Genomic DNA, 52,897 nt, shown 5'->3' on the forward strand with positions numbered 1-52,897 from the left:
GAGACCGAAGATGCGGACGAGGACGTCTTCTTCCACATGGAAGACGTCGGCGGCCCTGACCTCGAAGAGGGGCAGGAAGTCGAGTTCGACATCGAGCAGGCGGACAAGGGTCCGCGCGCGACCAACCTCACGCGGCTGTAAGACGGCCTTCTGTCTACAGTCCAGCATCATTACACTCCGACGAGCAACGGCCGTGCCGACGGTCGCCGACGTTACGCACCGTCCAGCGGCGACGCCGCGCGATAGACGATCTCCATCGGCAGCCCCACGGCGTCGGTCGGGGGGTCCGGCGGGAGCGTCCGCAGGTCGCCGTCGCCCGGACAGGCGGTGTACGCGAGCGCGACGGCGTCGAGCACGTCGGCGACGGACACGTCCGCGTCGCCGGTCGACTCGGCGGCCTTCTGGACCGTCGGCGCGGCGTCGCGGTCGTAGCGCGCCAGCGTCCGCATCCGCTCGGCGTAGCCAGCGGCCGTCTCCCGCGAGAATTCGAGCGGGTCGCCGGCGAGGGCCCGGAAGCAGACTTCCGGGTGTGACTCGCGGACGACCGCGGCGGCCTCGGGTAGTTCCTGGAGGAGGTCGTCGAGACGCGCGATCCCCTCGCTGCGGTCGAAGGCCCGTTCGGTGAGCGTCTGCCCGCTCTTGCGCCGGTGGACGCGGTCAGCCGTCGAGTAGCGCTGCTTCCGGGTCGCCTCCCTGACCGGGGGCGAGACCAGCGTCCCGGCCCGATCGCCCAGCACCGAGCGCGCGACGGCGTCACAGCGCCGCGTCGGGTCGCCCGACTCCACGAGGCCGATCGGCACGTCGACGAGGAGTCGGCGCGCCCGCTCCTCGTAGCGCGACCAGCAGGCCCCGACGCCGTCGAACGTCTCGGCGTGGTCGAAGCCGTCGCCGGTGAACGCGACGGCGAGCCAGACGTCCCCGCACCACTCGACGCCGACGTACAGCGATTCCACCATTAGTTCCACTGGGCGCGACGGACGCAAAAGTGTACCCCGAGGTGTCGTTTCGGCGAACGGATTCGAGGGGGCGTGACAGGGAGTCCCCCTCCCGGCGCAGTACCCGGTAAACGGCGACTACGGACCCGTCATCGACCGCCTACTCGTCCGGGACTACGTATCGCCGAACTTCGTGAGTTCCTGCAGCGCCACGAGGCGGTGTTCGATGGTCGGTTTGGTGTAGCCGGCGGACTCCTCGGACACGCCGCTCGTGTACACGAGCACCTTCTGCTGGAGCACGTGCGGGACGCCGTCGTTGTTGCGGATGATGTCGACCGACTGCCAGGCCTCGTCTTCCATGCGAGTACCTCACATCCTACGGCCACCTGGCTCTTTCCCCGTCACCCGTCCGAGCCGACGAACACCGTTCGGAGGCGGTCCCCGCAGTCGGGACAACACAGCGTCTGCCACTGGGTTCGGTCGAGGTCGCCCAGCGTCTCCCGGCGAATCGCGTCGTCGGCCGTCACCGAGCGGCCGCAGGTCTCGCAGTCGAACTGCTCGGGCATGTCGGGCCCTACGCATGCCGCGCCCAAAACTCGAACGCCCACAGGCATTTCCCCGGGCCGGCCGTCTCGGCGTGCATGGACGGAGTCGTCCTCGCCGCCGGCGAGGGAACGCGGATGCGCCCGCTCACCGACGACACGCCGAAGGGCCTCGTCGAAGTCGCCGGCGAACCGCTGCTGACGCACTGCTTCGAGGCGCTTCTGTCGGTCGGCGTCGACCGACTTGTCGTGGTCGTGGGTTATCGCGGCGACGACATCGTCGCCCGCTACGGGGAGCGCTACCGCGACGCACCGATCGAGTACGTCCGCCAGGAAGAGCGACTGGGGCTGGCCCACGCGCTCGAACGGGCCGCTCCGGCCGTCGAGGGCGCGTTCGTCGCCATGAACGGCGACAACGTCTGTCGGGCGAACCTCCGCGAGGTAGTCGCGCGCCACCGCGAGACCGACGCCAGCGCGACGCTACTGGTCGAAGAAGTCAGTCGCGAGGAGGCCAGTCAGACTGGCGTGGTGACGACCGACGACGCGGGCCGCGTGACAGGGCTGGTCGAGAAGCCCGACGACCCGCCGTCGACGCTGGTCTCGCGGGGCTTCTACGCGTTCGATCCGGCTATCGGCCACGCCTGTGCGCTGACACAGCCGTCCGAGCGCGGCGAGTACGAACTCCCGACCGCGATCGACCTGCTCCTGACGGCTGGCCACCACGTCGAGGCCGTCGAACTGGACGGCTGGTGTCACAACGTCAACGAACCCGACGACGTGGCGGCCGTCGAGGAGCGGCTGATCTGACCCGCCCGACCGAACACGGAAGCCCCTGTGGGCCGTTGTGACCGTATGTCACCACGCGCGGCTCCGCTCGTCGCCCTCGCCGCGCTCGTCCTGCTGGCCGGGTGCGGAGCGCTGTTCGGCGGGGGACAGACCGCGGCCGAACCGACGGTGACGCCCGCGTCCGTTCCGACCGACGAGACGCCAGACGGAGCCGCGAAGGGGGCGGCCCTCCAGGGAGGCGAACGGGAGTACTGGGGCAACGTCACGGCCGCGAACGCGTCGACCGTGACACAACCGCGAGTGCTCGACCTGCGTCCGAACTGCCGGCGGCCGCCGGGACTGGTCGTCAGTATTCAGGTGCTCGCGCTGCGGAACAACGAACCGACGACGAACGAGGGGATCAACACGACCTGGCACTTTGCCGCGCCGTCGAACCGGGCGGTCGCGGGGTCGTACGACAACTTCGTCGAGACGATACGGCGGGGCTTCCGGCCGCTGTTGAACGCGACGGCGGTCCGGTACGGGCCGCTCGACCGGGAGGGGGACACGGCCACCCAGCCGGTCACCGTCTTCGACGCGACCGGGACGGCGACGGCCTACACGTGGTACCTCGAACGCCAGACCGGCACGCGCTACGAGGGCTGCTGGATGACGACCGGCGTGGCCGCTACCCCTCCATCCCGCTGAAGGAGAGGCCGCCCTCGATGTAGCGCTGGGCGAACAGGTACGCCAGCATCACCGGCGAGGCGAAGGTGAGCGCGAACGCCGAGAAGCGCGCCCACGGGATGGAGTACTCGTCGACCAGCGCGTACAGGCCGACCGGGAGCGTGTAGTTCTCCGTGCCGAGCAGTGTCTGGGCGACGACGAACTCGGTCCAGCCGGTGAGGAAGACGAAGATGAACACCGTCGCCAGCCCGGCGGTCGACATCGGGATGATGACCTCCGTCACCACGCGCCACGGCGGCGCGCCGTCGACGACGGCGGCCTCCTCGTAGGAGACCGGGATACCGTCCATGTACGTCTTCAGCAGCCACGTGTTGAACGGGACGGCGGTCGCCGCGTAGTACACCGCGAGCGCGAGTTTGTTGTCGTTGATGCCGAACTGGACGTACAGCGCGTACATCCCGATGAGCAGGGCGACACCCAGGCCGCCGCCGACCTGCGTCATCAGCACGTAGACGAACAGGATCTTCCGGCGGAAGAGGAACTCGCGCCGGGAGAGCGCGTACGCCGCCGGGACGATGAGCGACATCGCGATGAGCACCGTCGGGATGGCGACGGTGAGGCTGTTCCAGAGGAACCGCTTGAACTCCGAGGGACGGTCGACGCCGTAGTCGGAGGCGTCGAGCAGTTCGAACCCCGGGGTCTGGAACACGACGGCGAGGTCGGTGAACGGAATCCCGGCCGAGACGGTGTACGCCGGGAGGATGAGGTCGCCGACCACCCAGACGAAGGGCTTGAGCGTCGGTTCGGCGGGGAACAGCGTGAAGCTCTCCGAGGTGTACAGGGAGCTCCCGGACCCGGAGAGGGCGGCGGTCAGGATCCAGTAGATGGGAAAGAGCAGCGCCAGCACCACCAGCGTCGCCCCGATGGTCGAGAGGACGACCTTGAGGACCGCAGAGGCGGGCAGTTCGCCCCGCCGGACCGCCCGAACCGTGTACGACCAGTTGCGGAGCGTCCGGGCGGGCGTCGCGGCGATAGTTCGCACGTCGCCGGCGAGCTTCCGCGCGATGGCGTCGAACAGCATCAGTCGCTCACCCCGTCGGCGAGGCGGCCCTTCTTCACGTTCAGCCACATGAACGCGCCGATGAAGGCCAGCGCGACGATGCTGATGGCCGCGCCGCGGCCGTACTCCTGGAAGGCGAGGGCCTCGCGGTAGCCGTAGACGACGATGAGTTCGTTGGCCCGCGCGGGACCGCCCTGGTTGAACACGTACGGGATGAGGAACTGCTGGAACGACGCCGCAGAGGTCAGAATCGACGCGAACAGGACGGGCCGTTTGATCGACGGCAGCGTGATGTGGGCGAACCGAGCGAGAAAGCCCGCGCCGTCGACGACGGCGGCCTCGTGGAGTTCCTCGGGCACGTCCTGGAGCGCGCTGACGGTGATGATGACCATGAACGGGTACGCGAGCCACGCCTCCGTGACGTTGTAGGCGACGAAGGCGGTCCAGCGGCCCGACAGCCACGCCACCGTTCCGAGACCGACGGCCGACAGCAGCTGGTTCATCAGGCCGAACTGCGCGGAGCTGAAGATGCCGCGCCAGACCGTGATGGTGAAGATCGGCGGCAGGCCCATCGGGAAGATGATGAGCGCGCGCAGGAGGCGCTTGCCGCGGACCAGGTCGCTGGTGACGACGAGCGCGATGGCGAGGCTCACGCCGATCTTGAGCGTGACGCTCGTGGCCACGAACAGCCACGTCACGCCGAAGGAGTTCCAGAACTGCGGGTCGGTCAGCACGTCGGCGTAGTTGCGCAGGCCGACGAACGCCGCGTCGCCGAACGTCAGGACGCCGACGACGCCCTCGCCGGCGAAGAGGTTCGCCGGGTCGGCGTTGGTGACGGAGATGCCGACCAGGTAGAGGACGGGAAACAGCATGAACGCAGAGAAGACGAACAGCCCGGGCAGGACGAGCAACAGCGAGGCATCTCCCCGCTCCAGGAACGGGACGGACTCAATGCGGTCGGCGGCGCGTGTGACCGTGCTCATGGACCCCTCACTCCCACTTGCTGCGGATCTCCTCGGCGGCGGTCGAGAGCGCCTGCTCCGGCTCGGCGTCGCCGTTGAAGGCCTTCGTGAGGGCCGTCTTGACCGGGGCCCAGACCTTGTTCATCCGGGGGTCGGTCGGCATCGGGACGCCCTGACTGACCGTCTGTGAGTAGGTCTGGACGGTCGCGGGGAGTTCGTCGCTGCCGACGAGGCTGTCGAGGACCGGGATCGAGCCCTGCTCCTCGGCGAGGCGGAGCTGGTGGTCCTCGTTGGTGGCGAACCACTCGACGAACGACCGGGCGGCCTCGGCGGAACTGCCGCCATCGCTCATCGCGGACGCGAAGTACCACATCGAGATACCGGTGTAGGGGCGCACCTGCCCGCCGTCGATCTCGGGGAACGTCGCCACCTCGTAGTTGATGTCGTTCTGATTGAGCATCGCGAGGTACCACGGCCCGTTGACGGCGAAGGCGGCGTTGCCCTCCGAGAACGCCGCGGCCTGTGGCTCGTAGGTCGGGTCGTTGGGCATGTACGGCCGGAGGGTATCGAGCGCGAACTGCAGGCCCTCGACGGAGGCGTCGGCGTCGATGCCGAGCGCGGGGTCTTTCTCGGGGTCGAAGTAGTAGCCGCCGAAGGCCTGGATCCACCCGCTGGTGAAGTAGGGGTCGAACGGCGCGGCCAGCCCGTACTGGCTCTTATCGGGGTCGTGGTAGTCCTCCATCGCCGCGACCATGTCGTCCATCGTCTCGGGGGCCTCGTCGACGATGTCCGCGTTGTAGATGAGCGTCACCGTCTCCGCGGAGTGAGGCAGGCCGACGACCGCCCCGTCGTACTGGACGGCGCTCGCGGCGGCGTCCGAGAACTGGTCCAGACTGACCGAGAGCTGATCGGACTGGTCGACGACGAACTCGCGCTGGGAGTAGTCGCCGACCCAGTCGTGAGCCCACTCGAATATCTCCGGACCCTGTCCGGCCGGGATGGCGCTGGTCGTCTTGTTCTCCATCTTCGAGATGTCCGATCCCTCGATCGCGTACTCGGTCTGCTCGCCGAACGACGCGATGGCGTCCTGTCGGGCCGGGAGCTCGGAGTCCTGGAGCTGGTACCACGCCGTCGCGGTCCCGCCGGACGAACCGCTCGCCGTGCCGTCCGCACCCTGACTGGAACCGTCGCCGGACCCGCCGCCCGTCGCCGTCCCGCCCGAGCTTCCCTGTTCCTGCACGCTACAGCCCGCGAGGGCCGCAGCCGCGGCGACGCCACCAATTCGCTCGAGTACCGTTCGTCGTTCCATCGTCATGAGTGGATATTGGATGAAATAATGCTTCACAACTTAAATCATTCGGATTGGACAAATACAATGATGATAGATTTCGTCGTCGATTCGGTCGTCGGGGTTCGTGTAGCTAGCAGGGAGGCTGGCCAGCATCTATATTTGATGAGATATTCATTCGCAGTTCGATTCGAAGCGTAACACTCAGGTGACCCACTGTGCACCGTTGGCGTATGCACCACCCAGGACCGCCACGGTTCTGCGCCGTCGGCGAATCGGTCGAACTAGCTCCCCGCCGGCCCGATCCCGACGCGACCGCAGAGTGGACGCTGCGCGACCGGCCGGCCGGGAGCGCGGCGACCGTCGGCGACGGGCCGGTCTGTCACCTCGAACCCGACGCACCCGGGACCTACCGGGCCGAATTGCGCACGGACGGCGCGACGCACGTCCAGACGGTCCGTGCGTTCCCCGCAGTCAGGGAACCGGCCCGCTTCAGCGTCGACGCGGCGGACTTCGAGGGTGAGCCGCCGACCGACGCGGATCGGGCCGTCGTCATCGGGCAGTTCAACGACTTCACCATGGGGACTCACTGGGCCGAGCGAGACGGTGACGAGTGGGCGATCGAGACCGACCTGCCGCCGGGGACCCACCGGGCCACGTTCTCGTTCGACGGGTCGTTCGCGGACACGGCGACCGACGAAGTGACCGTCGAGGGCCCCGGCAGACCGCGCGTCGAACTCGCCGGCGAGGTGGTCGGCGATGACCTCGTCGTCACCGCTGACGCCCGCGCGGCCCCGTCGGGCGGCGACCCCACGGTGGAGTTCCACCTCGACGACCGCGACGCGCTGGAGGAGGGCGCGGTGACCGTCGACGGCGACGAACTCCGGGTCCCGGTCGACGCCCTCCCCGAGTCGGCGCAGATACACGCGGTCGCCGTCGCCGAGCGCCACGGCGTCGCCGACACGCTCGTGGTAGAGCGTGGCGGCGCGATGAGCGACCCAGAGCGGAGCGTCACGGTTTCGCGGCCCGCCGACCCACCGGCGTGGGCCGCGGACGCGACGATCTACGAGATATTCGTCCGCTCGTTCGCCGGCGAGACCGTCGACACCACCTTCGAGGCCATCGAGCGGCGGGTCCCCTACATCGAGTCGCTGGGCGTCGACGCGGTGTGGCTCACGCCGGTGCTGTCGAGTCCGACCCGCCACGGCTACCACATCACGGACTTCTTCGACACCGCCGACGACCTCGGCTCGCGCGAGGCGTTCGCGTCGCTCGTCGAGCGCCTCCACGCGGCCGGCATCCGCGTCGTCTTCGACCTCGTGATCAATCACACCTCGCGGGACCACCCGGCCTTCCAGTTGCACCGGGCCGGCGTCCCCGAGTACGCCGACTACTACGAGCGCGTTCCCGCCGAGCGCGACATCTCGGACGTGGACTGGGCGGGCGAAGACGCTCCGGGCTATTACTTCAACTGGACGGGCATTCCGAACCTGAACTACGACTCGCTGGCCGTCCGACGCTGGATGCTCGACGTGGTCGACGAGTGGCGCGACGTGGTCGACGGCTTCCGCTGCGACGTGGCCTGGGGCGTCCCCCACGGCTTCTGGAAGGAGGTCCGCGACCGGGTCAAAGCGGCGGACTCCGACTTTCTCCTCCTCGACGAGACCGTCCCGCGGGACGCCGCCTTCGCCGAGAACGAGTTCGGCGTCCACTACGACACGGACCTGTTCGACGCGCTCCGCGACGTGGGCCGCGGCGACGAACCGGCGAGTACGGTCTTCGACGCCCTCGACGCCTCGATCGAACGAGGCTATCCCGACCGGACCGGGCACATGCGCTACGTCGACAACCACGACGAGGACCGCTACATCGCAACGTGCGGGGCCGGGGCGTTGCGTGCGGCCGTCGGCGCGACGTTCACCCTCCCGGGCGTGCCGATGATCTACGCGGGACAGGAGCGCGGCGTCGCGGCCCAGCGCGGGACGATGCGCTGGCACGACGGCGACGCCGCCCTCACCGACTTCCACCGACGGCTGGTGGCGCTGCGTGACGACCACCCGGCGTTGCGCGCGCCCGGACTCACACCGGTCTCGCACGCCGTCGAGAGGGGCGAGGCCGACCGAGTCGTCGCCTACGAGCGCGCCGACGAGACCGAGTCGCTGGTCGTCGTCCTGAACTTCGGCGCGGAACCGGCCACGGTGGCCGTCGAATGGCCCGTCGGCGAAACAGACCTCCTCAGCGGCGAGCGGGTCGTCGACGACGGCTGCCTCCGGGTCGAGGACGTCGTCGTCGTTCCGGTCCGCGACGGCGACTGACGGGCGCGGGCCGCGAGCACCGCGTTGACGACGGTCGCCGAAAAACTTCTATGAAAAATCCCATCAAACTTATTAGCCGAGAGTGAGACACCCACTGTAATGGCGAGTCTCGAACTAGAAGCGCTTCGAAAGGAGTTCGACGGCGGTTCCATCGTGGCGGTCGACGACATCGACCTGTCTATCGACGACGGGGAGTTCGTCACGGTGGTCGGCCCGTCGGGCTGTGGCAAGTCGACGACGCTGCGGATGGTCGCGGGGCTGGAACGGCCGACGAGCGGACGTATCCGCATCGGCGGCGAGGACGTGACCGACGTGCACGCGCGCCACCGCGACGTGGCGATGGTGTTCCAGAACTACGCGCTGTACCCGCACAAGACCATCGAGCAGAACATGGCGTTCGGCCTGCGGATGAGCACCGACCTCTCGGCCGCCGAGCGCGAACAGCGCGTCACCGAGACGGCGGAGATGATGGGCATCGGGGACCTGCTCTCGGACACCCCCGACCAGCTCTCCGGCGGACAGAAACAGCGCGTCGCGCTCGGCCGGGCAATCGTCCGCGAGCCCGACGTGTTCCTGTTCGACGAGCCGCTGTCGAACCTCGACGCGAAACTGCGGACGACGATGCGGACCGAGATCCAGCGCCTGCAGGAGGAACTGGGCATCACGGCCGTCTACGTCACCCACGATCAGGAGGAGGCGATGACGATGGGCGATCGGATCGTCATCCTCAACGACGGGAACCTCCAGCAGACCGGGCGGCCGAAGGAGGTGTACGAGAACCCCGCCAACCGCTTCGTCGGGGGCTTCGTGGGCTCGCCGTCGATGAACTTCCTCGACGTGACCGCCGAGCCGACGGGCGACGGCGTCCGCCTCACCGACGAGGACGGCGCGTTCGCCTACGACCTCACCGGCGGTCGCGCCCAGGCGTTCGGCGACATCGAGGGCGGCTCGTACGTCCTCGGCGTCCGCCCGGAGGACGTCTCGGTGGCCGACGGCGACGCGCGCGACGGCGTGCCGGCGACGGTCGACGTGCTGGAGCCGGTCGGCAGCGACAACTACCTGTACCTGGACCTGGGCGACGGATCGGGCGGCTTCGACGGCGACGACTCGCCCGCGTTCGTCGCGCGGGTCAGCGCCGACGTGGAGCCGGCCGTCGGCGAACAGGTCCGAGTGGTCTTCGACGAGTCCGCCGTCCACCTGTTCGACCCGCGGGACGGCGAAGCGGTCACCGCGGCAGCGGAGCACGCGGCCGCGACTCCGCGGTAGCTGTCGAGAGCGCTGTTTCTCGCCGTCTCCGATCAAATAAAATCCAGACCCGCCAGCGACCACTCACTCGGCCGCGCGCGCCGGTTCGGCCCGGTACTCCTCGGCCGCCGAGAGCTCGGCGACCGTCGCCAGTCGGAGGGCGTGGGGCCAGCCCAGCGGCGTCCCGCAGTCCGGCGTACCGTCGTCGAACAGCTGTTCGGGCAGGTAGCCGGTGGACTGGACGAGCGACCCGCCGGGCAGAATCTCGGCGAGCAGGTCCCGGGACCGCGCGTAGGCCGGGGCCGCGCGGGCGTCGCCGCGGTCGCGCAAGAGCGCGCCCAGTTGTGCTGCCGCGTTCGCCCCCCACGCGGTCGAGACCGTCCAGACTTTCTCCGCGTCCTGCGTGTCGCGTCGCCAGTCGTCGTCCTCGAAGCGGATCAGTCCTCGGATATCGCCGGTGTCCCGCTCGAGGCCGTCGAGCGTCGTCTCGACGTGGGTGACGAGCCGGTCGAGCGCGTCCGGGGAGAGGCCGACGACCTCGTCGGCGGCCCGGAAGGCCTCGACCAGCGCGAGCGTGGCGGAGTCGAGGCGGTCGTCGACCCGCCCCTCGTGTTCGCGGAGCGCGTAGCGGTCGCCGGTCCAGAGTGCGTCGAGGCCCGACAACACCGCCTCCGCCTGCACGCGGGCGTGGTCCCGGAGCGCGGTACAGACCGGCGCGCGAGCGACGGCCGCGTAGGCGGACAGGAAGGTGGCGGCGGTGTGAGCGAACCGGCCCTGCATGTTCTCCCAGGCGTTCTGGCACGCGACGGGGAGGCCGTCGTCGGCCAGCGTGTCGTCGATGCTCTCGACGGCGCACCCCAGCGCAGACTGGATGCGGTCCGTGTCGAGGGGGTCGCCGGTCCGGCAGAAGTCGGCGAGGAACGTCGTGACGCTCGCGGTCTGGTCGGCCTGGTAGTCGGCGTCGGTTCCGCGTTCGAGGCGGGCGTTCGCCCACCCCGGCGCGAGCGTCTCGTCGCCCGGCCAGACGCGGTGGGGCCAGCTCCCGTCGTCGCGCTGTGTCCGGCAGTAGAAGTCGGCGGACCGCTGGAGCCAGCGGCACAGGTCGAGGTCGAACGTCTCGCTGGCTTCGAGCAGGAACCCCGAGATCTCGGCGTCGTCGCGGAACCACGTGTAGCCGTAGCCGCCCGAAGTGACGTAGAACGGGTCGAAGTCGGGCGCGGCGATGCGCGCGCCGTTGGCCGCGGACAGCAGCGACAGCACCCGGAGGTCGGCGACGACGCACTCCCGTGCGGGCGTGTCGTCGGGGACCCGCCAGCGGCGTTGCGTCCGGCCCGCCTCGGCCAGCGTGTCCGGCGTGTAGTGGTCGCCCGCCAGTCGGTCGACGGTCGCCAGGGCGGCGTCGCGGTCGGTCCGCGTCGCGTCCGTCAGCAGCGTCGCGAGCGTGACGCCGCCGTCGCGAAACGGCGCGGTCAGCGAGACGCCGCCCGTCAGCGTCGTGTCCTCGTAGCGGCGCTCGCCGGTCGCGCGCGGGAACGGAACGGGGTCGTCGTCGAGCAGTTCGGGGAGCCGCTCGGGGATCTGGCCATCGACGGCGTCGAAGTCGGTCGAGACGGCGACGTAGTCGTGTTCCGTGCGGTGGTAGGCCTCGACGGCCCCGTCGTGGACCAGCAGGCTCTGCTGGCCCTCCCGCCCGTCGGGGGCGAAGCCGACGAACGCCCGGAGGGAGACATCGTCGGGCGCGTCGCCCCGGAGTTCGAACCGGGTGATGTGAGCGCGTTCGATGGTGCAGTCGGTCTGGACGACGGCCCAGTCACCGCGGTCGTGGACGGTCTCGACGGCCCCCGACTCGCGTCGGTAGCGCTGGTCGGCGCCCGCGTCGAACCACGCCGTCGCGTCCGTCTCGACGCCGAACCGCGAGCGGTCGATGCCCGTGAGCCCGCAGAGCGGATAGGAGTAATCGCGCAGCGATCCGTCGCCGTCGACGTGAACGAGCCTGTCGTCGAGGCCGCTGAATCGGCCGGTCGTCGAGCGTCGTTCCCCCGGGAACTGCCGACCGCGGTCCCGCGTCCGCTTGAAATCGTTGAGCGCCGTCCGAAGCGTCATTAGGAGAACGCACCACGCCGAGAGATATAAAATATGGTGTAATAGTTTTTCATAGTTATAGCATCGACTGTCCCGCCGGACCCAGCGTGGGGTTCGGATCGGCGGTCTCGACCCCACACGGCACCGAAACACAGTTATCCGACACCCATAACAGGAACACAAGGAATGGACGATTCGACACTCAGCGACAGACTCGCGCAACTGGGCCTGTCGGACAAGGAGGTCGACACGTACCTGTCGATCCTCCAGAGCGGGGAGGCCACGGCAAGCGAGATCGCCGACGACACCGGGGTCTCCAAGCGGTACGTCTACAGCATCAGCAATTCGCTGGAAGACCGCGGGTTCGTCGCGGTCAACGACCACGTCGTCCCGACGACGATTCGCGCCCGCCCGCCCGAGGAGGTCGTCGACTCGCTGACCGACAGCCTCGAAGAGATGGGCGGCGCGCTGGACGAGCGCTACTCGGAGAGCGTCAAGGAGCCCCAGCAGTTCGACGTGATCAAGTCCCGAACGACGGTCGTCAAGCGCCTCACCGAGTACATCGCCGACGCCGACCACGAGATCATGCTGTCGGTCCCCCAGCAGTACCTGCCGGAGGTCGGCGAGGAGCTGGCGGCGGCCGTCGACCGCGGCGTGCTGGTCATGCTGGTCGTCAGCAGCGCGGACGGCTTCCGGGCCGAGGACGCGGCCGGCCGGGGAACGGTCGTCCGGGCCTGGGACCACGAGATGCCGATCATGCTCACCGTCGACGCCCAGTTCGGGCTGGTGTCGCCCGCGGAGATGGTGACCCGGACGAACTCCGACCAGCGGGCCATCGCCTTCGTCCAGCGACAGCTCGTTCCGGTCCTGTCGGGGTCGTTCCTCGGGAACTACTGGCCGATGGCCGAGGAGGTGTTCGTCGCCGACCCCGCGCCGCTCCCGGCGACCTACCGCGACTTCCGCCACGCCGTCCTGCAGGCGACGCTCCGCCAACGTGCGGGCGAGACAGTCCGGGCCGCCGCACAGGTCAGCCCGGTCCAGGCGGACGACGACCCCGGGCGCGTCGAGGGGAGCGTCGTCGAGACGCGACAGGGACTCGTCGAACCACACACCAACGCCTACCCGATCGAACACTCGCTCGTCGTCGACGTGGGGGACCGGACCGTCACGCTGGGCGGCTCCGGGTCCTTCCTCGAAGACTACGAGACCGACGCGGTGACGCTGTCGCTCGAAGAGTGAAAACGGTCGCAGTTCCCGCGAGCAGTCAGGTCCGCCGGCTCGGTTCCGGCCAGCGATAGAGGACGTAGGTCTCCGCGTCGGGGTCGTTCTCGGGCGTCCACACCAGTCGCAGCGTCGCGTCGGTCAGATCCAGGTGCTCGCCGGAAGCGACGCCCGAGAACTGCCCGGCGTGGATCGAGAGTTCCGTCCCCGCGGAGACGGCCGCCGGTGCTTGCGACTGGATTGGGTCCCCGGTCAGCGTCGCGTCGCTACCGTCCGAACTCGCCGCGCCCGTGACGGCGATCGACAGGGTCTCGCGGTCGAGCACGTCGCCGCTCTCGAACGTGAGGTTGAGGTACTCGCCGTTGCCGGTCGTCCGCTCGTCGTAGTCGGCGACGACGGCGACCTGCGGGGCGGCGGTCGGCTGTCGGTCGGTGAGGTCCAGGGCGAACGCCCCGGCGACTGCCGCGAGAACCACCGCGATACCGACGAGCATGACGACACCGACGACCGGACTCGCACCCCTGCTACCTCCGGGAACCCGACTCATTGGGCTACCTGAGGACTACCCACTGATAAACGTCGCTCCCGGCTCGGCGTTCGATATTCGACGCGGTGGCCGCCGGTTCAGGCCGTCACCAGGAGGTCATCGGGCAGATCACCGTCGAGCGCGTCCCGGTCGTGGGCCGCCTCGAAGTCCGGGTCGGGGCCCTTCGGGATGATCCGCTTCGGGCTCACGTCGGGGTGGGTCGTGTAGTAGTGCTCCGTGATGTGGTCCATGTTCACCGTGTCGGCCACGCCGGGGAGCTGGTAGAGGTCGCGCAGGTACGGCCAGAGGTTGTCGTACTCGCGGATGAGCCGGTGGTTGCACATGAAGTGGGTGTGGTACACCTCGTCGAATCGCACCAGCGTCGTGAACATGCAAATGTCCGCTTCGGTCAGGCGGTCGCCGGCGAGGAAGCGCTGGTCTTCGAGCACGTCGTCCCAGTGGTCGAGCGCGTCGAACAGTTCCTCGACGGCCTCGTCGTAGGCCGACTGGCTCTCGGCGAAGCCACAGCGGTAGACGCCGTTGTTGATCGGCTCGTAGATCTCGTCGATGATGCGGTCGACCTCGTCCTGGTACCCGCCGGGATAGAGGTCGACGTCGTTCTCGGCAACGTCGTCGAACGCCACGTCGAGCATCCGAAGGATCTCCTCGGACTCGTTGTTGACGATGGTCTCCTCCTGTGTGTCCCACAGCACGGGGACGGTCACGCGACAGGTGGCGTCCGGGTCGGCCGCGACGTAAACCTCGCGGAGGTAGTCCGCACCGTTTTCGGTATCTTCTGTACAGCCCGCCTTCTCCGGCGTGAACTGCCAGCCGTCGTCATCGCGGTACGGGTCGACCACGTCGACGCTGATGGCGTCTTCGAGTCCCTTCAGCGTCCGCGCCAGGAGCGTCCGGTGGGCCCACGGGCAGGCCAGCGAGACGTAGAGGTGATACCGGCCGGCCTCCGGCTGGAAGCGCGCGTCGGGGTCGTCGCGGACCCAGTCCCGGAAAGTGGTGTCCTGCCGGTCGAACGCCCCGTCGTCGTCCGTGGTCTCGTACGCGTCGGTCCGCCACTCGCCGTCGACGAGCATGTTCATCGTGCCGGTCGGTTGGCGCTGGACGGGGATAAACACCCGAGCGAGGTAACGGCGGTGTCACCGGACGGGGATCCGAACCGGTCGCGCCGTCGCCATGACGCCGTTGCGCAGACCTGCCGGCGACCGCCGTGGGCCCGCTCTCCCGGCGCGTCGGGGCCGCGTGCCACACTCCGACACGCCGCCGGCCCGCTTCGAAGGCCTTATTGGGCCGCTCGGCGACGTATTCGCCAAGAGTACCTATGTCGGACAAACCTGCCTCGATGTACCGGGACATCGACAAGCCCTCGTACACCCGACGCGAGTACATCACGGGCATCCCCGGTTCGAAGATCGCACAGCACAAGATGGGTCAAAAGCAGAAGGACGCAGACGAGTACCCCGTCCAGATCAGCCTCATCGTCGAGGAGTCCGTCCAGCTGCGTCACGGTTCGCTGGAGGCGTCCCGCCTGTCGGCCAACCGCCACCTCATCAAAGAACTCGGCGAGGAGGGCGACTACAAGATGACGCTGCGGAAGTTCCCCCACCAGGTCCTGCGCGAGAACAAGCAGGCGACCGGTGCCGGGGCCGACCGTGTCTCCGACGGGATGCGCCAGGCGTTCGGAAAGATCGTCGGCACCGCCGCCCGCATCCAGGCCGGCGAGCAGCTCTTCACGGCGTACTGCAACGTCGAGGACGCCGAGCACGTCAAGGAAGCGTTCCGCCGCGCGTACAACAAGATCACTCCCTCGTGTCGGATCAAGGTCGAGCGCGGCGAAGAGCTGCTGATCGCGTAACTCGAGCAGCGTCGTTTTCTCGCCGTGCAGTGCGTGGAGAGCGGAACGGCTGACGAGTCCACAGTCTTCGTTTGTCCAACGGTCTGTGACGTCGAGTCGCGCCGGACCGACCCAGTTGCCGCGTGCTAACACTACCCACAATATTCTTGCTCCCGTCCCGCGTACCACGAGGTATGGCACTCCGACTCGTACTTCTGGTCCTCGGTGTCCTCGAACTGCTCCGCCCGCGGAAAGTCGTCGACTTCTGGATGGGGATGGCCGCGACGAACGGCGACGAGGTCGACCTGCGGCCGTGGGTGTACAGCGCCGCCCGCGTCGAGGGCGCACTCCTCGTGCTATGGGCGCTCAAACGTGGCCGCGGTGGCAAGTGACTCGGCGGTACTGCAGGGGAGAAGCGCCCACCGATCTGCGTGAAACGGCGGCGTTGACAGCGACCGCTACGCCTCGTCTGACAGTCGGACCGTCAGGACCGGGGCATCCGCCGTCCGGACGACGTTCTCCGTGACACTTCCCAGCAGATAGCGGTCCAGTCCGCTCCGCCCGTGGGTACCCATCACGATCATGTCGACGCCCTCGGCGTCGGCGTAGCCGACGATCTCGTCGTGGGGGTCGCCCTCCCGGCGCGCGCTGACGACCGGGCAGTCGCGGTCCCGGATCCGCGCGACCGTCTCGTCGACGACGCGGTCGCCCTGTTCGGTCAGCGCTTCGACGGTCGTCGCGTCCGCGGCCGCGTTCCCGAAGTACGTCGTGTCGACGACGTAGAGCACGTGCAGCGTCGCGCCGTGCGTCTCGGCCAGTTCGAGCGCGTGCGCCAGCGCCTCGTCCGCGCCGTCGCTCCCGTCGGTCGGGAAGAGGATATCATCGTACATACATGGGAGATTTCGCGTAAAGAGCGTAATAAACACCCGACGATTCCCCGAGTTTCAGAATGGATGACAAAATTTGCCAGAGTTAGTGGCCGTTCACCCATCTCAGAGCCGGCGGAGAACGTCCACCGGGTGCAGAGAGCAGCGGACACCGAACCGGTAACTGGAGAAGGGCGGAGACTGCGAGCGGGTTTTACCGCTCCGGGCTAACTGGGACCTATGCTCAGGCTCGCCGTCGCCACAGCGGCCGAGACGTTCGAGCGGATGCAAGCGCCGCTCGCGGCTAGAGACATCGAGGTCGGCCACGTCGAGACCGAGGAGCGGACGATCCCCCTCGACGCGTCGCCGTTTGCCGATTACGACGTGGGGTTCGTCTATCCCTCGCGAATCATGGAGGGCGGCGTGGCCGACGCGATGCTCGACGTGCCGTGGGTCAACGACCGCGAGGCCATCCTGCGGTCGCGAAACAAAGCCGACGTGCTGGCGCGACTCGGCCGGGCGGACGTGCCCGTCCCCGAAACCGTCGCCGTCTCGAACCCGGCGAGCGAGGCGGACCTGACGGCGGCCTTCGAGCGGTTCGACCCGCCCGTCGTCGTGAAGCCGAACTCGACGACCCGCGGGGTGGGCGTGACGACGGCCCACGACCTGGACTCGTTTCTCGGCGTCGTCGACTACCTCGACCTGGTCCACGACTACCGCGCGGTCGGGGACCGCTCCTTCCTCGTGCAGGAGTACCTCCCCGACGCCGCGGACTACCGCGTGATGGTCGTCGACAGCGAGTACGTCGGCGCGGTCCGTCGGAGCCTGCCGGACGACGCCCGCGAGCGCGGCCGGTGGAAGCACAACGTCCACCGCGGAGCGGACGCCGACGGCCTCGACCTGCCGGCGGACCTGCGGGACCTCGCCGAGCGCGCGGCCGACGTGCTTGACATCCCGTACCTCGGCGTCGACCTGCTGGTGACCGACGACCGCGCGGTGGTCAACGAGACGAACGCCCGGCCGACTATCGACGCGGCGACGAAGTACGAGGACGGGTTCTGGGACGACCTGGCGGCGCTGATTCGAGAGACGGCGGGCGAATAGCGGCGTCGCTCGGCGTGGTCGATACCGAACCAGCTCGGGAGTGTCGTCGAGTGCCGCGCGGCGGAAAACGGGCGAGACGGGACGGCGGCGATTACAGTTCGATGTCGGCGGAGTCCTCTTCGCGGTCGAACGTGACCTCGAGGATGCCGTTGTTGTACGTCGCGGCGGCGGAGTGCTCGTCGACGCGGGACGGGAGCGTGAGGCGCTCGTGATAGTCGCGCTGGGCGCTCTCGGCGTTGATCGTCAGCACGGTGCCGTCGCATTTGAGGTCGATGGCGTCCTTGTCGACGCCCGGCACGTCGGCCACGACCCGGATCTCCTCGTCGGTCTCGTGGACGTCGACGTGGAGGTCGACGTCGTTCCCGCCGGTGTCGCGGTCGATGTGTACGTCCCCCTCCGACCCCATCATCTCGTCCATCATCCGTTCAATCTCGCGGAAGAACTCGTCGAACGGGTCGTCGCGGTCATCGCGTCTCATCCTTGAACGGTATAGGTTCGTCCGTTTCAAAAGCCTTCTGACGCGCTCAACACCTGCACCGATCAGCGCCGAACCGAGAGCCCGCGACGCCTCAAACGGACCGATACAAACATTTCCTGCCCGATCGCTCATAAACAAAAACGATTTACAACAAATCCGAAAACATTTTACACTGACCGACAGCCTATCTAGACAGCAATGAGTGAGCCAGTCCGCGTCGGCCTGAACGGCTTCGGCCGTATCGGCCGCAACGTATTCCGCGCATCGCTGGAGAACGACGCCGTCGACATCGTCGGCATCAACGACGTGATGGACGACGACGAGATCGACTACTTCGCCCAGTACGACACCGTGATGGGCGAACTCCCCGGTGCCAGCGTCGACGACGGCGTCCTCACGGTCGAGGGGACGGACTTCGAGGCTGGCGTCTTCCACGAGACTGACCCGACAGAGTTGCCCTGGGACGACCTCGACGTCGACGTGGCGTTCGAGGCGACGGGCATCTTCCGCACGAAGGAGGACGCGAGCCAGCATCTCGACGCCGGCGCTGACAAGGTCGTCATCTCCGCGCCGCCGAAGGGCGAGGAGCCGGTCAAGCAGATCGTCTACGGCGTCAACCACGACGAGTACGACGGCGAGAAGGTGGTCTCGAACGCTTCGTGTACGACCAACTCCATCACCCCGGTCGCGAAGGTGCTCGACGAGGAGTTCGGCATCGAGGCCGGCCAGCTGACCACGGTCCACGCCTACACCGGCTCCCAGAACCTGATGGACGGCCCGAACGGCAAGCCCCGTCGCCGCCGCGCCGCCGCCGAGAACATCATCCCGACCTCGACCGGGGCCGCGCAGGCGACCACCGAGGTCCTGCCCCAGCTTGAGGGCAAGCTCGACGGGATGGCCATCCGCGTCCCGGTCCCGAACGGCTCCGTCACCGAGTTCGTCGTCGACCTCGACGAAGACGTGACCGAGGGCGACGTGAACGCCGCCTTCGAGGAAGCCGCCGAAGGCGAACTGGAAGGCGTCCTCGGCGTCACCGACGACGACGTGGTCTCCTCGGACATCACGGGCGACCCGTACTCCTCGCAGGTCGACCTCAAGTCGACGAACGTCGTCGGCGGGATGACGAAGATCCTCACCTGGTACGACAACGAGTACGGCTTCTCGAACCGCATGCTCGACGTGGCCGAGTTCATCACCGAGTAGCCAGCCACCGGCTCTCGGCGCGGCGATTCTCGCGGCTCACTGACGGACAGTCGGGAAAACGTTTATAGCAATTCTTATCGAACGATGGGAACACACGGAGTCTCGCACGAATGCAGCGACTCTGTGTGCCTGTGCTGTCGACCTGGCGACGCCACTCGTGACCCGGTGGTGAGCCAGTGAGGCGGTCGACAGACTCCCCCCATTTCCCCCCCACTTTCCCGACTGATCCGGTGTCCGAACAGCTCCGCCGCTGGGGCCAGCGGGGCCGCGGATCCCGACTCGGAAACCGTTAAGCGGCCGGCAGGTAACCTCTCGAGTGATGACTTTCCAGACGCTCGACGACCTCGACGACGGCCAGCGCGTCCTCGTCCGCCTCGACCTCAACTCACCGGTCGAGGACGGCGAAGTACAGGACAATCGACGGTTCGAACGCCACGCCGAGACGATCAGCGAACTCGTCGACCGTGGGTTCGAGGTCGCCGTCATGGCCCACCAGGGCCGGCCGGGTCGCGACGATTTCGTCTCACTCGCCCAGCACGCCGACATCCTCGCCGAGCACATCGACCATCCCGTCGCGTTCGTCGACGAGACCTACGGCCCGCAGGCGATCCACGACATCGCCGACCTGGAGTCCGGCGACGTCCTCGTCCTGGAGAACACGCGGATGTGCGACGACGAACTCCCGGAAGAAGACCCCGAAGTGAAGTCCCAGACGGAGTTCGTCCAGACGCTCAAAGACGAGTTCGACGCGTACATCAACGACGCCTACTCGGCGGCCCACCGCTCGCACGCCTCGCTGGTGGGCTTCCCGCTGGTGATGGACGCCTACGCCGGCCGCGTGATGGAGACCGAGTACGAGGCCAACACCGCCATCGCCGAGAAGGAGTTCGACGGGCAGGTCACGATGGTCGTCGGCGGGACGAAAGCCACCGACGTGATCGACGTGATGACCCACCTGGACGAGAAGGTCGACGACTTCCTGCTGGGCGGCATCGCGGGCGAACTGTTCCTGCGCGCGGCCGGTCACCCAGTCGGCTACGACATCGACGACGCGAACCTCTACGACGAGCAGTGGGAGAAAAACAGCGAGAAGATCGAGTCCATGCTCGCGGACCACCGCGATCAGATCACGCTCGCGGTCGACCTCGCTTACGAGGACGATGACGGGAGCCGCGCCGAGCAGGCCGTCTCCGACATCGAGGAGAAGACCGTCTCCTACCTCGACGTGGGCAGCGAGACGGTCATGGAGTACTCGCCCGTCATCCGAAACTCCGAGGCCGTCTTCGTGAAGGGCGCGCTCGGGATGTTCGAGGACGAACGGTTCTCGGTCGGGACCGCGGGGGTCCTCGAAGCCATCGCCGAGACGGACTGCTTCTCCGTCGTCGGCGGCGGCGACACCTCGCGGGCCATCGAGATGTACGGCATGGAAGAAGACGAGTTCGGCCACGTCTCCATCGCCGGCGGCGCGTACATCCGGGCGCTCACCGGCGCGGAGCTCATCGGCGTCGAAGTCCTCTCGCGTTAGAAGCGGCGTTTCGTCTCGGCGTGTCGGTCGTCCCACTCTTCGACCACGTCGTCGGGAACGCGGACGACCGGCCGCGTCTCGCTCGGTTTCGTTCGCGCGTGTCGTGCGGTCCACTCCCGGTCGTCGTCTTCGGCTGGGGGACCCGTCTCGGGCATGCCTGCTGATACCCGTGCTGGCGATAAATTCCTTTCGACAGTTGTCGTAAAAATGTACTCGACTCCGAGTAGTAACTGGAGGCAGCGGAAGCGAAGCGCTTTCCGCCCGCCACGCCGAATCCGGCGTATGTTCACCGGCATCGTCGAGGCGACCGGCGAGGTCCAGGCAGTCGTAGACGTCGAGGGTGGCCGCCGCGTTCGCATCGGCGCGCCGTTCGAGGGCCTCAGTCACGGCCAGTCGATCAGCGTCAGCGGGGTCTGTCTCACCGTCGAGAAGGCCTCCGACGGTGAGTGGTTCGAGGTGTTCCTCGCCCGCGAGACGCTCGACCGGACGTTCTTCGACGACCTCTCGGGTGGAGACAGCGTCAATCTGGAGCGGGCGATGCCAGCCGACGGCCGCTTCGACGGCCACGTCGTCCAGGGCCACGTCGACACCACCGCCGAGGTCGTCGCTATCGAGGAAGAAGGCGAGGACTGGACGTTCACGTTCTCGCTGCCCGAGGCCCACCGGGACTATCTCGTCGAGAAGGGGTCGATCACCGTCGACGGCATCAGCCTGACCGTCGCCGACCGGCGCGAGGACGCCTTCGACGTGGCGATCATCCCGACAACGTACGCGGAGACGACGCTCTCCGAGAAGTCGGTCGGGGACCCGGTTCACCTCGAAGTCGACGTGATCGCGAAGTACGTCGAACAGCTCTGTTGAGCGGCTACGGGTCGAACTCGGTCCGTTCGGGCCGCTGGTCGCTCGACTCCGCCGGGGCGTGTGCGCGCTTGTACGCCTTCCGGTAGGCGTCGAGCTTTCGCAGCAACAGGAGCCCGAAGATGGAGTCGTAGACGATGACGAAGCCGAAGAAGGCCACGAGGAAGTTCACGTCGTACAGCGTCGCGAGCACCGTCGTCACCGGACCGGCCAGCGTGTTGTACACCGCGTGGATGAGCGCGGCGATCAGCAGGCCCTTCAGGACGATGGGGCCGGCGTCGTCCGGGTTGAACTTCGCCAGTCCGAGGTAGTAGCCCGCGAAGGCCGAGTAGATGACGTGGCCCGGGCCGGCAAGCGCCCGCACCGCGGTGATGTCGCCGCCCTCTGCCAGCACGTTGAGCGTCCCGGTGACCATCTCGGTGTTCTGCGTGATGTACAGCGCGTTCTCGATGGTCGCGAAGCCGAGTCCCGCGGCGGCCCCGTACACCGCGCCGTCGACCACGGCGTCGAAGCGGTCGTCCCGGAAGGCGTACAGTCGGACGGCGAGCAGTTTCACGCTCTCCTCAACGGGGCCGACGATGAGGAAGAAGAAGAACACCTGCCCGAGAAAGGGGACGAGGCCGAACCCGGACCCGATCGCCTGGACCGGATACCCGAGGAAGGCGTTGAGCAGGCCCGCAAAGCCCGCGAACAGGACGCCGAGCAGGAACGTGCCGACGAGCAGCGTCAGCGGCTCCGACGTGGTCACGTCGGCGTACCAGATGTACGCGGCGAGACCGAGCGCCGGAACCGCCGAGAGGAGCGCCATGCCGGCGAACAGCGGCTGATTCCCGAGCGCGCCGAGGCTACCGAACAGGAGTTGCAAGAGCAAGATAGCGAGGGCGGCGATAATGACGAGCCACCGGAGCGCCCAGAGCCCCACGTGATAGAGCCAGTGGACGAACCGATCGAGCGTCGATCGCGGCTCCCAGTTCGCGATTTCGTAGAGGTCCGCCGACCCATCTGCGTTGGCTTCCACCGGGTCGCGCCGTCGCTGTCCCATATTCCCGGTGAAGTCCCGGCCACACCTAACCGTTTGGCTCGCGACGGCACGACGTGCCGGTCACCGCCGAGCGGAGCGCTGCAGTCCGCACACGTGCCAGAGACGAGAGACTTTTCGCGCAGGCCCGCCAAGAGCTTGGTATGACGCTACGCGCGGGTGTTCTCGCAGTCCAGGGCGACGTGTCCGAGCACGCGAGCGCCATCGAGCGGGCCGCGGCGGCCCACGACCAGACAGCCGAAGTCGTCGAGATCCGAGAGTCGGGGCTGGTCCCCGACTGCGACGCGCTGTTGCTCCCGGGCGGGGAGTCGACGACCATCTCGCGGCTCGTTCACCGCGAGGGCATCGACGAGGAGATCGTGGCCCACGTCGACGCCGGCAAGCCGGTACTGGCGACCTGTGCCGGCCTCATCGTCAGCGCCACGGACGCACAGGACGACCGCGTCGACACGCTGAACGTCATCGACGCGTCGGTCGAGCGCAACGCCTTCGGCCGGCAGAAGGACAGCTTCGAGGCCCCGCTCGACGTGCGCGGACTCGACGAGCCGTTTCCCGCGGTGTTCATCCGCGCGCCCGTCATCGACTACGTGGGCGAGGGCGTCGACGTGCTCGCGACGTGGGACGAGCGCCCCGTGGCGATCCGCGACGGGCCCGTCGTCGGCACGTCCTTCCACCCGGAACTGACCGACGACCCCCGCATCCACGACCTCGCGTTCTTCGACTCGGTCGAGTCGTAGCGACGGCCTGAAGGCCCCGCTCGCCGAACTCCGGCCATGAGCGACGCCACCGGCGACGTGATCGACGAACTGTTCGCCGTCATCGAGGACCGCAAGGCGAACCTCCCGGAGGACTCCTACACGACATCGCTGTTCACCCACGAGAAGGGCGAGAACGCCGTCCTGGAGAAGCTCGGCGAGGAGACGACGGAGCTGATTCTGGCGGCGAAAGACGACGACCGCGAGGAACTGGCCCACGAGTCCGCCGACATCGTCTATCACCTGCTCGTCCTGCTCGCGATGAAGGACATGGACGTCGACGACCTGCGCGCGGAACTGGCCGAGCGGCGGTAACGAAGGGACGCGCCCGGCGGAGGCTCGACCGCGGCGCGGTCAGTCGTCCCCGTCTCGCGTCTCGCTCAGGTGCTCCCAGATTTCGGCACAGCCACAGCCGTCCTCGACGGCGGCCAGGTGCTCGCGGTCGGGGTCGTCGGCCTTCGGCGTCGTGATCGTCTCGGTCATTGGAGTTACTATCCGTTACCGGTGTAGATAAGGGTTGTCTGCGTCGCGCTGACAGCCGTCCTGCTCGAGCGCCGCGTTACGATTCGACCGGTTCGAACCGGTGGCGGACGACCTCGCTGTCGTCGTCCCACTCGAAGCTCCCGTGGACGCGTTCCAGCCGCTCCCGGTAGGCGTCGAGGTCCGCGGACCCCTCGCGCCGGGCGTCCTCGTCTGTCAGGTCCCCGAGCGTCCGGTGGGTCACGTCGGTGACTTCGAACGCCGTGCCGTCGATTTCGAAGGTGTCGCCCTCCTCGGCGTACTGGTGGCCGCGGTGCAGTTGGGTGACGCGCCCCTCGGCGGCCAGCTGCTGGACGCGATCGTTGGGCAGGAGTTCGCCGGCGTCGATCTGAGCCATACGGGGACTGCGGGCGCGACGCCCAAAAGCGTGGCTCGCACCGGGTTCGGTGTCGCGGGTGCGAGTGAACGCGTTTTTACCCGCTGGCCGTCAACGGCGTCTATGAGCCATCCCTTCGAGGGTCTGCCGACGACGCCGACGTCCGAGGAGCTCCTGGACAAGGCGTTCTCGCGGGCGTCGCGCGCCGGCGGAGCCAAGGACGGGAACGAGGCCCAGCAGTCGATGCTGATGACGGCCTCGAACATCGTCTCGGACAATCTCGCGAACGTGGTGACTGCGTGGCCGACGATCGACGACCTCGACCCCTTCTACGTTGAACTCGCCGACGCGGTCATCGGCGAGGCCTACCCGGCGGACGACGATCCCGGCATCGACGCGCTGAAGCAACGCCTCGCCGAGATTTCCTGGGCGTCCCGAAAGACCAAGGAGATCCGACAGGAGTACGAGAGCCGCGTGGCGCGGGGCGACATCGACACCGCCCGCAAGCTCCGCAAGCAGGCCTTCGCCCGCATCGCCGACGTGGTCGAGGAGGTCGAAGACGACCTCGCGGCCGTCTCGACAGCCCGCGACGCGCTGAAAGACGTGCCCGACATTCGGCCGGACGAGCCGGCCATCGTCGTCGCGGGCTACCCGAACGTCGGCAAGTCGTCGTTCGTCAACCGCGTCACCCGGGCCGACAACGAGATCGCCTCGTACCCGTTCACGACGACCCAGCTCCGGGTCGGTCACTTCGAAGACCAGCGGATCCGCTACCAGCTCGTCGACACCCCCGGTCTGCTTGATCGGCCGCCAGAGGACCGAAACGAGATCGAGTCCCAGGCCGTCAGCGCGCTCGAACACCTCGCCGACGCGGTGCTCGTCTTCGTCGACCCGAGCGGCGAGTGTGGCTACCCGCTGGAGGACCAGCTCGAACTCCGGGACGCCATCGCCGACCGCTTCGACGTGCCGGTCCTGACGATTGCGAACAAGAGCGACATCTCGACGGCGGTCGAGGCGGACCACTACATGAGCGTCACGGAAGAAGACAACGTCGACGGCGTGCTTGAGGCGGCCATCGACGCCGTCGGCTACGAGATCGAACTCCCGTTCGACGACGAGTAGGTCCGCTGTTCAGTTTCTCAGTCCAGTTCGTAGGTCACGCTGACCGCCGCGTCGACGGTGACGGTCCCGGGCTCGATGCTCGTCCGCCCGCCGGCGTCACCGGCGGCGGCCGTCTCGGCGTACACGACGTAGCGCCCGCTGTCGCTGGTCTGGATCGAGACGGCGCTCCCGACAGTCCGTCCCTCCGCGCCGGCGACGACTTCGGCGTCGCTCCGGGCGCGGTCCATCGCGGTCGTCAGCGCCTCTTCGCGCGCGCTCTGGCGCGTCTCCTCGCTCAGCGAGTAGCGGATGCCGTCCACTCGGTCGGCCCCCGCGTCGACGGCCGTGTCGACGAGCGTCCCGACCGACGAGACGTTGCCGGTCTCGGCCTCGACGGTGTGGATGGCGACGTAGCCGACCTGTTCGCTGCCCGTCTCGGTCCGTTCGTACTCGGGGCGGATCTGGAAGCGCGAGGACGTGACGTTCGCGCCCGCGTCGTCGAGCGCCGACGTGATGGCCTCGGCGTCGCCGGTCAGGTTGTTCCGGGCCGCCTCGGCAGTCTCGCCGCGGCCGACGGCGGCCACGGTGACGGTCGCGCGGTCCGGCGCGCGCTCGACGGTGGCGTCCGCGCTGACGCTGACGGTGGAGTTCGTCGACGCCGCCTGCGCGCCAGTGTCCGCGAGTGCGAACCCGACGCCGCCTGCGACGGCGAGTGCCAGTATCCCAACCAGTGCGAGTGATCGTGACTGCATAGGAGTGGAGACACCTGCAACGGTATTTAGCTCATCGGACGGTCAAAGCCGGATTTGAGCGTCAAGCGGCCCGCTCGACGGTGACGTAGTGGATCTCTGTGATCACGTCGCGGCCGGCGGCGTCGTCGGCGACGGCGTCGAGTCTGTCGAGCAGGGATGGTTGGGGCGTCCCGGGCGGCAAACCGACCGTAACGACGACGCGACGGGGTTGCTGGAAGATAGCGGTGTTCGTGTACTCGACCTCGACCGAGAGGACCCTCGCCGGCGACTCGACGGTTCCCTCGACGCCCTCGCGGATGTCGGACTCCGTCGTCGCCCGCTGGAAGGAGTCGAGCGTGACGCCGCCGAGGAACGCCGAGAGGACGAGAATCGACAGCACGAGGACACCGATACGCGTGATCGTCGCGGACCGGGCGTTGCCCTCGCGGAACCAGTGTTCGGGCCGATAGCCCTGGTACCAGAGCCCGACGAGGACGGCGAGGTTGATCGAGAGGACGTTCACCAGCACGAGGACGGTGGAACCGAGGCTCACGAGCGGCTGGCCCCACGCGATGCCGATGCCGACCGTCGCCGCCGGCGGGATGAGCGCCACGGCGATCATGACGCCGACCAGCGCCGTCGAGACGCCGCTGGTGAGGCTCAGGACGCCGGCCGCGCCGGCCCCGAGCGCGACGACCAGCGAGAGGAAGTCGGGTGCGACGCGCTCGCGGACCTGACCGACCGCCGTCACGTCGGCGAGCGGTGGGATGACGTTGGCGTAGCGGACGAACAGCGCGAACACGGTTGCGCTGGCGATGGCGAGCCCCAGCCCGAACACCTGGAGCTTGACGCCGCGGACGAACAGGTCGTGGTCGTCGACGACGGTCCCGACGTTTGCGGTCATCGCCGGGCCGATGAGCGGAGCGATGACCATCGACCCGACGACGACGGCCGGCGAGTCGAGCAGCAGGCCGGCGGTGGCGATGACGGCGCTGATGATCGTCATCAGCGCGTAGATCGGGAGCGACGGCGCGAGGTCGCGCGCCTTCGTCGTCAGTTCCTCGCGCGCGATGCGGTCCTCGTCTTCCTCCTCGGCGTACTTCTCCTGGAGCTGTTCGAACCGCCGGGAGATGACGGTGTTCGCGTCGACGACGACCGTGTAGGCGTCGTCGTCGATGCCCACGTCCCGCAGGTCGTCGAGAACGGGTTCCAGCGCGTTGGTCGGCAGCGGGAACGAGACGACGGCGGTGTACTCCCGGCCGCTGGTCTCGTCGGAGACCACGTAGTCGATGCCCTCGTCGTCTAACGTCCCCAGCACCGCCTCGCGCTTGCCCGCCGGGATCGTGATCTGTACCAGCCGCACGGCTCTCGGTGGGGTCTCCGGCGACAAAAAGGCGGCTGGTCACGGCGCGGCCATCCAGCGTTCAGCGGAAGTGGCGGTTCGCCAGCAGGTACGCGACGAGCCCCAGCGTGGTCGTAAGTGTCGCGAGCGGGATCTCGTCGCGGTAGAACCGGTGGCCGCCGTAGAGGGTGGCTGCACCGGCCGGAACCGCGGTCAGCCAGGCGACTGCCGTCGGCTCGACGGCGGCCCAGCCGCTGTCACCGGCGAGCACCACGCCGACGAACACGGCCACCGGTAGGCCGACGGCGACGCCGTCGAGCAGCGCCATGAGGGCCACGGTGAACCGACTCCCGCGATACGCCATACGTCGCCGGTCGTGACGGCTCGTGAAATCGCTTTCCCCACCGTGGAACACACAGTCACGGACCGCCGCCCCGGTGTCCGGGGAAGGCCAGACCGTCCGCCGCGAACGGACGCGCTTTTCCCCGCTGGCGGCCTACCACGGATATGTTCGAGACGCGACCGGACCGGGACGCCGAAGTGGTGCTCGTCGGCCGGTCCAACGTCGGCAAGTCGACGCTGATGCGGGAGGTGACCGGCCACACGTTCGACACCGGGCAGCGCCCCGGCGTCACCCGCTCGCCGAACCACTACGACTGGGCAAGCGCGGACTTCGTCATCACGGACCTCCCCGGCTTTGGCTTCATGGACGGCGTCCCCGACGACGTTCGCGAGCAGATCAAGACCGACGTGGTCCAGTACGTCGAGGCCAACGCCGAGAAGATCCTCGTCGGCATCCTCGTCGTCGACGGGAAGTCCGTCGTCGACATCATCGACCGCCACTCCGGGCCGGACGAGATTCCCCACGACGTGGAACTGTTTCACTTCCTCCGTGAGGTCGGCGTCGAACCGGTCGTCGCCGTCAACAAGATGGACAAGATCGACGACCGCGACGAGCGCCTGAACGACCTCTGTGACCGCCTCGGCCTCCACCCGCCCTGGCAACAGTGGCAGGAGACGATTGCCCCCATCAGCGCCAAACGCGGGTCGATCGGCCCGCTGAACGAGGCGGTTCGAGAGCACCTCCACGAGGCGGGCCGCGACGACTTATTCCAGTTCTTCTGACGACAAGATCGACTTACCGCTCGCTCAGATCGCCGGAATAGTACGGTCTCGGGCATGAGTATTCTGGTAATCCGAGAGTACTCGTCGCGCGATCACGACGGTAACGTGCCGCGATTGCCTGTGATAACTTTTGACATATATAAGAATATATGAATCTCTCATACGGTCAATGACGATGAGTTGCACGAGCAATCGAATCGATCTTCGACCGGGCCGACGGTGGCGGGAGGCCCCATGAGCCGGCAGCACTTCGACTTCTTCGGGGAACTCCTGGTACGGATCGAGGGTGACGGTGGCCGCCTCGACAGGCAGTATCGGCGGATGTACGACCAGTTCAGAACGAATTCACCGGACAGATCGCCGGACATCGTCATCGAGGAGACGACCGACGACGTCGAACCGACGGTCGTCCTCGGCGATCCCGACGACTACTACGGCTGGACGGGCGAGGAGTTCGTCGTCCGCAACGGATCGGACTTCATGGCCGTCGAACCGGGCTGGTCACAGATCAGAGTGACGCGAGGGTTCGAGCCGTTCTACGCCATCTACCCGATGGAGTTCGAGATCCGCAAGCGGCGGCTCACTCACGATCAGGCACTGATCCACGCGTCCGGCGTCAGCCTCGACGGGCAGACCACCCTGTTTCCGGCCTGGCGGGGGGCCGGGAAGACGAACACGCTCCTGTCGCTGCTGCGCGAGGGCGCGGACTTCCTGTCCGACGACCGCCTCTGGGTGGGCGCGGACGGGACGGCGGTCGGCTACCCGCTGGGCGTCAATCTCCAGCCGTTCAACGTCGAGTCGTTCCCGGAGATCGAGATCCGATACGACGATCCGAGAGAACAGCTGCGCTCGACGGTCCACGAGTACGTCGACGCGCGCGTCGACCGAACCGGTGGCCTCCCGGAGACGGCCGTCGCGTACCTCAACGACACGTATCTCGGCGATAACAGCCGGGATTTCACCGATATCGGCGACCTGTATCCCGACGCCGACCACGTCGAGCGGGCGAGCGTCGACAACGTGGTGTTCCTCCAGGCCGCGCCCGACACCGACACGGTCACCGTCGAACAGATCTCGACGGAGACGGCGATGTCGGCGGCGACCGCGATCAGCAATTTCGAGTGGGACGGGCGGCTGAGGGAGTACTTCCACGCCTACGACTCGCTCGTCGGCGACGGGAACATGATCGAGTCCCTGGACGAAGTCACCAGACGCGAGCGAGAGGTGTTCCGCTCACTCTTCGAGGACGTCGCGACCTACCGCGCCTACATCCCCCGAACGCGCGACTGGCGGGACCTCAGCCTCGACACGGCCGTGGTGGAGGCGGTCGCATCGCTCGACTCGCCGCGCGTAATCGAGGCGATGGACTGACCGGTCGGGGGTGGTCACTGTCTCGGCACCGTTCCGGTGCAGTGGCCCGACACCGACGTTACCGACCGTCTAAATCGAAACGGACCGCGAAAGCGCACGATAGCTACACACCGCAGATGGACAAAACCGCACCGGACGAACTGTCAGTTTGCGTATCGAATCGGTACCCCGAGACCAGGTGGGAAGAGTGGACACGGGGGCAGTACAACAGACGGAGCAGCGGGCGCGACGGCCCTTACTCGCTGCGATTCGTTCCGTCGAGTGACTCCGGGGGGCACTGAGTGATGGACGGGAGTGCCCAGCGAGCGACGGGACGCACCGCGACGCGACGCGACCTCCTCAAGGCGGTTGGTGCAGGGGTCGGCGTCGCGACGCTGGGAGCCGCGCCGGGAGCGAGCCAGCAGTCGACGTCCTGGACCGTCGTCGCGCTGCCGGACACGCAGGTGTACGCCGACGACCAGACGGCGTACGCGAGCGAGCAGACCCAGTGGATCGTCGACAACCGCGACAGCGAGAACATCGCCTTCGTCAGCCACGAGGGCGACGTGGTCGACCACGGCGACGTCGACGCCGAGTGGCGACACATGGACGCCGCCATGTCGAAGCTCGACGGCGTCGTGCCGTACTCGACCGTTCTCGGCAATCACGACTGGGCGACGCTGTGGGACAAGCAGTCGTCGAGCGAGAAGTACAAGCAGTACTTCGGCCCGGGCCGGTACGACGGCCGGTCGTGGTACGGCGGCGCGGGCCCCACCGGCGTCGAGGAGAACCGAGCGAACCTCAATAGCTACCAGCTGTTTTCGGCCGGCGGCTACGACTTCCTCCACCTCGCGCTGGAGTGGGAGCCCGCGGGCTCGACCGACGATCCCTCGACGCCGCTCGGCTGGGGCCAGCAGGTGCTCGACGATCACCCCGACCGGGCGACGATTCTCACCACCCACTCGTACCTCCGTGACAATCCCGACCAGCGGACGACGGAGCTTCAGGAGCCCAACGACATCGGAAACACGGGCCAGGCCGTCTGGGAGGAACTCGTCGCGCCGAACGAGCAGGTGTTCATGGTCCTGTGTGGCCACTGGCACGAGGACGACGGCGAGGTCCACCAGGTGTCGACGAACGACGCGGGCCGACCGGTCTACGAACTGCTCGCAAACTACCAGTTCCGCGACGACGGCGGTCACGGCCTGATGCGCCGCATCAGGTTCGAGCCGGACGGCGGGAGCGACGGTCCCGATCGGATCGCCGTCGAGACCTTCTCGCCGAGCACCGGCGAGGAACAGACGGACGGGGACAGCGAGTTCCACTTCGATCTGGACTTCGACGCCCGTTTCGGCACCGAGTCGTCGACCGGCGAACGGGTCGCGTTCGAGCAGGGGACCGACGGCTACGGCGGCACGGTCGACACCATGCTCCGCGAGGCCGACCCCGAGACGGGCTTCGGAACGGCGACCACGCTGTCCATCGACCAGAACGACCCACAGGGGAGCGGCAACGGCAGCCAGGCCCTCCTGCGGTTCGACGGCGTCGTCGGCGACGGCGACGGTCAGGTTCCGCGAGGAGCGAGCGTCGAGAGCGCGACGCTACTTCTCGAAACGGCCGACGACGGTTCCGGTGCGTCCGTCCACCGCATGCTGACCGACTGGGGGCAGGACGACACGTGGGCGTCGCTGGACGGCGGCGTCCAGGCCGACGGCTCCGAAGCGGTCGACAGCGCCGACGCGCAGACCGGGACCGTCGCCACCGGGACGACGCGGATCGATCTCTCGGCCAGCGTCCAGGCGTGGGCCGACGGGGCCCCGAACCACGGCTGGGTGTTCCTCCCCAGCGGCGGCGACGGCTGGGACATCCAGACGGCCGAGAGCGACGTGCCGCCGACGTTGCAGGTCCGGTATCTCCCACCGGAGGAGAGCGACGGCCCCATCGCGGGCGACGCGGACGGCGACGGAGACGTCGATAGCGACGACGTGACCCGGATCCAGCAGTCCGTGGCCGGCAAGGACGTCGAGATCGACCGTGACGGGGCGGACGTCGACGGCGACGGAGACGTCGATATCGGCGACGCTGCTCGCGTGCGGAACATGAGCGGAGGCGACTCGTGAGCGACACCAAACGACTGCTCGCTGTCGGTGCCCTCGTCGCAGTGCTCGCGGCCCTGCCGCTCGCCGTCGCGACGGCCGGTGCGCTGCCGGCCCCGGCGATCGGGGTCGCCGGGAACGCGACCGGTGCGCCCGCCGACACCGTCACCGTCTCGCCCGGAGAGACGACCACGCTGACGGTGTGGGCGAACGCGACCGCCGTGAGCGGCTACCAGACGAACCTCACCTTCGACCCCGCCGTCGTCCAGGTCGAGTCGGTGTCCGGTAGCGGCGACTTCGACGCCCCGGTCACCAATACGAACAACGACGCCGGCTGGGTGGCGTTCAATCAGCTCCGCGACTCGGAGACGGCGAACCCCGTCCTCGCGACGGTCACGCTGTCAGTCACCGACGAAGCGGGATCGAGCACCGACCTCTCGGTCGTCGAGGCTGACACCAAATTCTCGGACGGCGACGGCGCGACCACTAGCCCGGAAACCGTCCACGACGTGACCGTGACCGTCGAAGGCGAGACGACGCCGACGCCAACGCCGACCGAGACACCCACGCCGACGCAGACACCCACACCGACACAGACGCCAACGCCGACACAGACGCCGACCGAAACCCCGTCGGACGACGGGAGCAGCGATGGCGGCGGAGGTGGCGGAGGCAACGACGACAGTGACGATGACGACAACGACAGCGGCGGTGGTGGCGGTGGCGGTGGTGGCGGTGGTGGGGCCGCTCCACCGGACGAACCGTCGTTCACCGTGACGAACGCGTCGCTCAACGCCTCGACGACGACCGTCGGGGCACCGGTGACCGTCTCGGCGCTCGTCGAGAACACCGGCGACGACGACGGGACCTTCGACGCGTACGTGTCCGTCAACGGCAGCGCGGTCGGCGTGAACGAGTCGGTCGACATCGACGCCGGCGAACAGCGTTCGATCAACCTCTCGGTCAGATTCAACGCCACGGGGACACACGCCGTCTCGCTCAACAGGACGGCCGTCGGTAACGTGACCGTCCGCACGTCGGCTGCGCCAAGCGGAACCGATTCGACGAACGGAACAAACGTGACGAATGGGACCAACGGGACTGTGACCCCAGCGGTCACGGCGACACCGACTCAAACGAGCACGGCCGCGAGCATGCCGGGAACTGCGACAGCGGCGACGCCGGCCCCATCGACCGACGGCGGAACGGCCACGCAGGCCGCGACCGACGCCGTCACCAGTCCGACCGGAACGACTGGCGGGAGCGGCCCCGGCTTCGGGGCGGCTACCGTCGCACTGACCCTGTCGATACTGCTCGGCTGGCTCGGCCTGCGGGAGCCGCCGACCTGAGGCGGCAATCCATTTCTCCGGGGTTCCGCATCGACTACGTAGCACTGAAAGCCCCGTCGTGAGCAGATGCTCGCGGGCACGAGCGCTCAGGTCCTACGAGCGACCAGCGTGACAGAGCGATCCCACTTGGCGAGAGAGGAGGATAGGCCCGCCGGGATTGAGCGAACGCGAAGCGTTCGCGATGTTCGGCGAGTCCATGACTGAACGAACGAAGTGAGCGAAGGAATGGACTCGCCGGGGAGGTCTGACTGTTCGAATCGCTGTACTCGTCGTTTTCGTGGGTTTGAGGCATCATTCTAAGTGCTTTTTACGTACTTCCATCTTTTCGCGGGCGGTGCGTGCGTCGTAGTGCTGGTACAGCACTTCCAGCGAGACATCCATCCGCTCCGAGACCGTCTCCGGCGGCACGTCGTCGTTCAAATGCTCCGTGATCGCCCCGCGTCGAACCGCGTGAGGCGACCGCGACGACGGGCACTTACTCGGCGTGTTCTCCGAACCGACAGCCTCGCAATCAACCGGGTCGCGATCGTGCGGACACTCGCCGTACTCGCAAGGGTGCGTCGCCCGATGGACCCAATTATAAATCGACGAGCCACTCGGTCGCCCGTTCTTGGACGTGATGAGCGGCTCACGACCGTACTCGTCAGTCACGTTGTGGCGGTTCTCCGCGACGTACTCGTCGACAATCTGGTACGCCTCAGGTCCGAGGTAGACCCAGCGGTTCCCCGCCTCTCCGTTCTTGAGCTTCGTCCCCTGCTCGATCCGATGCTCCAGCACGAGCGCCTGCTCGTCCGGACGCATATCGTCGACATCCAGCGAAATCAGCGCCGAGCGTCGCATCCCTGTGTTCCACAGGAGCGTCATCACAGCGTGCCGGCGGCTCGCGAACTGGTAGCGGTCGAGATAGCTCAAAATCGCCTCGGCGCGACTCGCATCGAGGTGGACATCCCGCGACTCAGCGCCGTCGGGCAGCTCGGGCGCGTGGACCTTCTCTGCCAGCCCGTCCTCGACGCCCTCGATGTCGGCCCAGAACCGAAGCGCGACGCGGATCGTCGACAGTTGCTTCTGGAGCGTAATCGCAGCCACATCGCTCCGCCGCCACGCGACGAAGTCCGACAGGTCGCGACCAGACAACTCGTTCAGGTTCTCGATCTCCCGATCCTCGCACCAGTCGAGAAACGCACTCAATCGGGTGCGAGCGTTCTGGAGCGTCGACTTCCGAACGCTCGGCTCTCGGTGTCTAAGGAACCGCTCGACACCCTCGTCTGGGGCGAGCGGCTGGAGATCGTCGCTCACGCGACGACACCTCGCGATACTCGACGGTCGAAACAACCAACTACGTGGTCTGTGAGGTCCTGCATGGGTCTCTCAAGGTGACAGCGAGCGCGACCAGGGTACCAAGCTGACACGCGCTCGCTGTCGATAGACCCGCTCGGACTCGAACCGAACTTCCACCTGTGGGCCTGAACCGCCGAGTCGCTACTCCTCGCCGCCGCTCGCCGCCTTCTCAGGGTCGTACCGCGTCGGCTCCCCGCCGTTGTTGTGTCGCGTCGACCGGGCCTCGCGAACCTCCGCGCCGTCGCGGATCTTGTCCTCGCAGAACGGGCAGGCGCGGGGCTCGTCGACGCCGTCGGGTGTGAACACGCGGGCGTACCGGTCCGTGACCGTCGACCCGCAACCCTGGCAGGTCGGCATCAGCGGCGCACCCCCAGCGCGTCGAGCGCGTCCCGAAGCATCGCCTCGTCAGCACCGTTCGCGGCGTGGACGAGCTGCCGGACCAGCCGGCTCCGCTCCTCGGTGTGGTGAGACGCGTCCGGCCACGGGACGTTGTGGACCTCGGTCCACAGCTCGTACATCATCCTCTCGTCGAGCACGATCTCGACGCGACCCTCGGCCTCGGTCGTGACCGCCAGCACCCACTCCTCGTCGTTCGCCGGTCCGTAGGACACCGACGGGCGCTCGCCGCCGACCCGGTGGCGGGTGACGCCTCGCTGGTCACTCCCTCCGTCGGTGACGATCTCCGCGAAGCGGTCACTACAGCACTGGAGCGCCGGGCCGCGCGAGCGGAAGCGAGCCCCGCAGACACAGTAGTGCCAGCGGTCGTCGTCACGGCCGCGAAGGCGCTCGGCGACATCACCCCACGACTCGCCATCGTCCTTCGCGACACCAATGTCCTCGATGTCTTTCTGGCCGAAGGCAGTCATCGCACTGCCCTCCGGTCAACCACGAGAGACTCCTCGACCTCGATGTAGTCCTCGGGCTGCTGCTCGTCCAGATCGGCCGCGGAGTCAGCCCCGTTGAGCCCAATGAACAGGACCGTATCACCGCTGTGGACGGGCAGTGTCGTCATGATCTCGATCTCTCGAAACAGGGACTCAGTCTCGCGATCCCACTCCTCTCGGTCGGCACTCCTGTTGGTACTCGTGTGCTTGCTCATGCTTGCTCCAGAACGCGCTCAGTCGTCAGTGCGGCCGCGCTGTGGCCGCAGGGGTCGATGGTCGTCCGGTCGTCCGCGGTGAGCCCTGCGACGGGTGTGCCACAGAACGGACAGGTAACATTTGCTTTCCACTTGGTAACCTGTTCGTAACGTCGCGAATCGTGCGGGAGGCTTTTGTCGCCCCCGTGTGTTGCGTTCATCACGGTTGGAATCCCAACCGACGCGGCCTCTCTGTCTCCAGCAGGGGGCCGCTCCCCGTTTTCCGAGGAACAGACCACCACCGTGAGCGCCGCGTCGGTCTTACCAGTACCCTCATTTCCAACAGCACTTAGTATTTTCCCATAGTTATAGGAAATATGCCGGAGAATAAGGAAGAACCTAATAGTTGTGTGAAATCTGAGGTTTTCGGTGTAAATATGCCCCTTCGACCAGATGGGGACGACATGACGAAGGAGGACAGACGCCAGCAGTTGCTCGAATTTATGAAGGAGCATCCGCTGGCGCTTCCCCCGTTGCTTATTTATAGAAATTTGAAACTTCACAAGGACGTTACTTTCACCGCTGACAGCGTCCGGAACTACCTTGATGAATTTGCGGAGGAGGGTCTGGTCCTCATGGTGGAGAAGGAACCTCTTGATGAAGGCAAACTCGTTGAAGCCGAAGCCGGTACGAGACCATACTACATCATCTCGGAGGACGGTCGCGACTACTTGAGTGAGGAAGAATCGCCCTAACAACCAGCCCACTCCGCTACGCTTATCAGGGCCAGTCGCCGCTGTCGAGGTAGGCCGTCGACGGATTCGAATCTCCCCCCAACCCCATCGCGTCGACGGCCGAACGCTTATCCCGCTGATTGAGCAAGTACTCGTATGGCCAGTTCGACGCGCGACGGAGACGTCCACGAGGACGAGATCCGAATGTGGCCCGAGGGTGACGGCTGGGTCATCACCCATATCGAAACCGGCGTCACCACGCAGGGCGACACCCGGCAGGAAGCCTTGGAGATGCTCGACGAAGCGGTCGCCCTCCACAACGGCGAGATCGGCCACGAGCCGACCGACGAGGAACTTCGAGAGATGGGGATCGACCCCGAGGACAACACCACGGGAGACGGCGAACTCCCCGACTTCATGCAGTAGATGGGGCGAGGCACGTTCTCCGGCAAAGAGGTCGTAAAGGTCCTCGTGAACGTCGGCGGCTTCGAGTGGCGACGGACGACCGGCGACCACGCCCAGCTCTACTACGAGCATCCGACCAACGAGGACGACCGCCGGCAGGTCACCGTCCCGCTGCACGACGAACTCAGAACGGGGACGCTCCGCAATATCGCCGAGAGTGCCGGCGCGAACGACTTCGACGCCTTCTGCGAGTGGGTCGACCGCAACGCGTAGCGACCCTGCATCGCTTGTCAGCCTCACATCCCCGCCGCTCACAAAAATCCCTCCAGCGAGAGCGTCGTCGTGCCACGGAGATAGCGGCGGTAATCAGTCTGGTCCCACCCCAGCGGCCGAAGCACGCTCTCACCGGCCCGAAGCGCCAGCATCCGGTAGAACTCCGTATCGTACTCGCTGAGGGACTCGTGGGCTAACTGCACCCGCTCCTTCGAACGTCGGTCGTCGTCGACGACGACGTACTCTACATCCTGACCGGGATGGCGCGGGAGCCCCTGGGCCTTTGCCCGCTGGAGGGCCGCGACGGTCTGTGTTCGCTGGTCGTAGTCCCCGACTGCCTTGGAGACGCGCTTTCGAATCACCAGGTCTTGCGGGTCGACGTTGCCCGCTTCCAGCGTCTGGATGCCACGATACAACCGCTCGCAGACGGCCTCCGGCGACCCCTCGCGGTCGAGCGTCCAGATGAGATCTCGCTGGAGCGCCTCGACGAACGCCGGGGTACTCCGCTGGACTGCCTCGATCCCCTTCGTGACGGGTTCCTCCGCACCCGCCACTCGACCGAAGTACTTCGTGAGCGCCCCCGCCTCGGAATCACTGAGCGGGACGAAACAGATCCAGTCGTATCGGTCCTCCAACTCCAGCGGGATGGACTCCCGCTCGGAGATGCGGTCACACAGCTCCGGAATCGGCGTCTGTGACTCCCCGTCGACGGGCTGGACCCAGAGGCTGTCGACGATGCCGTGAACGACCCGCCAGCCGCCCGCTTCCAGCGTCTCTTTCGCGTCCAGTAGAATCTCCCGAGCGTAGGCGTTGATGGCCTCGTGACACTCGATGCGGCCGAACTTGGCGTTCCGATACCCCTGGTAGCCGAAGCAACTGACGAGAATCCATTTCAGCGCGTCCGACCGTGCCTGGAGAGCGTCCCGCCGCTCCAAATCGCTCGCCGACGCAATCTCCGCTTTAATCTCGGCGCGGTCATCGATAATCGGCCGGAGGACCTCGGGAATGAACCCGTCACGATCACAGATGCTGTACCCGATTCCAGGTACGTCCTCGGTGTCGTGACAGTCACAACAGACCGTCTCCGGGCTGATGTTGTACTCGCACATGATGTTCGGGTACAGCGACCCGAAGTCGATCTGCACAACGTCCTCGTGCATCCCAACGTTCGGCGCGAAGGTGAACCCGCCACGGTCGGCCTCGTGAAGCGTTGCGACCGTTTTGAATTCCTCCGGCTCCCACTTGTTCCACGGAATCAACACCTCGCGTTCGAGCGCTTTACGAACCTGAATCGCCGTCAGTATCGTCCCGATCGACCCCCAGGCGGTCTCCTGAAGCGGCCGCCATGAACGTTCGACGAGGTCGAGGAGACCCGGGATGCCGGACTCGTCCAGGAGGAACGAGTTTGACTCGTCGACGACGGCCCGTCCCGGCACACGGAAGCGAGCTGGGGAGTGACCGATCTGCCCGTAGCTCTCGTAGGTACTGGCCCCGGCAAGCTTCTCGTAGCCATCTGCCCGACCGAGTCGGAAGTCTTCGATTCCCTGTTCGCTGGCCTGGTCGTGACAGAACGGAATGGTTCGGGCCGTCGAACAGCACAACACGTCGGGGTCCACGGTCCGCACACGCTCGTCGAGCGCGCTGAGAACCGCTGCTGGGCTGTCTCCGAGTCGCGTCCCGTCGACTGTCAGCGCAGTCACGTCCTGGTCACGGAGTGCGGTTTCCGGGATACTGATGTTCAGAACGCGAAGGTCTCGCTCCGGAACCGGAGAGGTTCCCGTCTCGACGCAGTACCGGAACTGCGGCGCGAGGTCGACGTTGAACAGACGGAAAGCTCCGGGGTGGAACTGGTCGAGCTCGTACAGGCGGCGGATCTCGTGAGCCAACGTTTGAACCTCAGTCACTCGCTCAAGACTGATACGGAGGACAGTCGTCTTCGTCTCCGAACCCAGGGAGGTGAACCACTCCTCGTATCGAGTGCTGGTAACCTTCGGGTCCGTCCGAAGCCGGTCCCGAAGCGCATCCAGGTTATCGCCCGACGCCAGCAGCGCAGGCTCGTAGTCGGTGTTGACCCGACGCTCAACCCCCTCGTTGGTGGCGTGCCACTCTCGAACGCCCTCGTCTCGAAATTCGCAGGTAAGCAGCGGCATGGGTCAGTCTTGCACCTCCTCACGGAGCATCTGAAGTTCCCGCTGCTGGGCGACCAACATCGACAGGAGTACGGCGAGCTCGGGGTCAGTACTGTTGAGGTAGCCAGCGGCGTCGGCGTGGTGCTTCGCCTGCTCGAATAGCTCGTCGAAGGCAGGCCGATACTCCCGCCGGAGTGCCCGCCGAAATGGCTGGCATCGGTCCTCGAACCGACCGAGGAAATCCCGATAGGTCGGATTGGTTCGCCCCATCAGGCCCCTCCCATCGTGGCCGGCGTGATCGGACCGATTCCCGCGGTGTCGGCCTGCTCCTCCGCGACACCGAGCAAGTCGACCCAGTAGGGAATCGTCGTCTGCCAATACCCATCCGCCCAGTAGACAGTCGTTTCGTAGTCCTCTCCGGCGAAGCGGTAGCCCATCGGAGTCCGTTCGCACTCGTACGAGGTAGCGACCTGCTCTGCGACCATCTCGGTGAGGCCATCACCAGCCGCGTCGGTCACAAGAACCGGGATGTTGTACACATCTGCAACCTCGGAGAGCGCACTGAGGACAGCGCTGAGCATGGGCTCAGCCTCGTGTGTCGGTACGTCCTCGTCACGGTACAACGACGCCAGGTTCGGCAGGATAATACAGCCAGTCCGTGCAGAAGCCTGCTTGACGACACGCCGGACTATCTGGAAATGCTGGTAGGCGGTAAAGCCCCTCGCAAGACGAATCCGCCGTAGGATACGACGATGAGGGGCCATCTCGTGGAGCGTGTACGAGGAACTGGTGTTCCGGGCATCCACCCAGTAGGCAACACCGTCGACGTGCTGGATTGTATCGAGGGCCAGCTGGTGCAGGGCTGTTGACCGTGGATCAGGTGTCTCCAACAGTGTGAGACCCGGTTCCAGTTCGGGCAAGCTCGCATCTGGGGTAGCCTGACGAATCTGCTTCATGCCTCCCCCTCGATCTCTTCGATGCCTAACCCCAGCAGCGACTCGACCAACCACTCGGGCAGTTCGGGTTCGGCGAGAATATCGTCAGCCACATCAGTAGTCGTTAGCAGCGTCGCGACGGCTTCGCCGTCGATACCGAACTCCCACGACTCGTCGCGCTGGACTTCGATGCGACTGCTGTACTCGGGGTCAGTGTGGTAGATGAATACCTTCGTGTCTTTGCCGTCGATGGTCTCACGCTCGATTCGGTCGGGAGTTTTGGTACGCGGCATAGTTGCGGCGACGAGATGGTCTGTAAAAGGACTGGGGCGCGGGTGACCGGAAACAAATTTCATCAAAATTCAGAAAAGAAAAAGAAGGCTCAAGCCAACGAGACACTCAAAAATAGCCGATGATCGGAAGATGAACGGAAGTGAACGGAAAGGCCGCTGTCTGGCGATTCGCAAATGAGCGGTTCTGTTGGATCGTCAAACTATGACAGGAGTCGCGTGCTGAGTACAGGGAGACGATGTATCGTACCGAAAATGGGGGGAAATCCCGACAAATGCTGTTATGAACCCCTCTTATGACGATTTTCGATAAAAATAACATCAACGCAAAAATCATATGCCCACGGACTTACAACATCAAAACAGTCAACATAATGAGTGAAGAAGACATGAGTTCCGACAGACAGGAAGAGTTAGAAACCATGCTGGAAGAATACGATGGCCCGAGTGTAGCAGAATACGCTGGTGAAAACAACTCCCGGTCATCTACTCGTGTTTCAAACTCGCTAACGCCCCCCGAGAACAAATAATATGCCGAGTTGGGGGGACATTTTAGACTGGGTAAATGAATTAAAACAAGATCATGGGCAACAGGCCTATGATCGTGCAATTAACCACTATCTGAGCAGACTGCATGACTATACAGAAAACGACATAATCATCTATACGACTGATTTCACTCAACCTAGCAATAGTGGATATAATCAGTCTATCACGCTTGGTGATATGCAGGGTTATATGGAGGTTTTGAGCAATCTTGACGGGAGTAAACTTGATCTGATTTTGCATAGCCCTGGTGGTTCGCCTGAAGCGGCTGAACAGATAATCCTGTATCTACGCGATCATTATGACGAGATCCGGATTTTCGTCCCACAGGCAGCGAAGTCAGCAGCTACGTTGATGTGTTGTGCTGCTGATAAAATCATAATGGGTAGCCATTCTAGTCTAGGGCCCATTGATCCGCAGATGCAGGTTCAGACACAGTTTGGGCCCCGACTTGCCCCCGCCTATGCGATTCTGAACCAGTTCGACCAAGCTAGAGAGGAATTCAGGCAAACTGGCGAAGTAGGCGCTTGGGGTCCGATTTTGACCCAGTATGGTCCTAGTCTCTTGGCAGAGTGTGAGGATGCTATTGATCTGTCGGAGGAGTTAGCGAGGCAATGGCTTCAAGATTACATGTTGAATGAAGGGGATATTGAAAATAACCGGCATGAAGAAATTGCACACTATCTCTCAAATAGGGATAATTTCAGAAGCCACGGGCGGCCTATCTCTCGGTCACAGGTGTCTGATTTAGGATTCAATGTAACTGCGTTAGAAGATGATGACGAGCTTCAAGATCGTGTTCTCAGTTTACACCATACAACGTCCATCCTAATGGATGATACCCGAGTTTCAAAGATCATCAGTAACCAGCTTGGTGATCGCTACGCCTGTTTTGCACCTGTAGAGCAGGCTCCTGAAACACCGCAAGATCAAACCGATTCACCCGATGATGAGCAGTAATAAAACCCTTATTTGGTAAATCTCTGTATTAGTTTCCCTAGGAATTATAATTCGACTAATGTAATGAAGATTATGAGCTATACTAATTGATTCAGAATCCAGCTTTTTAATGCAGGACAACTGGTCGATATGCGACCTGTATCTTGCACACGATTCAGAGAGTCGTCCAGGATGACATAGCGATCATTAGTCAGTTCGTACTTTCAGTGGTACTGATTCGTTCATTTCGGATTGATGCAAACGCATCAGTCCTGCTGAATCTAATCTCTGATTCATTCTAGTTTCAAAAACTAAGTGAACGCCAACCAAGTCGAATGAGCGGAATCAGACCAGCGACCGGTAGGACTTACCGCGACCGTTCCCTTCGTCGTCGATGAGTTCGTACTGTTTCAGACTCCGGAGGTAGCGCCGCCGGGTCGGACGCGCCTTCGGCGAGTCCATCTGGTCCTCGTAGCGAGCGTGCAACGTTCCGGCGTCGATCTCGCCGGCGCGCCGGACGATCCGGAACAGCAGTCGCTGGTGTGTCCCAAGCGCGCGGATTTTCCGCTCCTTGACCTCACGCTGTGCCTCGTCGGCGATCTCGTCGACGACCGCCGGCGTCAGGTCGCGCATCTCGTTGTTCTCGACGTAGGCGGCGGCCCGCCGCAACATGGCGATGGCCTTGCGAGCGTTCCCCGCCGCGATGTCCGCGATGAATTCGACCGCAGTGTCGTCGACGCGCGAGGAGACCAGCCCGTGAGTCACGCGAGCGTCGAGGATATCGACCAGTTCGGCGTGGCTGTACTTCTCCAGACGGACGATGGGCGCGGCGCTGAGCCGCGAGTACACTTTCTCGTCGAGGTCGGCCAGCCATTCGTCCTCGTCGGTCGTGATACAGATGAGCGACACGCCGGGAATCTCGTAGAGGACGTACAGCGGCCGTTCGTCCATCACCGAGACTTCGTCGAGGACGATGATGATACGGTCGTCACACTCGCGGAGCCGGTCGACGGCCACCGAGGTCGGCGTTCCCTCGCGCCGGAGATCGGCCCCGAGCCCCATGTCGCGGACGGCCTTGTGCATCACCGCGGCGGCCGTGTTGTCGCTCATGCCGTTCACGTACGCCCAGCGGACACCGAGATGCTCGGCTTCGAGCTGGCCGAGCGTGTACTTCGCGACGGTCGTCTTACCGGCCCCGCTCGGCCCGAAGATAAAGACGTGGTCGCCTCGATCCAGCGTCGACGGCGTGAGTTGCGACGAGAGATGGTCGATCTGTCCCTCACGATGGTAGAGATCGCGCGGCACGAACGCGTGCCGGAGCGCTCTGGCGTCGGTAATCATTGCGTTCCGGATGGTAACCAGATAATGACTTGAAGCCGCGCCATACCCGGAGTGAAAGTGAAAGTGAAAGTAGAGCGTGACCGATATCGAGTGATGAGTTCGACCGACCATTCATTACAATCCAACGTCTCCGTTCTTCGATGTCTGATAACAGATACATTAGCGGTATTCCGAACGGACTCACAATCGGCGGTACAATCGCGTTCGTACTGGGATTCATTCCACTGGTCAACTTCTTTGGTGCGGCCATTGGCGGGGCAGCGGCTTCGTACGTCGAGGAATACGGCATCATCAAAAGCTCTCTGAGCGGAATCGCGGTCGGCCTGTTCTCGCTACTTCCGATTGGATTGTGGACGACGACAGGCATCCTGATGGGAGGCAGCGGCCTCCTTGAATCCCAATTGCTTGCTGGGATCGGTGCGCTCGGTGGCGTTCTCGGAAGCGTCTACGGGTTCGTGAGTTTCTTCCTCGCACCACTGTTCGGGATGATCGGCGGCCTCTCGCTTGGAGTTTACTTCCATCTGATTCATAAGGCGACGGACTAAGACTCCCCAGTCATCAGTAACGACTTCTTAAACAAGTCGTAACAGACGGCCCGATTTTCACTCGAAACCAGGTGTGTCTCCGCCCCGATCACGCCGTCCGCAACCACTATCCTAACGGAAACTAAACTAATCGTAATGCGAATCGAAGCCACCGACGGGAACGAACACAAGGTCTGGCTCACCGACAGCGAGATCGAGGACCTCCGCCGAGCCACGAACAGCCAGCGCGACGACCTCATTATCCAACTGGGCGCGTTCGTCGGCCTGCGCGCCTTCGAGATTCCGCAGGTCCGTCCCGTCGACGTGAAGGCCACCGACAGCGGACAGTACCGCCTCCGCGTTCGTGCCGGCAAGGACACCAGCGGGAACGGTGGCAAACCCCGCGACGCCTACCTCCCCGACAGCGTCGAGCGCGACCTCCAGCGCTACCAGAACGAGCACAACATCGCGCCGAAAGACCCGTTCATCAACCTGAAGCAACCCGGCGTCCGCGCGGTCGTCCGCCGCACCGCTGCCCGAGCTGCCGAGGCGACCGGCGACGCCGACTTCGAGAAGGTCAGCACGCACGATCTCCGCCGTCGCTTCGCCCAGCGCCTCCTGGTCGACGAGCAGGTGAACCCGCGCGTCGTGATGGCCGTCGGCGGCTGGGACAGCTTCGCTGCCATCGAACCCTACCTGAACGCCCCCAGCGAGGACGTGATCGACGACGCGTTCGCAGAAATTGGTCTGTGAATCCAGCGACGAACAAGAATCCGACCACGAGAGCATAAGAAAATCAGCCCTCGACCACGGGAGGGGGTTAAACAATTAGCCAGAACGCTCATTCAGGGGAGCCGACTAAATCAGAGACAGGCACCGCCTTGTGTCCACTTTCGGTGCCTGTTCACCACCCCCAACCTAACCACGGTGTCGGGACTGCCCGACACTTTTCCTGCGCTCAGAACGGACTCACTCTCCAGTCTGCCCCAACATGTCCACGTCGCCAATCTGCTCGGCAGCGAAGCGCTGAATCACATCATACTCGGACAACTCTGTGACGAATCGCTTTTTGTGGCCCAGTCGGTATACTGGGCCATGTCCGTCTCGCTCCGGCTGCCTGCCTTCTCACCACGCGAAATATTCGCGAGTCTCGGTGGCATCGAGCGCTGGCTGTGGGTCGCAATGTTCGGTTTCTACGGAGCTGGCGATGTACTCACTTCAATCGTTTCGATGGAACTCGGCGGCCACGAATCCGTCGTGTGGCTCAACGCGCTCATCGGACAGTACGGCTACGGCGTCCTGGTCGTCCACAAACTCGGCGTGCTGACGATCCCCGCCGCGGCGGCCGGCGTCCTGACGGTCGCAGCCTGGAAGCTCAACATCCGCGCGTCGCCGTTCCGGTCGGCTATCCTGTTGATGTTCGCCGCACGCGGCGCGCTGCTCGTCACGTGGAACTGCTACGTAATCTACGTCCTGCTGACGCACGACGTACCGCCAGAGACGCCAGTTCCGTTCTAAAAAAGCTGTTAGCGAATTATGCGTCCGGGCCGGAGTCTTCGCCCAGCGTAGCAGAGTTGTCGCCCTCTTGGGTCTCGTAAACTACACTGATTTCGTACGTGGTCGGAACGTCAGTCCCGCTACCATCGGCTTGGCCCAGGTAGACGCTGTTACCTGCCGTAACCTCGCTGCCAGATGCAGTAGTTGCATCGGGCAAACTGTGCCAAACGCCGGTGTTCGCATTGCCGCCGGCGGTACCGCGCACGTAGAGCTCGTCGGAGAGAATGCTGTCCCCGCCGTCGTGCGTGATTTTCAGATTCTTATCCGTCTCGCTGTAATCGAACGAGAAGCTCGCCTGCGGAGTGGTCTGAGATGCCGTGTCGCCCAGTCCAAGCACGAAAGACGCGATTACTGCGGCCAGAATCACCGTGATCGCGACCATCAGAATGACCCCAATCACCGGCGAGACAGCGTCGTCGTCGGTAAGCAATGCCTTCAGGTTTGTCAAGTCCATACAACATATCCATTCACGCTGATTGTAATAAAGGGGCCAGACAGTTTCGGTCTACATACCACTTTCAAGAGTGCCTTGAACGCCGCAGTGACGCCTTGAAACGCCCAATCCATGACCAGTAAAGGACATCAGGGGGTCCATTCAAGAAGACCCGGAGGGAACCAACCTCCTATTACCCTGTCAGGGCTGAGCGCCGGTCGCCCGCGCCCTGTGCAAGTGGGCATGTGACTCCCGTACATGAGCGTTCCGTCTGCCCAGTTTTACAATGTATACACTGGATCAGGAACCAGTATCACTCTCCAGTCTGTCCAGACACGTCCTCGTCGACCATCCGCTCGGCGGCCAGCCGGCGGACGGCCTCACACTCAGACAACTCGGGAACGTCGCCGTCACACACCCGGACCACGTAGGCACGCTCGCCGAGCCGGTCGACGGTCAGATGCGCTTCGCTTGGCTCACCACCGTCGTCGATCAACCCGTCGCGTTCGAGAAAATCCTTCGGCAGCGTCACGAGACCGGACCCACTTCGGTTCTGTAATTTCTGCATAAGTAGAGTGGCAAGTTCGTGGCTATTATGTGTTGCTTCTATGGTGATTGCATGTAACGTTCGTCACCATTTTCTGTAACTCAGCGGCGGGTATATGATCTAATAGCGACATCGCCGGCCAACCCGCGGGAAACCGCGGGGGAGTACCCCTACCCATGCCCGACCACATGGCCGGCGACCCGCAATCGCCGGACAGCGCGGCCGAGACCGCGCATCGACCGTATCGCATCGACTGGCACAACCTCGACGAGCGACAGCGCGCCCGAACCCGTCGCGAGGCGGCCGGCGCGAGTCGCGACCTCGACGCCGAGCACCACCAGTTCACGACTACGGGTAGCGACCAGAACCGCCCCGAAACCGCATGAGACGCGCAATACTCGCAGTCTTCCTCACACTGACCGTCATCGCATCGCCCATCGCCGGCACTGCCTCAGCAGCGCCCGGCCTGAACTTCTCCTCGGAGAAAACCCCGAACCCGACCTTCGTCGAGGACGAACTCACCATCGTCACCCACGACCGCGGTGAGATGGACGACCCGCTGGAGTACTACAACGACTCCGGTGAGATCACTCGCCTCCCGGCGACCGTGAACCAGTCCCAGGACACGCCAGTCGGCGTCCGCTTCGACAAGATCGACGCCGACCGCTACACGCTGTTCCCGCGTGTCGACGGCGAAGTCGAGAACTCCGCGACCTGGACCGCGGCCGCCGACTGGACGACCTCCTCGGGCGCGTCCTCGTCGATGTCGGTGACCGACGCTGACGCCGACGGCGTCCAGAAGCTCCAGTTCGACGCGACCGTCGCCAGCACCGAAACCGCGACGGCGACGCTCGCGAACAACGTCAGCATCACCAGCGACCCGAACAAGCGCATCCTGACGACGGTCCTGAATGTCGAGACGCTCTCGGGGACGGGTGAGATTCGCGCCGTCGACGGTGACGGCGATTACCGCTACGCCGAACTGAATGCCAGCCGCGCTGCCTCGAACGACACCGTCGTTGCCAACGCCACCGGTAACGGCATCGTCTTCCAGGAGCGCCTCTCGAACCTCCCGCTGGCCGGCAGCGGCGACGGGTCGTTTGACAGCATCCAGAAGGTCGAAATCGTCGGCGTCGACAACGACGTGACCGTCACCGTCGCCGGCCTCGACCTCGGCACGAAGAGCACGGACACACTCGGTGAGATCCAGCGCGACACTGACGGTGACGGCGAGCTGGAAACGACGAGCGCCACTGACTACTACGAGGGCGGCGTCGCGAACCTGACTGGTCTCGACACGATGGGGTCGGCCTTCGATGATGCGGTTATCACTGATCTCAAGGTTTACAACGTCCAGTACCAGTTCGCCGACCTCACGGACAGCGCCGAGTACTCGACGGAGTTCTCCAGCGCTGACGACTACAACTACCCCCAGAAGCTCGAACTGTATGCCGACATGGAGGTCCCGTCGGCCATCGACCTCTCGCACGGCGACATCTCGCTTGAGTTCGAGCAGGGCCTCGTTGAGTCCCGCTACGCGGTCGCCGAGGTCGCGACCGGTGCTGACACCTCCGAAGCGTTCGGGAACCTCACCGACGACGGCTCCTACACCAGCGTGACGGACACGCTGGGCTCGCAGGGGTCGACCGCGACGTTCATCTCATCGGCCTCTGCGGACACGAACCACCGCATCCATCTGGTCGTGCTCCTCCAGGACGAGGAGGCGACCACGCTCCAGAACACGGGCATGATGGGCGGGCCGACTGACTCCGGCAGCGGCGGGTTCTTCTCGACGCTCTGGGGCCAGATTACCGGCCTCGTGGCCGCGCTCGCTGGCGCTGTCGGGCTGTCCCGACTGATGGGCGGAGGGTCGTAACCGTGTCGGCGTCCGGTGCGGGCGGCTCACGAGTCCGCAGTCTGTTCGACCGGGCAGCCAACGCGGGGAGCATCGGCGCTGTCCTCTTCCAGGGCATCGGCGCGGTGCTGTTCGCCATCGGATCGGCGCTCGCGAGCGGCGTGCTCACCATCGCGGACGTGTTCATCATCCCGGCACAGTCGTTCATCGGCGCGGTCGGCGGCCTCATCGACGCCGTGTTCGGCGGCGCGGCCCAGATCATCAACTTCGGGGCCATCGCGACCGCACTGTCGCTCGGACCGGGCGGCCGATTCGCCAGCCCGCTCTCGTTCGGGTTCGCGTTCGCGATGGTGCTGCTCGCGTTCTACATCCTGCTGGCGTACATCAGCGAGGAGGACACGACGAATTTCTTCCCGCTCATCGGCACCGGGTTCGACCTGCCGACGCCCGGCTTCCTCGATTCCGAGGAGGAGAGCGAGTAGCACATGGTCCAGATCAGCGACTACATCGCCGAGAACGGCCTGTCGGTGCGCTGGGGACGGCTCCTGTCCCTCATTTTCGGGGCGGGGCTCTTCGCGTACTTCCAGGGCGCGATCACGGCGTTCCTGTCGCTGGTCAACGTCCCGTTAGGGCTGCTGTCGGGCCTGGCCTCGTTCCTCGGAACGGCGGCATCGCTGGTCTACGGCCTCCCGGCGGTTATCATCGACCGCGGGTTCGTGGCGGCGATCCCCTACGTGACTGATGCGGGCCTCGCCGGCTACGTCGTCGCCGTGGGCATCACACTGTCAGCACTGTATCCGATCGCGTGGGTGGTGAACCGTGTCCGCTGACGACAGCGAGGCGCTGTTCACCCTTCGAGCGCCCAGAAGCGTCGCGCAGACGCTGTTCCGCTTCGCCACGAACCCTGTCGCGTTCGTCGGGAGCATCATCTCGGCGTATATCATCAACGCGGTGTTGAACGTCGGCGGCTACGCGGTCAGTTCGATTCTGGCGGCGTTCGATCTCGTTGCTGGCGTGTTCGACTACATCCGCGTGGTGCTCACCAACGCGTTCGGCTTGCTGGGAATCAACCTACTCAGCGCGATCGCGGCGCTCCAGCAGGAGATCGCGGCGGTCTATGCCAGCGCTGGGGCGGCTGCCCCGTTCTTCGCAGTCGCGACTGCAGCGCTGCTGGTCTACCTCGGGTGGGAAGTGCTGAAACGACTGCCGGGGCTGGCCTGGAAGCTCTACATGCTGATTCCCGGGACGTGACCAGATCATGAAACGACTCAAAACTCTGCTGTTGCACCCGCTGACGACGGTCGCTGTCGTCGTGAGCGCCGTCGGCCAACTCAGTATCGGCTGGGTCGAGCCGGTCTGGGCGCTCATCTCGGCGACCTCCGGATACTGGTTTCCGGCGATCGCGACCACGTCGACGACACTCCTGCCGGAGATCGGCTACGGCTCGGAGGGTACGACGGTGCTGATCGCCGCCGCTATCGTGTTCGTCGGCGTCCAGCTCGACCGCCTCATCCAGCGGGTGCAGCAGTTCCTTGACAACAGATGAAACGACACATCACTTCGACACAGACGACTCGATTCCCCTCGCTGAGAGGGCGCACCACTCGCCGACCGGGAGGTGCGCCATGCCGCTGAACGTGATGGCTGGCGTCGGTGCGTTCGTCGCCATCCTCGGCGCACTCGTCCTGGTCCGCTTCGGGATCGCGTACGCCCGCTCGGACGACCTGAGCGTCTCGTGGGACCGCACCACAAAGTGGGTGACAGGTGTCGCGATGGCTGTCGGCGCGGCCGTCTCGATGGGGCTCATTCAGTTCGGCGACCTCGTCGGGATGGCCGTCGAGTTCGTCGTTTCCCACCCGTATTTCGTGACCAACATCGGTATCACGGGACTGGGCGCTGGCTCGCTGTCCGGCATGTTCACGCTCTCGACTTCGCAGTTCGTCGGGATCGCGTTCCTCATCGTCGGCATCGTGTTCCTCGTCGTGGAGGTGGACGAGTATGTCGGGTAGCATCTCTGTCGACTGCGTCCGACTCTCGGACCTCTCGCCGATGGGCTGGTTCGGGATCGCCATCGGGCTGGCAGGCATCGGACACGCAGTTCACGAGATCACCACCGCTATGGTGTGGGGCGGGCCGTGGCTCGAACCGCTCGTCGTGGCTGGCTTCGCACTCGCCATCGGCTTCGGCATCGCGTACATCGACGGCGGCCCGGAGGTCGAAGCGGCTTGCGACCACTGCGGCCAGCACATCCGCGCCCAGTCCAGCCGCGACGGCGTCGACGAGGCTGTCACCGTCGAAGCGTCGGGGTCGCCGCGGCGGGCACGCCTCGGCCCGCTCTCGGTCGTCATCCAGCGACACACCTCCGAGTGGGTCTACTGCTCGGGCGACTGTGCCGCCGCTGACGCCGACCGACGCGTGATGATCGACGAGGCGACCCACGACCACGGGCTGGCGGCGGAGGTGGCCGATGACTGACGCCTACGCGCTCCGAGCGCTGGCCCATCCGCGAGTCGCTCCGGAAGCGACTGCGACGCTCGTGGGCCTCGGGGCGGCGTCATATCTCGGCGGAACGGCCGCCAGCGGCGGACAGTACGACCTCGCAGGTCTCGCGATGCTCGTCATGCTGGGCCTGCTGGTCGCACTGAAACGCGTCGACGATTGCGCCCGAGAGGTGGCGCGACGGACGCGATGACGCGAGCGCCTATCGTGCTGCTGGCGCTGGTCGGCCTCCTGGTCACCGCCCCGATCGTCGGACTCGCCGACGCTCAGCAGGCGGACAGCGCTGGGAACACGACGAGCAACGCCAGCGACAGCTCCGACCTCACGCTCGACGATCTCACAGAGACCGGGCCGCGACAAGCTAACTCGCCACCGAGCGTCCGGATGGGCGAGCAACAGTTCTTCTGGACGGTCTACTGGCCTGCGAATAACCCGTTCGCGAACGTCGGCTCTCGGGACGGCGGCGAGTACTTGCCGCCGGGCCACACGGTCGGCCGAAACGCGGTGTATCTCCGCACCTGGACCTACGAGGACCAGCAGGAGACCGTTCACGTCGCCTACTGGGAGAAAGACCAGAAGACAGTCCAGCGCGGGAACACCACGACGACCGTTCCGGTCGCCCGGAATGTCACTCACGTCACGCACAACGTCACGTTTGAGCGGGGGCGGCCGACGGTGAAGATCCCACTCCGCCAGCACGACGAGGAAGTGCGTGTCACGATGTGGATCGAGGACAAAGAGTACGCACGATGGGCCAACTTCGGCCACAAGAGCATCGCCACCACGCAGTCAGTGGATATCAACAGCGCTGGTGACTACATCGCCAGCGTCATCGTCGACTTCCTGCTGTGGATCGTCGTCGGTGGGTTCGCCGTCGGCTGGGCGTGCAAACAGATGCTCGACAAGGCGGGCATCGGCCCGCAGTACGGGTACTTCCCGTGGCTGCTCGCGCTCTCGATCGGGACCGGCCTTGGTGGCCTGCTGTTCTACGAGAACCTCGCGAACCTCATCGTCAACGCCCAGTACGTGCTGGCGCTGTACGTTGTCGGCATCCTCGGCATCGTGATGCTGGAAACGTACACCACGAACGTCAGCAAGGCGGGATTCGTCCGACCGACGCTCCAACACGCCGAGTCGCCGACCGGCGACGACGCCTTCGACGTGGTCGACGCCGAGGTCCGCGAGGAGAAAATTGTCCGCAAGCCCGACGGAACGGTCTCGGTCGTCACGCCGGGGCTGTTCCCGTTCCTCGCCCGTGTCTTCGGCAAGTCGGCGATTCTCAAGAACGTCGAACAACTCCGCACGCGGGTCCCGGTCGAGGGCAAGTGGGACGAAATGTTCCTCGTCGATCCCGAATCGCCCGACCTGCTGTACTACGAGAAAGAGGGCTGGACGCTCGATTGGCCGCCACTGGACCGCGCTCACGGCGGTGAGTGGCTGGCGATCGGCGGCGCTGTCGGGCTGGCACTCGCGTCGGTCCACTACGGTGTCGCCTCGTTCTGGCCCGTGACGATCGTCACCGCCACCGGCCTGCTGGTCTGGCTGGCGACGCCGACCGACGGGAAAGCCGCAGTCAGACCCGCACCGATCCATCTCCGGACGGCGTTCGGGACGATGGTCCAGTACGCCGAGGACGTGGACGACGCCAAGCGCTTCGACGAGGTCAAACAGCAGCTCGACGGAGAGCGCATCAGTAAGCAGCGCGACGTGGATCGCGAGGTCGCCGACCACGACCGCACGCTCGTCGAGGGGATGCTCGATCCCGACGAGAAGGTCCCCGCTGCCGTCGATGACGGCGAGACCGACGACGAGGTGACCGAGCGCAAGCGGGACGGTATCCTCGGGAACGGCGAGGTGGCAGACGATGACTGACGCCACGCCGGACCCGTACCGCCCAGCGCTCGTCACGCTCTCGGAGGACGTGCGAGAGCGCGTCACCGAACTCCGTGAAGGGCTCGCCTCGGAGGATCGCGTGCTTCGCTGGGTCCAGGAGATGACGATCCGGACGCTGGGCCGGATGGACATGGCGGTCTACACCGACCTGTGTCGACAGTTCCGGGGCCAGCAGGGCGTGCTCCTCGGCGCGCTCGTCGTCCCGGCGGCCCGACGTGGGCAAAACCGGGAACTCAACACGGAAACCGCCGAGAAGCTCCGCGAGCGCCTGCTGGCACACTACGTTCTGCCCGCACACCGTGACGCGTTCCGTCGGCTCCGGGCCG

65 protein-coding genes and 1 pseudogene (2 of these 66 cut by a window edge) are annotated in these 52,897 nt (G+C 65.6%); 37 read left to right on the forward strand and 29 right to left on the reverse strand.

The window, feature by feature from the left end:
- Positions 1-141 carry the 3' portion of a cold-shock protein gene (locus tag ACOZ4I_RS15410; RefSeq protein ID WP_049981782.1) on the forward strand. 54 nt of this gene lie to the left of the window's left edge, so only the last 141 of its 195 coding nucleotides appear in the window; its start codon lies off the left edge, out of view; it ends in the stop codon at positions 139-141.
- A 71-nt stretch (positions 142-212) separates the two neighbouring features.
- Here the strand turns inward: ACOZ4I_RS15410 and ACOZ4I_RS15415 are convergent, their stop codons facing one another.
- The 3 genes from ACOZ4I_RS15415 to ACOZ4I_RS15425 form a co-directional block, all read right to left on the reverse strand.
- Positions 213-956: a DUF429 domain-containing protein gene (locus ACOZ4I_RS15415; protein WP_424001084.1), complete on the reverse strand. Its 744-nt coding sequence runs from the start codon at positions 954-956 to the stop codon at positions 213-215.
- A 153-nt stretch (positions 957-1,109) separates the two neighbouring features.
- Positions 1,110-1,295 carry a hypothetical protein gene (locus tag ACOZ4I_RS15420; RefSeq protein WP_162413259.1) on the reverse strand — a complete coding sequence of 62 codons (186 nt, stop codon included), beginning with the start codon at positions 1,293-1,295 and terminating at the stop codon, positions 1,110-1,112.
- A 41-nt stretch (positions 1,296-1,336) separates the two neighbouring features.
- Positions 1,337-1,501, reverse strand: a complete 165-nt coding sequence (locus tag ACOZ4I_RS15425) for a hypothetical protein (RefSeq protein WP_424001085.1) — start codon at positions 1,499-1,501, stop codon at positions 1,337-1,339.
- A 75-nt stretch (positions 1,502-1,576) separates the two neighbouring features.
- Here ACOZ4I_RS15425 and ACOZ4I_RS15430 point away from each other — a divergent pair, with 75 nt between their 5' ends.
- Positions 1,577-2,284 (forward strand): sugar phosphate nucleotidyltransferase, encoded by a 708-nt coding sequence (locus tag ACOZ4I_RS15430; RefSeq protein ID WP_424001087.1) that lies wholly within the window; start codon positions 1,577-1,579, stop codon positions 2,282-2,284.
- A gap of 45 nt (positions 2,285-2,329) precedes the next feature.
- Complete coding sequence (locus tag ACOZ4I_RS15435) at positions 2,330-2,950, forward strand: DUF4864 domain-containing protein (protein WP_424001089.1); 621 nt, start codon at positions 2,330-2,332, stop codon at positions 2,948-2,950.
- Here the strand turns inward: ACOZ4I_RS15435 and ACOZ4I_RS15440 are convergent.
- Genes ACOZ4I_RS15440 through ACOZ4I_RS15450 form a run of 3 tightly spaced genes read right to left on the reverse strand, consistent with a single transcriptional unit; the run spans position 2,931 to position 6,266 of the window.
- Positions 2,931-4,010: a sugar ABC transporter permease gene (locus ACOZ4I_RS15440; protein ID WP_424001091.1), complete on the reverse strand. Its 1,080-nt coding sequence runs from the start codon at positions 4,008-4,010 to the stop codon at positions 2,931-2,933. The genes ACOZ4I_RS15435 and ACOZ4I_RS15440 overlap by 20 nt on opposite strands.
- The gene (locus tag ACOZ4I_RS15445; protein WP_424001093.1) at positions 4,010-4,972 is read right to left on the reverse strand and encodes a carbohydrate ABC transporter permease; all 963 of its coding nucleotides are present in this window, start codon (positions 4,970-4,972) and stop codon (positions 4,010-4,012) included. The genes ACOZ4I_RS15440 and ACOZ4I_RS15445 overlap by 1 nt, the downstream gene beginning before the upstream one ends.
- A 7-nt stretch (positions 4,973-4,979) precedes the next feature.
- Complete coding sequence (locus ACOZ4I_RS15450; RefSeq protein WP_424001095.1) at positions 4,980-6,266, reverse strand: extracellular solute-binding protein; 1,287 nt, start codon at positions 6,264-6,266, stop codon at positions 4,980-4,982.
- A 206-nt stretch (positions 6,267-6,472) separates the two neighbouring features.
- On the opposite strand from ACOZ4I_RS15450, the gene ACOZ4I_RS15455 reads away from it, so the two are divergent.
- The gene (locus tag ACOZ4I_RS15455; protein WP_424001096.1) at positions 6,473-8,554 is read left to right on the forward strand and encodes an alpha-amylase family glycosyl hydrolase; all 2,082 of its coding nucleotides are present in this window, start codon (positions 6,473-6,475) and stop codon (positions 8,552-8,554) included.
- Positions 8,555-8,653: 99 nt separating this feature from the next.
- Entirely contained in the window at positions 8,654-9,820 is a 1,167-nt protein-coding gene (locus ACOZ4I_RS15460) for an ABC transporter ATP-binding protein (protein WP_424001098.1), read from the forward strand.
- Between the two features lie 63 nt (positions 9,821-9,883).
- Here ACOZ4I_RS15460 and ACOZ4I_RS15465 read toward each other — a convergent pair whose 3' ends face one another.
- A complete protein-coding gene (locus tag ACOZ4I_RS15465; protein ID WP_424001100.1) occupies positions 9,884-11,902 on the reverse strand; it encodes a glycoside hydrolase family 15 protein in 2,019 nt (672 codons plus the stop codon).
- Between the two features lie 165 nt (positions 11,903-12,067).
- Here ACOZ4I_RS15465 and ACOZ4I_RS15470 point away from each other — a divergent pair, with 165 nt between their 5' ends.
- Positions 12,068-13,120 carry a TrmB family transcriptional regulator gene (locus ACOZ4I_RS15470; protein WP_424001102.1) on the forward strand — a complete coding sequence of 351 codons (1,053 nt, stop codon included), beginning with the start codon at positions 12,068-12,070 and terminating at the stop codon, positions 13,118-13,120.
- A 25-nt stretch (positions 13,121-13,145) separates the two neighbouring features.
- On the opposite strand, the gene ACOZ4I_RS15475 is transcribed toward ACOZ4I_RS15470, so the two are convergent.
- Both ACOZ4I_RS15475 and ACOZ4I_RS15480 read right to left on the reverse strand, forming a co-directional pair.
- A complete protein-coding gene (locus ACOZ4I_RS15475; RefSeq protein ID WP_424001104.1) occupies positions 13,146-13,649 on the reverse strand; it encodes a type IV pilin in 504 nt (167 codons plus the stop codon).
- A gap of 77 nt (positions 13,650-13,726) precedes the next feature.
- On the reverse strand, positions 13,727-14,725 hold the full coding sequence (locus ACOZ4I_RS15480; RefSeq protein ID WP_424001106.1) for a glutathione S-transferase family protein: 999 nt from the start codon (positions 14,723-14,725) through the stop codon (positions 13,727-13,729).
- 239 nt (positions 14,726-14,964) lie between these two features.
- Between ACOZ4I_RS15480 and ACOZ4I_RS15485 the strand changes: the two genes are divergently transcribed.
- The gene (locus ACOZ4I_RS15485) at positions 14,965-15,498 is read left to right on the forward strand and encodes a 50S ribosomal protein L16 (protein WP_424001108.1); all 534 of its coding nucleotides are present in this window, start codon (positions 14,965-14,967) and stop codon (positions 15,496-15,498) included.
- A gap of 173 nt (positions 15,499-15,671) precedes the next feature.
- Positions 15,672-15,869, forward strand: a complete 198-nt coding sequence (locus tag ACOZ4I_RS15490; RefSeq protein ID WP_424001110.1) for a hypothetical protein — start codon at positions 15,672-15,674, stop codon at positions 15,867-15,869.
- Between the two features lie 66 nt (positions 15,870-15,935).
- Here the strand turns inward: ACOZ4I_RS15490 and ACOZ4I_RS15495 are convergent, their stop codons facing one another.
- On the reverse strand, positions 15,936-16,367 hold the full coding sequence (locus ACOZ4I_RS15495) for a universal stress protein (protein ID WP_424001112.1): 432 nt from the start codon (positions 16,365-16,367) through the stop codon (positions 15,936-15,938).
- A 216-nt stretch (positions 16,368-16,583) separates the two neighbouring features.
- On the opposite strand from ACOZ4I_RS15495, the gene ACOZ4I_RS15500 reads away from it, so the two are divergent.
- Positions 16,584-17,447, forward strand: coding sequence for an ATP-grasp domain-containing protein (locus ACOZ4I_RS15500; protein ID WP_424001114.1), 864 nt, complete (start codon positions 16,584-16,586; stop codon positions 17,445-17,447).
- Positions 17,448-17,538: 91 nt separating this feature from the next.
- Here the strand turns inward: ACOZ4I_RS15500 and ACOZ4I_RS15505 are convergent, their stop codons facing one another.
- Positions 17,539-17,925 (reverse strand): Hsp20/alpha crystallin family protein, encoded by a 387-nt coding sequence (locus ACOZ4I_RS15505; RefSeq protein ID WP_424001116.1) that lies wholly within the window; start codon positions 17,923-17,925, stop codon positions 17,539-17,541.
- 198 nt (positions 17,926-18,123) lie between these two features.
- Here ACOZ4I_RS15505 and gap point away from each other — a divergent pair, with 198 nt between their 5' ends.
- Complete coding sequence (gene gap / locus ACOZ4I_RS15510; protein ID WP_424001118.1) at positions 18,124-19,128, forward strand: type I glyceraldehyde-3-phosphate dehydrogenase; 1,005 nt, start codon at positions 18,124-18,126, stop codon at positions 19,126-19,128.
- Positions 19,129-19,447: 319 nt separating this feature from the next.
- Positions 19,448-20,653 carry a phosphoglycerate kinase gene (locus ACOZ4I_RS15515; protein WP_424001120.1) on the forward strand — a complete coding sequence of 402 codons (1,206 nt, stop codon included), beginning with the start codon at positions 19,448-19,450 and terminating at the stop codon, positions 20,651-20,653.
- On the opposite strand, the gene ACOZ4I_RS15520 is transcribed toward ACOZ4I_RS15515, so the two are convergent.
- Positions 20,650-20,808: a hypothetical protein gene (locus ACOZ4I_RS15520; protein WP_424001122.1), complete on the reverse strand. Its 159-nt coding sequence runs from the start codon at positions 20,806-20,808 to the stop codon at positions 20,650-20,652. The two genes, ACOZ4I_RS15515 and ACOZ4I_RS15520, sit on opposite strands and share 4 nt — an antisense overlap.
- 127 nt (positions 20,809-20,935) lie before the next feature.
- On the opposite strand from ACOZ4I_RS15520, the gene ACOZ4I_RS15525 reads away from it, so the two are divergent.
- The gene (locus ACOZ4I_RS15525; RefSeq protein ID WP_424001124.1) at positions 20,936-21,514 is read left to right on the forward strand and encodes a riboflavin synthase; all 579 of its coding nucleotides are present in this window, start codon (positions 20,936-20,938) and stop codon (positions 21,512-21,514) included.
- A 4-nt stretch (positions 21,515-21,518) separates the two neighbouring features.
- Here ACOZ4I_RS15525 and ACOZ4I_RS15530 read toward each other — a convergent pair whose 3' ends face one another.
- Entirely contained in the window at positions 21,519-22,553 is a 1,035-nt protein-coding gene (locus ACOZ4I_RS15530; RefSeq protein WP_424001126.1) for a PrsW family intramembrane metalloprotease, read from the reverse strand.
- Between the two features lie 140 nt (positions 22,554-22,693).
- Between ACOZ4I_RS15530 and pdxT the strand changes: the two genes are divergently transcribed.
- Positions 22,694-23,287, forward strand: coding sequence for a pyridoxal 5'-phosphate synthase glutaminase subunit PdxT (gene pdxT, locus ACOZ4I_RS15535; protein WP_424001128.1), 594 nt, complete (start codon positions 22,694-22,696; stop codon positions 23,285-23,287).
- A gap of 36 nt (positions 23,288-23,323) precedes the next feature.
- Positions 23,324-23,620 carry a phosphoribosyl-ATP diphosphatase gene (gene hisE / locus ACOZ4I_RS15540; RefSeq protein WP_424001130.1) on the forward strand — a complete coding sequence of 99 codons (297 nt, stop codon included), beginning with the start codon at positions 23,324-23,326 and terminating at the stop codon, positions 23,618-23,620.
- Between the two features lie 39 nt (positions 23,621-23,659).
- Here hisE and ACOZ4I_RS15545 read toward each other — a convergent pair whose 3' ends face one another.
- The gene (locus tag ACOZ4I_RS15545) at positions 23,660-23,788 is read right to left on the reverse strand and encodes a hypothetical protein (protein WP_277815046.1); all 129 of its coding nucleotides are present in this window, start codon (positions 23,786-23,788) and stop codon (positions 23,660-23,662) included.
- 76 nt (positions 23,789-23,864) lie between these two features.
- Positions 23,865-24,182 carry an ASCH domain-containing protein gene (locus tag ACOZ4I_RS15550; RefSeq protein ID WP_424001132.1) on the reverse strand — a complete coding sequence of 106 codons (318 nt, stop codon included), beginning with the start codon at positions 24,180-24,182 and terminating at the stop codon, positions 23,865-23,867.
- A gap of 102 nt (positions 24,183-24,284) precedes the next feature.
- Here ACOZ4I_RS15550 and ACOZ4I_RS15555 point away from each other — a divergent pair, with 102 nt between their 5' ends.
- Positions 24,285-25,283, forward strand: a complete 999-nt coding sequence (locus ACOZ4I_RS15555; RefSeq protein ID WP_424001134.1) for an NOG1 family protein — start codon at positions 24,285-24,287, stop codon at positions 25,281-25,283.
- Between the two features lie 17 nt (positions 25,284-25,300).
- Here the strand turns inward: ACOZ4I_RS15555 and ACOZ4I_RS15560 are convergent, their stop codons facing one another.
- The 3 genes from ACOZ4I_RS15560 to ACOZ4I_RS15570 all read right to left on the reverse strand — a co-directional run bounded on the left by ACOZ4I_RS15560 (position 25,301) and on the right by ACOZ4I_RS15570 (position 27,699).
- Positions 25,301-26,014, reverse strand: a complete 714-nt coding sequence (locus tag ACOZ4I_RS15560; protein WP_424001136.1) for an SIMPL domain-containing protein — start codon at positions 26,012-26,014, stop codon at positions 25,301-25,303.
- 61 nt (positions 26,015-26,075) lie between these two features.
- Entirely contained in the window at positions 26,076-27,356 is a 1,281-nt protein-coding gene (locus ACOZ4I_RS15565; protein ID WP_424001138.1) for a TIGR00341 family protein, read from the reverse strand.
- Positions 27,357-27,417: 61 nt separating this feature from the next.
- Positions 27,418-27,699, reverse strand: coding sequence for a hypothetical protein (locus ACOZ4I_RS15570; protein WP_424001140.1), 282 nt, complete (start codon positions 27,697-27,699; stop codon positions 27,418-27,420).
- A 143-nt stretch (positions 27,700-27,842) separates the two neighbouring features.
- Here ACOZ4I_RS15570 and engB point away from each other — a divergent pair, with 143 nt between their 5' ends.
- The 4 genes from engB (at position 27,843) to ACOZ4I_RS15590 (ending at position 33,255) form a co-directional block, all read left to right on the forward strand.
- Entirely contained in the window at positions 27,843-28,460 is a 618-nt protein-coding gene (gene engB / locus ACOZ4I_RS15575) for a GTP-binding protein EngB (protein ID WP_424001142.1), read from the forward strand.
- A 234-nt stretch (positions 28,461-28,694) separates the two neighbouring features.
- Entirely contained in the window at positions 28,695-29,831 is a 1,137-nt protein-coding gene (locus ACOZ4I_RS15580) for a hypothetical protein (RefSeq protein WP_424001144.1), read from the forward strand.
- Positions 29,832-30,115: 284 nt separating this feature from the next.
- The gene (locus tag ACOZ4I_RS15585) at positions 30,116-31,930 is read left to right on the forward strand and encodes a DNRLRE domain-containing protein (protein WP_424001146.1); all 1,815 of its coding nucleotides are present in this window, start codon (positions 30,116-30,118) and stop codon (positions 31,928-31,930) included.
- On the forward strand, positions 31,927-33,255 hold the full coding sequence (locus tag ACOZ4I_RS15590) for a cohesin domain-containing protein (protein ID WP_424001148.1): 1,329 nt from the start codon (positions 31,927-31,929) through the stop codon (positions 33,253-33,255). Before ACOZ4I_RS15585 ends, ACOZ4I_RS15590 begins: the two co-directional genes overlap by 4 nt.
- 291 nt (positions 33,256-33,546) lie before the next feature.
- Here ACOZ4I_RS15590 and ACOZ4I_RS15595 read toward each other — a convergent pair whose 3' ends face one another.
- The 4 genes and pseudogenes from ACOZ4I_RS15595 to ACOZ4I_RS15610 all read right to left on the reverse strand — a co-directional run bounded on the left by ACOZ4I_RS15595 (position 33,547) and on the right by ACOZ4I_RS15610 (position 35,692).
- A complete protein-coding gene (locus ACOZ4I_RS15595; RefSeq protein ID WP_424001150.1) occupies positions 33,547-34,551 on the reverse strand; it encodes a tyrosine-type recombinase/integrase in 1,005 nt (334 codons plus the stop codon).
- A gap of 246 nt (positions 34,552-34,797) precedes the next feature.
- Positions 34,798-34,950: pseudogene (locus ACOZ4I_RS15600) on the reverse strand (DUF7563 family protein); the annotation flags it as partial.
- Positions 34,950-35,459, reverse strand: coding sequence for a hypothetical protein (locus ACOZ4I_RS15605; RefSeq protein ID WP_424001152.1), 510 nt, complete (start codon positions 35,457-35,459; stop codon positions 34,950-34,952). The gene ACOZ4I_RS15605 and the pseudogene ACOZ4I_RS15600, both read right to left, overlap by 1 nt.
- The gene (locus ACOZ4I_RS15610) at positions 35,456-35,692 is read right to left on the reverse strand and encodes a hypothetical protein (protein WP_424001154.1); all 237 of its coding nucleotides are present in this window, start codon (positions 35,690-35,692) and stop codon (positions 35,456-35,458) included. The genes ACOZ4I_RS15605 and ACOZ4I_RS15610 overlap by 4 nt, the downstream gene beginning before the upstream one ends.
- Before the next feature lie 443 nt (positions 35,693-36,135).
- Between ACOZ4I_RS15610 and ACOZ4I_RS15615 the strand changes: the two genes are divergently transcribed.
- From ACOZ4I_RS15615 to ACOZ4I_RS15625, 3 genes are all read left to right on the forward strand, one after another.
- Positions 36,136-36,426: a hypothetical protein gene (locus ACOZ4I_RS15615; RefSeq protein ID WP_424001156.1), complete on the forward strand. Its 291-nt coding sequence runs from the start codon at positions 36,136-36,138 to the stop codon at positions 36,424-36,426.
- 135 nt (positions 36,427-36,561) lie between these two features.
- Complete coding sequence (locus ACOZ4I_RS15620) at positions 36,562-36,831, forward strand: type II toxin-antitoxin system HicB family antitoxin (RefSeq protein WP_424001158.1); 270 nt, start codon at positions 36,562-36,564, stop codon at positions 36,829-36,831.
- Positions 36,832-37,083, forward strand: a complete 252-nt coding sequence (locus ACOZ4I_RS15625; RefSeq protein ID WP_424001160.1) for a type II toxin-antitoxin system HicA family toxin — start codon at positions 36,832-36,834, stop codon at positions 37,081-37,083.
- 38 nt (positions 37,084-37,121) lie between these two features.
- Here ACOZ4I_RS15625 and ACOZ4I_RS15630 read toward each other — a convergent pair whose 3' ends face one another.
- The 4 genes from ACOZ4I_RS15630 to ACOZ4I_RS15645 are packed head-to-tail and all read right to left on the reverse strand — an operon-like array spanning position 37,122 to position 40,440.
- Positions 37,122-39,233, reverse strand: a complete 2,112-nt coding sequence (locus ACOZ4I_RS15630; RefSeq protein WP_424001162.1) for a type B DNA-directed DNA polymerase — start codon at positions 39,231-39,233, stop codon at positions 37,122-37,124.
- Positions 39,234-39,236: 3 nt separating this feature from the next.
- On the reverse strand, positions 39,237-39,482 hold the full coding sequence (locus tag ACOZ4I_RS15635) for a hypothetical protein (RefSeq protein ID WP_424001164.1): 246 nt from the start codon (positions 39,480-39,482) through the stop codon (positions 39,237-39,239).
- Positions 39,482-40,168, reverse strand: a complete 687-nt coding sequence (locus ACOZ4I_RS15640) for a hypothetical protein (RefSeq protein WP_424001166.1) — start codon at positions 40,166-40,168, stop codon at positions 39,482-39,484. The genes ACOZ4I_RS15635 and ACOZ4I_RS15640 overlap by 1 nt, the downstream gene beginning before the upstream one ends.
- Positions 40,165-40,440, reverse strand: a complete 276-nt coding sequence (locus ACOZ4I_RS15645) for a hypothetical protein (protein WP_424001168.1) — start codon at positions 40,438-40,440, stop codon at positions 40,165-40,167. Before ACOZ4I_RS15645 ends, ACOZ4I_RS15640 begins: the two co-directional genes overlap by 4 nt.
- A gap of 528 nt (positions 40,441-40,968) precedes the next feature.
- Here ACOZ4I_RS15645 and ACOZ4I_RS15650 point away from each other — a divergent pair.
- The gene (locus ACOZ4I_RS15650; protein ID WP_424001170.1) at positions 40,969-41,943 is read left to right on the forward strand and encodes an SDH family Clp fold serine proteinase; all 975 of its coding nucleotides are present in this window, start codon (positions 40,969-40,971) and stop codon (positions 41,941-41,943) included.
- A 324-nt stretch (positions 41,944-42,267) separates the two neighbouring features.
- Here ACOZ4I_RS15650 and ACOZ4I_RS15655 read toward each other — a convergent pair whose 3' ends face one another.
- Entirely contained in the window at positions 42,268-43,263 is a 996-nt protein-coding gene (locus ACOZ4I_RS15655; RefSeq protein WP_424001172.1) for a Cdc6/Cdc18 family protein, read from the reverse strand.
- A gap of 140 nt (positions 43,264-43,403) precedes the next feature.
- Between ACOZ4I_RS15655 and ACOZ4I_RS15660 the strand changes: the two genes are divergently transcribed.
- From ACOZ4I_RS15660 to ACOZ4I_RS15670, 3 genes are all read left to right on the forward strand, one after another.
- Positions 43,404-43,808 (forward strand): hypothetical protein, encoded by a 405-nt coding sequence (locus ACOZ4I_RS15660; protein ID WP_424001174.1) that lies wholly within the window; start codon positions 43,404-43,406, stop codon positions 43,806-43,808.
- 135 nt (positions 43,809-43,943) lie between these two features.
- Positions 43,944-44,540, forward strand: a complete 597-nt coding sequence (locus ACOZ4I_RS15665) for a site-specific integrase (RefSeq protein WP_424001176.1) — start codon at positions 43,944-43,946, stop codon at positions 44,538-44,540.
- A 342-nt stretch (positions 44,541-44,882) separates the two neighbouring features.
- A complete protein-coding gene (locus ACOZ4I_RS15670; RefSeq protein ID WP_424001178.1) occupies positions 44,883-45,305 on the forward strand; it encodes a hypothetical protein in 423 nt (140 codons plus the stop codon).
- 16 nt (positions 45,306-45,321) lie between these two features.
- Here ACOZ4I_RS15670 and ACOZ4I_RS15675 read toward each other — a convergent pair whose 3' ends face one another.
- Positions 45,322-45,798, reverse strand: coding sequence for a type IV pilin (locus ACOZ4I_RS15675; protein WP_424001180.1), 477 nt, complete (start codon positions 45,796-45,798; stop codon positions 45,322-45,324).
- A 292-nt stretch (positions 45,799-46,090) separates the two neighbouring features.
- Positions 46,091-46,345: a hypothetical protein gene (locus ACOZ4I_RS15680; RefSeq protein WP_424001182.1), complete on the reverse strand. Its 255-nt coding sequence runs from the start codon at positions 46,343-46,345 to the stop codon at positions 46,091-46,093.
- Between the two features lie 155 nt (positions 46,346-46,500).
- Between ACOZ4I_RS15680 and ACOZ4I_RS15685 the strand changes: the two genes are divergently transcribed.
- The 11 genes from ACOZ4I_RS15685 to ACOZ4I_RS15735 form a co-directional block, all read left to right on the forward strand.
- On the forward strand, positions 46,501-46,710 hold the full coding sequence (locus ACOZ4I_RS15685) for a hypothetical protein (protein ID WP_424001184.1): 210 nt from the start codon (positions 46,501-46,503) through the stop codon (positions 46,708-46,710).
- Positions 46,707-48,200 (forward strand): hypothetical protein, encoded by a 1,494-nt coding sequence (locus ACOZ4I_RS15690; RefSeq protein ID WP_424001186.1) that lies wholly within the window; start codon positions 46,707-46,709, stop codon positions 48,198-48,200. The genes ACOZ4I_RS15685 and ACOZ4I_RS15690 overlap by 4 nt, the downstream gene beginning before the upstream one ends.
- A gap of 2 nt (positions 48,201-48,202) precedes the next feature.
- Entirely contained in the window at positions 48,203-48,661 is a 459-nt protein-coding gene (locus ACOZ4I_RS15695) for a hypothetical protein (RefSeq protein ID WP_424001188.1), read from the forward strand.
- Between the two features lie 3 nt (positions 48,662-48,664).
- A complete protein-coding gene (locus ACOZ4I_RS15700) occupies positions 48,665-49,009 on the forward strand; it encodes a hypothetical protein (RefSeq protein ID WP_424001190.1) in 345 nt (114 codons plus the stop codon).
- On the forward strand, positions 48,999-49,430 hold the full coding sequence (locus ACOZ4I_RS15705; RefSeq protein WP_424001192.1) for a hypothetical protein: 432 nt from the start codon (positions 48,999-49,001) through the stop codon (positions 49,428-49,430). The genes ACOZ4I_RS15700 and ACOZ4I_RS15705 overlap by 11 nt, the downstream gene beginning before the upstream one ends.
- 7 nt (positions 49,431-49,437) lie before the next feature.
- Complete coding sequence (locus ACOZ4I_RS15710) at positions 49,438-49,725, forward strand: hypothetical protein (RefSeq protein WP_424001194.1); 288 nt, start codon at positions 49,438-49,440, stop codon at positions 49,723-49,725.
- Positions 49,726-49,804: 79 nt separating this feature from the next.
- Positions 49,805-50,188 (forward strand): hypothetical protein, encoded by a 384-nt coding sequence (locus ACOZ4I_RS15715; RefSeq protein ID WP_424001196.1) that lies wholly within the window; start codon positions 49,805-49,807, stop codon positions 50,186-50,188.
- Positions 50,178-50,654, forward strand: a complete 477-nt coding sequence (locus ACOZ4I_RS15720) for a hypothetical protein (RefSeq protein WP_424001198.1) — start codon at positions 50,178-50,180, stop codon at positions 50,652-50,654. Before ACOZ4I_RS15715 ends, ACOZ4I_RS15720 begins: the two co-directional genes overlap by 11 nt.
- Positions 50,647-50,871, forward strand: coding sequence for a hypothetical protein (locus ACOZ4I_RS15725; protein WP_424001200.1), 225 nt, complete (start codon positions 50,647-50,649; stop codon positions 50,869-50,871). The genes ACOZ4I_RS15720 and ACOZ4I_RS15725 overlap by 8 nt, the downstream gene beginning before the upstream one ends.
- Complete coding sequence (locus tag ACOZ4I_RS15730; protein ID WP_424001202.1) at positions 50,868-52,550, forward strand: hypothetical protein; 1,683 nt, start codon at positions 50,868-50,870, stop codon at positions 52,548-52,550. Before ACOZ4I_RS15725 ends, ACOZ4I_RS15730 begins: the two co-directional genes overlap by 4 nt.
- A protein-coding gene (locus ACOZ4I_RS15735) for a hypothetical protein (protein WP_424001204.1) crosses the window boundary here: on the forward strand, positions 52,543-52,897 show its 5' portion. 410 nt of this gene lie beyond the right edge of the window; 355 of the gene's 765 nt are visible here — the first part of the coding sequence; its start codon is at positions 52,543-52,545; the stop codon falls past the right edge of the window. Before ACOZ4I_RS15730 ends, ACOZ4I_RS15735 begins: the two co-directional genes overlap by 8 nt.

Origin of the sequence: Haloarcula salina (assembly GCF_049603855.1) — an archaeon.
Lineage (GTDB): Archaea > Halobacteriota > Halobacteria > Halobacteriales > Haloarculaceae > Haloarcula > Haloarcula salina_A.

Coding starts and splice junctions, on each gene's coding strand:
- ACOZ4I_RS15585 (WP_424001146.1), top strand. CDS start 30,116: ATGGACGGGAGTGCCCAGCGAGCGACGGGACGCACCGCGACGCGACGC.
- ACOZ4I_RS15455 (WP_424001096.1), top strand. CDS start 6,473: ATGCACCACCCAGGACCGCCACGGTTCTGCGCCGTCGGCGAATCGGTC.
- ACOZ4I_RS15615 (WP_424001156.1), top strand. CDS start 36,136: ATGACGAAGGAGGACAGACGCCAGCAGTTGCTCGAATTTATGAAGGAG.
- ACOZ4I_RS15505 (WP_424001116.1), bottom strand. CDS start 17,925: ATGAGACGCGATGACCGCGACGACCCGTTCGACGAGTTCTTCCGCGAG.
- ACOZ4I_RS15420 (WP_162413259.1), bottom strand. CDS start 1,295: ATGGAAGACGAGGCCTGGCAGTCGGTCGACATCATCCGCAACAACGAC.
- ACOZ4I_RS15500 (WP_424001114.1), top strand. CDS start 16,584: ATGCTCAGGCTCGCCGTCGCCACAGCGGCCGAGACGTTCGAGCGGATG.
- ACOZ4I_RS15640 (WP_424001166.1), bottom strand. CDS start 40,168: ATGAAGCAGATTCGTCAGGCTACCCCAGATGCGAGCTTGCCCGAACTG.
- ACOZ4I_RS15450 (WP_424001095.1), bottom strand. CDS start 6,266: ATGACGATGGAACGACGAACGGTACTCGAGCGAATTGGTGGCGTCGCC.
- ACOZ4I_RS15610 (WP_424001154.1), bottom strand. CDS start 35,692: ATGAGCAAGCACACGAGTACCAACAGGAGTGCCGACCGAGAGGAGTGG.
- ACOZ4I_RS15525 (WP_424001124.1), top strand. CDS start 20,936: ATGTTCACCGGCATCGTCGAGGCGACCGGCGAGGTCCAGGCAGTCGTA.
- ACOZ4I_RS15430 (WP_424001087.1), top strand. CDS start 1,577: ATGGACGGAGTCGTCCTCGCCGCCGGCGAGGGAACGCGGATGCGCCCG.
- ACOZ4I_RS15730 (WP_424001202.1), top strand. CDS start 50,868: ATGACGCGAGCGCCTATCGTGCTGCTGGCGCTGGTCGGCCTCCTGGTC.
- ACOZ4I_RS15580 (WP_424001144.1), top strand. CDS start 28,695: ATGAGCCGGCAGCACTTCGACTTCTTCGGGGAACTCCTGGTACGGATC.
- ACOZ4I_RS15560 (WP_424001136.1), bottom strand. CDS start 26,014: ATGCAGTCACGATCACTCGCACTGGTTGGGATACTGGCACTCGCCGTC.
- hisE (WP_424001130.1), top strand. CDS start 23,324: ATGAGCGACGCCACCGGCGACGTGATCGACGAACTGTTCGCCGTCATC.
- ACOZ4I_RS15515 (WP_424001120.1), top strand. CDS start 19,448: ATGACTTTCCAGACGCTCGACGACCTCGACGACGGCCAGCGCGTCCTC.
- ACOZ4I_RS15655 (WP_424001172.1), bottom strand. CDS start 43,263: ATGATTACCGACGCCAGAGCGCTCCGGCACGCGTTCGTGCCGCGCGAT.
- ACOZ4I_RS15570 (WP_424001140.1), bottom strand. CDS start 27,699: ATGGCGTATCGCGGGAGTCGGTTCACCGTGGCCCTCATGGCGCTGCTC.
- ACOZ4I_RS15685 (WP_424001184.1), top strand. CDS start 46,501: ATGCCCGACCACATGGCCGGCGACCCGCAATCGCCGGACAGCGCGGCC.
- ACOZ4I_RS15665 (WP_424001176.1), top strand. CDS start 43,944: ATGCGAATCGAAGCCACCGACGGGAACGAACACAAGGTCTGGCTCACC.
- ACOZ4I_RS15720 (WP_424001198.1), top strand. CDS start 50,178: ATGTCGGGTAGCATCTCTGTCGACTGCGTCCGACTCTCGGACCTCTCG.
- ACOZ4I_RS15490 (WP_424001110.1), top strand. CDS start 15,672: ATGGCACTCCGACTCGTACTTCTGGTCCTCGGTGTCCTCGAACTGCTC.
- ACOZ4I_RS15475 (WP_424001104.1), bottom strand. CDS start 13,649: ATGAGTCGGGTTCCCGGAGGTAGCAGGGGTGCGAGTCCGGTCGTCGGT.
- ACOZ4I_RS15715 (WP_424001196.1), top strand. CDS start 49,805: ATGCCGCTGAACGTGATGGCTGGCGTCGGTGCGTTCGTCGCCATCCTC.
- ACOZ4I_RS15675 (WP_424001180.1), bottom strand. CDS start 45,798: ATGGACTTGACAAACCTGAAGGCATTGCTTACCGACGACGACGCTGTC.
- ACOZ4I_RS15470 (WP_424001102.1), top strand. CDS start 12,068: ATGGACGATTCGACACTCAGCGACAGACTCGCGCAACTGGGCCTGTCG.
- ACOZ4I_RS15620 (WP_424001158.1), top strand. CDS start 36,562: ATGGCCAGTTCGACGCGCGACGGAGACGTCCACGAGGACGAGATCCGA.
- ACOZ4I_RS15605 (WP_424001152.1), bottom strand. CDS start 35,459: ATGACTGCCTTCGGCCAGAAAGACATCGAGGACATTGGTGTCGCGAAG.
- ACOZ4I_RS15650 (WP_424001170.1), top strand. CDS start 40,969: ATGCCGAGTTGGGGGGACATTTTAGACTGGGTAAATGAATTAAAACAA.
- engB (WP_424001142.1), top strand. CDS start 27,843: ATGTTCGAGACGCGACCGGACCGGGACGCCGAAGTGGTGCTCGTCGGC.
- ACOZ4I_RS15550 (WP_424001132.1), bottom strand. CDS start 24,182: ATGGCTCAGATCGACGCCGGCGAACTCCTGCCCAACGATCGCGTCCAG.
- ACOZ4I_RS15545 (WP_277815046.1), bottom strand. CDS start 23,788: ATGACCGAGACGATCACGACGCCGAAGGCCGACGACCCCGACCGCGAG.
- ACOZ4I_RS15555 (WP_424001134.1), top strand. CDS start 24,285: ATGAGCCATCCCTTCGAGGGTCTGCCGACGACGCCGACGTCCGAGGAG.
- gap (WP_424001118.1), top strand. CDS start 18,124: ATGAGTGAGCCAGTCCGCGTCGGCCTGAACGGCTTCGGCCGTATCGGC.
- ACOZ4I_RS15710 (WP_424001194.1), top strand. CDS start 49,438: ATGAAACGACTCAAAACTCTGCTGTTGCACCCGCTGACGACGGTCGCT.
- ACOZ4I_RS15520 (WP_424001122.1), bottom strand. CDS start 20,808: ATGCCCGAGACGGGTCCCCCAGCCGAAGACGACGACCGGGAGTGGACC.
- ACOZ4I_RS15440 (WP_424001091.1), bottom strand. CDS start 4,010: ATGCTGTTCGACGCCATCGCGCGGAAGCTCGCCGGCGACGTGCGAACT.
- ACOZ4I_RS15445 (WP_424001093.1), bottom strand. CDS start 4,972: ATGAGCACGGTCACACGCGCCGCCGACCGCATTGAGTCCGTCCCGTTC.
- ACOZ4I_RS15415 (WP_424001084.1), bottom strand. CDS start 956: ATGGTGGAATCGCTGTACGTCGGCGTCGAGTGGTGCGGGGACGTCTGG.
- ACOZ4I_RS15530 (WP_424001126.1), bottom strand. CDS start 22,553: ATGGGACAGCGACGGCGCGACCCGGTGGAAGCCAACGCAGATGGGTCG.
- ACOZ4I_RS15635 (WP_424001164.1), bottom strand. CDS start 39,482: ATGGGGCGAACCAATCCGACCTATCGGGATTTCCTCGGTCGGTTCGAG.
- pdxT (WP_424001128.1), top strand. CDS start 22,694: ATGACGCTACGCGCGGGTGTTCTCGCAGTCCAGGGCGACGTGTCCGAG.
- ACOZ4I_RS15690 (WP_424001186.1), top strand. CDS start 46,707: ATGAGACGCGCAATACTCGCAGTCTTCCTCACACTGACCGTCATCGCA.
- ACOZ4I_RS15670 (WP_424001178.1), top strand. CDS start 44,883: ATGTCCGTCTCGCTCCGGCTGCCTGCCTTCTCACCACGCGAAATATTC.
- ACOZ4I_RS15460 (WP_424001098.1), top strand. CDS start 8,654: ATGGCGAGTCTCGAACTAGAAGCGCTTCGAAAGGAGTTCGACGGCGGT.
- ACOZ4I_RS15485 (WP_424001108.1), top strand. CDS start 14,965: ATGTCGGACAAACCTGCCTCGATGTACCGGGACATCGACAAGCCCTCG.
- ACOZ4I_RS15645 (WP_424001168.1), bottom strand. CDS start 40,440: ATGCCGCGTACCAAAACTCCCGACCGAATCGAGCGTGAGACCATCGAC.
- ACOZ4I_RS15495 (WP_424001112.1), bottom strand. CDS start 16,367: ATGTACGATGATATCCTCTTCCCGACCGACGGGAGCGACGGCGCGGAC.
- ACOZ4I_RS15725 (WP_424001200.1), top strand. CDS start 50,647: ATGACTGACGCCTACGCGCTCCGAGCGCTGGCCCATCCGCGAGTCGCT.
- ACOZ4I_RS15435 (WP_424001089.1), top strand. CDS start 2,330: ATGTCACCACGCGCGGCTCCGCTCGTCGCCCTCGCCGCGCTCGTCCTG.
- ACOZ4I_RS15465 (WP_424001100.1), bottom strand. CDS start 11,902: ATGACGCTTCGGACGGCGCTCAACGATTTCAAGCGGACGCGGGACCGC.
- ACOZ4I_RS15630 (WP_424001162.1), bottom strand. CDS start 39,233: ATGCCGCTGCTTACCTGCGAATTTCGAGACGAGGGCGTTCGAGAGTGG.
- ACOZ4I_RS15480 (WP_424001106.1), bottom strand. CDS start 14,725: ATGAACATGCTCGTCGACGGCGAGTGGCGGACCGACGCGTACGAGACC.
- ACOZ4I_RS15700 (WP_424001190.1), top strand. CDS start 48,665: ATGGTCCAGATCAGCGACTACATCGCCGAGAACGGCCTGTCGGTGCGC.
- ACOZ4I_RS15625 (WP_424001160.1), top strand. CDS start 36,832: ATGGGGCGAGGCACGTTCTCCGGCAAAGAGGTCGTAAAGGTCCTCGTG.
- ACOZ4I_RS15660 (WP_424001174.1), top strand. CDS start 43,404: ATGTCTGATAACAGATACATTAGCGGTATTCCGAACGGACTCACAATC.
- ACOZ4I_RS15680 (WP_424001182.1), bottom strand. CDS start 46,345: ATGCAGAAATTACAGAACCGAAGTGGGTCCGGTCTCGTGACGCTGCCG.
- ACOZ4I_RS15425 (WP_424001085.1), bottom strand. CDS start 1,501: ATGCCCGAGCAGTTCGACTGCGAGACCTGCGGCCGCTCGGTGACGGCC.